The sequence below is a fragment of the Chelativorans salis genome (assembly GCF_025336525.1).
GTDB classification, from domain to species: domain Bacteria; phylum Pseudomonadota; class Alphaproteobacteria; order Rhizobiales; family Rhizobiaceae; genus Chelativorans; species Chelativorans salis.
This window is the reverse complement of record NZ_JAOCZP010000007.1, coordinates 110,137-165,478: the sequence shown is the minus strand read 5'-3', so window position 1 is coordinate 165,478 and position 55,342 is coordinate 110,137. Positions and strand designations below refer to the sequence as shown.

Below are 55,342 nucleotides of genomic sequence, written 5' to 3'. Positions count from 1 at the left end.
GATCCGTCATCATCTAAAAGGCGCTCGACGCCTTCCTGTAAGGTCAAGCCGCGCAGAAAGAACTCGGCGCGCACGATGCCATCGTCCTGTGCGTAGACATTCGGCAGGTCGCCCGGATGCGGGGCGCGAGCGGACTCGGTGCCGTGTGTAAGACCTTTTGCGATGTGACCTCCCGCGGATTCAAAGTCCGTACCGGCATCGCACTCGCCGATTTCGTGAATATGCAGGCCATGACCGCGCGGCGGAACATTGTCGGCTTCCACCAGCACGCGAATGATACCGGACGGCGTTTCGGTAAAGGTCACGATCCCCGATATGTCGTTTCCTTGCAGCGACGCATGTGCCGTTTCAGCATGTGCCGCTCCGATACCGGCACAGAAAACCGCAGCTGAAAGAACGGTACACTGCACCGCCTTGCTGGCGTGCGTCATGGCCAGTTCTCCTTCCTTTGCATCTCGCCCGCAAAACCGCTCACGCCGAGAATTGTTCGGTTAGGGCGGCGGGAATACGCAGCAGCATGCACGGCGACCGCGAGCGCCGGAACACGAATACGGGTGCGGCGTTTGGAGGAAAACGGGAAAGGCTATGCGCAGAAAGGATCTCTATGTCCTCGTCGTGACAGCCGTTGTGGTCGCGCTCCTGCTTGTCGGATTCTTCGTGATCAATGGCGGCTGGCCAACGGCGGGCAACGTCGCGCCGGACTACCATGCGCTTGAGGAAGAGGCGCCTGAGGACGTCCAGAGGCCGGTCCCGAGCGAGACTGGAGATATACACCAGCCATGAGACTTCGCAGTCCGAACGAAGGGACATGACGATGGCGGATCCACAAAACGACAGGGACACGGAACTGGTGGAGGAAGGAGACATCTTCTTCTTTTATCGCCCGCGCGTAGAGGAAGAAGATCCAAAAGGCCGCGGCGATATCCAACGCTTCGGCATGGTGTTGCGCCCGCATGGCGGAGAGAAGGTTCGGCTGATGATCGTCGGTCGAAAACGGCTGCCAGAAGCGGAAGAGCACGAGCGGCATTGGGGCTTCGTCGATGAAATTGCCGACTCGGCAAAAGACATCGAGGAGGATTTGCGCGGCGGCACCTATGAAACAAAAACCCGCGGCCAACGCACGGTGCCGGCCGCACGTCCCGCTGGTGAAGGCGTTTATGCCATCACGCTGGAGGACGGCCAGATGCATCTGTCCTACGAGCTCGAGTTGCCGGAGCGCCGTGGGGATGTGCAAAAGGAGCTTCGCATTCTGCCGCAGGCGAGCTACGTCCTTTCCGTCAAGAATCCGGAGAAAGGAAGTCCGGTCTATGCGGGCCTGCGGGAGCAGGATCAGCCTGACTACCCCGACACGCTGCAAGAGGAGTTTCGCGGTCGACGCTTCGACCGGGAAGACGTGGAACTGCTCGATTATGAGGGCGCCGAATTCCTCCTTGTGGGCGCGCGCACCGACCCGGAGAAGGCCTACGGCGTCGACCTCGAGGCCGAGCATGAAGAGTATAAGGATGCCGATGCGATACGGCGGTTGCACATGGTGAAATCACGGCATCCTGTAAAGCCGCTCTTTGAGGGCCGTTGGGACTGACTGCGGCAGCCAAGGATTGGTCGGCGGCCGACCGAAGCAGTCAGTAGCCTCCAATGATCGGCAGGATCTCTCCCGTGATGTAGCTTGAGCAGTGGGGAGAGGCCAGAAAGACGTAAGCCGGCGCGATCTCCTCGGGCTGGGCCGGTCGCTTCATCGGCGTGTTGGCGCCAAATTTAGAAACCTGTTCCGCCGGGCGGTCTGACGGGTTGAGCGGTGTCCAGACGGGTCCCGGCGCCACAGCATTGACCCGGATTCCCCGCGAGATCAGGTTTGAGGCAAGGGCGCGCGTGAAGGCATGGATGCCGCCCTTCGTCATCGAGTAGTCGAGAAGTGCCCCGCTGCCCTCGATGCCGGTGACCGAGCCGCTGTTGACGATGGCGGAACCAGGTTTCATATGCGGTGCCGCTGCCTGCGCCATATAGAAGTAGCCGTACAGATTGGTCTTGAGCGTCGTGTCGAGATGCTGCGGGCTGATGTCTTCAAACTCGAGCGCATGGTACTGAAAAGCCGCGTTGTTGACGAGCACGTCAAGCGAACCGAATTCAGCGATCACCTTGGCAACGATCTCATCGCAGACATCCTTCCGGCTGACATCGCCGGGAAGCAGCAGACATCGCCTGCCCTCACGCATCACCGCATCCTTGGTTTCCTCCGCATCCCGCTGTTCCGTGAGATAGGAAATCGCCACGTCGGCGCCTTCGCGCGCAAAAAGCACGGCGACGGCGCGACCGATGCCGGAGTCGCCGCCGGTTATGAGGGCGGCCTTCCCCTCCAGTTTTTGCGAGCCGCGGTAGTAGGGCGCGTCATACATCGGCGGCGGGTCGACTCTTAGCTCGTCTCCCGGCTTCGGCAGATGCTGTTTCGGAAAGGGCGGGACCGGATATTCACGCGCCCCTGTCTGCACCGCACCGCCGTTTCCCTTCGCCTTGCGGGCCTCGTCGGCGGCATCGACTTCCCGCTGCACTTTCCGCTGGACATCGGCTTCCGCGCGGGCTGTCCGTTCCCTATGCGGCATCCTTCTCTCCTCTCGATTGTTCCTTCGTTTCCGGCATGACACCTTCGCGGCACGATCGCCGAACCGACCGCCGCCTCTCACGATCAAAATGGAGTGATCAGGGAACGGTTCCCTCGCTCGGACCTTTAGATGCCAGTATCCGAGACGATGCGGCGCCATGAGCCACAACCAGCCCATTAGATTCGAGCCCAGTCCGAAACGCATCCGCGCCATTATCGACGGCGAGACCATTGCGGACTCGCTCAAAGCCGTCCTCCTGCTCGAGAAGGGCCACTTGCCGGTCTACTATTTCCCGCGCGATGACGTCCGTCTCGACCTCCTTGAACGGAGCGGCCATAGCACTCACTGCCCTCATAAAGGCGACGCCTCGTACTGGCATGCCAAGGCTGGTGACAGTTTCATCGAGAACGCAGCGTGGGGCTATGAGGAACCGATCCCCGAATCCCGCCCCATAGAAGGTTACATCGCCTTCTATTGGGACAAGATGGGCCATTGGCTGGAGGAGGACGAGGAGGTCATCGGCCATCCTCACGATCCCTACCACCGCATCGACCTCCGGCTGAGCGAGCGCACCATGAAGGTGATGTTTGGTGGCGAGACGATCGCCAAGACAGGGCGCAGCCTTTTCCTGTTCGAGACCGGGTTGCCCACGCGGTACTACATACCGCCTGAGGACGTGCGGACCGACTTTCTCGAGCGAATGAAGAAGACCACCATCTGCGCCTACAAGGGAACTGCCTCGTATTGGTCGCTGAAGGTCGGCGAACAAGTGTCGAAGGAGGCCGTTTGGGCATACGAGGACCCGCTGCCGGAATACCCGCGGATCAAGGGCTGTTTCTGCTTCCAGCCGGAGAAGGTCGACGAGATCTCCGTCGAGGGAGAGAAACCGTCGGCAGCATAGGCGTTTCGGTGCGGGATGCACTGGCGCGGTGATCGAGCAGCGCCCATCGAGAACCCAACAGTTCTGGAGCAGACCATGACGGAAAAGCTGAAAGACAAGATCGCCATCATCACCGGTTCCGATTCCGGCATCGGCCAGGCCACGGCGAAGGCCTTTGCGGAATCAGGCGCGGACGTGACGATCACATATTTTAATGACGAGAAAGGCGCCGACGAGACGCGCAAGCTGGTTGAAGCTGCCGGCCGCCGTGCCATCGTCGTCCAATGCGACCAGCGCGATCCGGCCCAGGTGGACCGCGTTTTCCGGGAAACCGAGGAAAAGCTCGGCACGCCCTACATCCTGGTCAACAACGCCGGCATCGACTCCACCGGCAAGCAGGTCGCCGACATGCCGCTGGAGGATTGGGACAAGGAGATCAAGACCAATCTCTACGGCCCCTTCTACTGCTGCCAGCAGTTCATTCGCGCGCGCCGCGCGGCCGGCGGCAAGGGCAGGATCATCAACGTCACCTCCGTGCACGAGGATATACCGCGTGTCGGCTCGGCCGGTTACGACTGCGCGAAGGGCGGGCTGCGCAATCTCACCCGCACGCTGTGTCTGGAGCTGGCGCCGGACCGCATCAACGTCAACAACATCGCCCCGGGCATGGTGATGACCCCCATGAACCAGCCGGCAGTCGAAGATCGCAAGATCTACGATGAGCAGGTCTCAGTCATCCCCTGGAAGCGCGCCGCCGAACCGTGGGAGATCGCCCATCTGGCGCTCTATCTCGCCTCCGATGATGCCGACTACGCCAATGGCCAGACCTTCACCCTCGACGGCGGGCTCACGATGGCGATGGGACAGGGCGCATAGTTCTTGTCCGGTCGGCGCTGTGGTTAGGTTTCAACGGCAATCGTGCGCCCGAACGGACGCACGGCGTTTAGGCGGGTAAAGTTATACGGAAACCGGCGCCGGTCTCTGCGTCACTGAGCGCGATGTCGCAGCCATGCGCCTTCAGCATCGCCTGGACGATGACAAGGCCCATACCCGTCCCACCGCTTTCCCGCCGCGTCGTGTAGAAAGGCTCGAAGATTCTGCCCCGGTTGCCGACCGAGATCGGATCGCCATCATTTGCGATCTCGATGACTGCGCGGCCATGCCTGGTGGCGACCCGGATGGTCAGCTCGCCCGCACCGTGGGCTATGGCATTGTCGGCAAGATGGGAAAAGACGACCAGGGCATCCTCGAACGGCATGGGCAGAAGCGGCGCCGCGCCGGCCGCAAAGATGCTGAGCGACGGGAAGCGCTCCTGAAGCCGGGCGAGGATGTCCGGCAGATGTGAGGACTCGCCCAAACGTACGTTCTCCGCCCGTGCGAGATCGCGCATCCTGGCCACAAGAGCCGACAGCCTGACCGCATCCGTTTCGATGTTCTCCAAGAACCGAGCCCGGGCCTCGGGACCCATCTCGTCGCCAGCATCGCGCATCAGCTCGGCTGCGCCCGCGATCGATGTGAGCGGCGATTTCAGCTCGTGCGAGACATGAGCGGTGAAGGTCGAGATATAGTCGGAACGCTCGCGCAGCCGGGCAACCATTTTGGAGAAGCCGGCGGCCAGCCGGGCAAGCTCCTGCGTGCCGTAGTGCGCCTCACGAACTGCCGGCGCCGTGGAACCCAGCGTGACGGCCTCTGTCCAACGCACGAGATCCTGCACCGGACGAGTGACAAGCCGCCAGAACAGGAAACCCACCACCGCGGTCACGGCGACGACGACGAAACCAGCGGCCAGGATACGACCGGTATTGTTGGAGAGGCTGTCGAGCAGGGTTTCGGGCGAGCGGGATAGGGCAACGACGGCGGCCATGCCCGCCAGCGGCAAGGTGAGCACAATCGTCAGCACCGCACCGATTACCATAGCGAGCGAGGGCCGCCACTTCTCCTGAATGTCGGGCAGGGCGTCTTTCAGGCTTTCCATGATGCCTCGGCGTCGGCCTGCGCCGACGGGTCGGATTGCCTTACGCAGCGGCCAAGCCGGAAGCCGATCCGGTGCAGCGTGTCGATGACACCGGTGCAGCCCGCCGCCGCGAATTTCGCCCTTACGTTGCGGATATGGCTGTCGATGGTACGGTCGGACACATGGATGTTGCCGCGATAGACGCGTGCCATCAGCCGGCTGCGGTCGAATATCTGCCCCGGACGCTCCAGCAGCGCCGCGACGATCGCGAACTCGGTCGACGTCAGAAAAACCGGGGTTCCCGCGAGCGTGACGGCATGCTGGTGCCGGTCGAGCCGAAGGTCGCCCTGCGACAGTTCGGCGGCCGCCGCGGCGTCCATCTCCTTCGAGGCCCGCGCCGCCCGGCGCATGATCACGCCGATCCGGGTCACTAATTCGCGCGGGCTGAACGGCTTGGTCAGATAGTCGTCGCCGCCGATCTCCAGGCCGAGGATGCGATCGATCTCCTCGTCCCGCGCCGACAGGAACAATACCGGCACGTCCGAATCGCGCCGGATGGACCTGCAAACCTCCAGCCCGTCGCGCTCCGGCATGCCGACGTCGAGTACGACGATGTCAGGCGCCTTCTCGCCGAAAAGCCGCAGTGCCTCCTCTCCATCTTTCGCCATGATTGTCTCGTGCCCGTTCTTGCGCAGCGCGAAATCGAGCACCTCGCGTATATGCGGGTCGTCATCGGCGATCAGTATCTTCAATTGCATCACCTCTTCCCCCGCGTGCTTCGGAATGCTTCGCTAAATAAAGCCGCAATCTGTGTTCGCGAAGTGTCCATGCTCTCCAATCGCGGGATCTGTGCATCAGCGCGTTACGAAGGTCGACTGCGCAGTCACTCAGGATAGGCTCGGAGAGGTTGCCCCGTCGCGCCGCTGCCCGCATATCCATGAACGTGTCGATGGCGGGAAGCGCCGACGGTCCGAGCTCGCAGAGGTAGCGCCGGTCGAGTGCCACTCCCTGCCCCGATATCTCACGGCTGTGCCCGACATTGTAGCTCGCGATGACGGCGTTTAGATCGATGACGCTGCAGCCGTAGAGCATGATGCCGAGCACAACAAGGTTCGCCTTGATCAGCCAGCCGTTCGATTTGGACGTAACGATGCGCAACACGATGAGGACCAGCCCCGCGACGACGAGCCCCATCCAGACAAAGGCCGCAAGTCTGAGACGCGTCAGGGAATAGACCTCGATATAGAGATCGAGCCGTAGGATCGCCGACAGGACCAGCACGACGTTCTGGGCGATCCACAGGTAGACGAGCCAGCGCACGAGGCGCTGCGAGTGCGTATCGTCCGTGTCGCGGACGGCAGCCAGAACGAAGGCGGCGGCAAGCAGGGCCGAAACAACCAGAAGATAGGCGGCCTTTTGGGCATTTGCCGCCGGGCTCACGCCTTCGGGCAGTTCGGCACCGCCCCAAAGGTAGATCGCGTCCAGCACCGTCTGCAGAGCGAAGATGGCGTTGAAGACAATCAGCGAGCGGATGATGAGGCCGGTTCCCATACGCCAGCCTTGCGGCAAGATCTCGATATCTCCACCTCTCCCGCCCGGTCGCGCAAAGGCCGGCACACGAATGAAGGTCGTCACGAAAGCGCCTACCAACAACCAGAAAAGGAGGCGCAAGGGCTCCAGCGCGGCAAGCAGGCTCCAGAGATCGAGCAGGCTTACCCAGGACCAGAATACGGGGTTAGCCAGGGAGAAAAGCACCACGAACACCATGCCGAGCGCCAGCGGAACAAGCCAGGTGGCCGCGGCGGCAACAACGCCTGCCAGGGCACCCGCACGATGCGATCTGCGCCACCGAGTATAACGCCGCCCGATCCTGCACAGATCAGCCGTCAGAAGGACCGCTATCCTGCGCAGGAGCACCGGCCACGCCGCACGGGCATTCCCCGTCACCACGAGCGCAAAGGCGGCCGCGCCGGCAAAGCCGAAAAACATCGACAGCGGGCCGATGGTCTCCACGGCCGGAAGGAGCGAGAAAACGAGGTTCGCTCCGGCAAGCACCCACTCGCGCCTGATCGCCCGCAGGCGGTTGGCAGGCACCGCCGCAACGGCCAGCAGCACCAGAAAGGCGGAGAGCGAAATGCCGACCGGATGCCCGTAGAACAAAGCGTCCGATATCACAATAAGGGCAAGGGCGAGGGCGACACTGGTCGCGCCGTCGCCGGATGTCTGGAGCCGCGTGGAAAGGCTTTTCGCAAAAGACGTCGTGTGCATCTGGTCGACTATCCATTATTGAAAAAGGCGCATCGGCATCGCCGACCAGCCACCAGCCGTCGTTCAGGAGACGATACGGAAGATTGCCGGGCCAACTGTTGCGCATGGGAAGGCTATAGCTGCTGGAATTGCAGGCTCTGCGTCGTTTACGTGCAGGTTCCGAGGAGATTTATGCAGGCTTTGTGCAGATCCAGGGCAAGCCGGCGCGTCGGCGCGCTTGGCGGCAAGTTGCAGAAGGACTTAAATTCCACTCAGACGTTTCTAAGGCACCGCGCAGCTTCACGGCCGGCACCGCTAATTTCCTGAAAATGGCACCTTTAGGCCGATTCTCCGATTCTAGAAGCTCCGTAAAGGGGTCATAGAGCAGAGTTTTTGGGTCGCTGTGGGTATAGGGTCACGAGAAATTAGGGATCTAGGTAGTCCCTTCGCAGATCAAAATCTGCTGGCTGACGTTGCGCCTCTTTGATCAACTTCGTGTAGACAGCGCCGGAAACAATATGAAGAAGCTCGTTTGCCCAGATGAGATCGTGACCGATAAAAGTCAAACCTTCATCGAAGACGGTTTCGAAGAATATGAAATCAGAGCGATCGTCAAACTTCATGGAATGCGCCTTTGAGACAACGCGCATCATCTCGGCATCTGAATGGGCAATAACCTTGTTTCGCAACCTTATAAATTTCCGGTGCAGGCTCTGTTGCTCATCGGTGAACTTCACCCCGGCCATTTTTAATGTAAGGCGCGGTATTTCTCCCTTTGCTTCCGAGAACGGTCGGGTGTAGCCCATGATCATCGCAGTTTCGTAGCAACGGAAACGACGAAGCTCGACTTTTGAGTATTTTTCATCAGGGTCACATTCCGACAGGAAAGCCGCTGCGCTAAGAGCGAGTTGAAAGTCACCCAGCGAATACAGGAGGCGCAGGCGTTGCCGTTGCTGAAAGACCTGGCGATTCATGTGGCCCACCTCGACCGGAGTTGCACAGGACCAACAATCCTTTCAGCACGTCTCCACGACAAGAGAAAAAGGTAGCGCATAAAGCGGAGGGCTTCACCGGAGCCAATTCGCGACCCCGATCCCGGTTAACAACGGCAGCCATAGGAGTGTCCGCATAGCGGCGGCGATAGACGCGACATGGGACCAACTGACTCCGCCGAGGGGACATTATGCCCTCAGGAGTCCGCTGGTAGATTTTCTTCCCAAAAGGTCGGCAGATAGGACCGGAAAAGGCTGTCCAAGGCACGGGAGCGATAACGAAACCAATGACGGGAGCGATGTCCACGGAAGCGCCCCCAGCCATGCTTTTCCAAAAGCAAGTTTTCGAGCCTCAAAAGGCTAATCCAAAGGTACATGAGACCATGGGCGAGAGTCGCCTTCGACATTTCGCCGACGTTTCCTAGCATGGCTGTTCGCTGAGATTTCCCGTCCCAGCCGGGAGGATGCGCCGCCACGATGTGGGCGGCGAAATCGATGTGCACGAACCTGGAAAGCCACGCATACGTGTCCTTCCGGATTTCGTCCGGCGTCATGTCCACGGGGATATTTATAGGTTCCGCTGTTTCGAGCTTTGCCAGCGAGGCCCTGACGACAGCCGGAGACAAGTGGCGCTTCCAGTGCCGATAAGCGTCTCCGGCATCCTCGAAGGACTTTATGAATTCGCGGTAAGTAGCCTCGTTCGCCACCACCGTAATCATCAGGTCAACGATTTCGACAACACCCCGGAAGGCCGCGCGTGCCTGGCTTTCAAAGCCGTGAGCGACAAGGAGCCGGAAAGCCTGCATCGACTGCGCTAAATTCGAAGCCAGAACATAGAACACAGCGTTGGGCGATGGACGGTCCGGCAAAAGCAAATCGGGCCAAATTACCCTTCTCGGATGGTCGGTGTTCTTGAGTCCAAAGACCGACATATCGCAGACGTGCAGAAGCGCGATATCGAACAGCAACAAGAGCGGCTGAAGTCTTTCCTCGGCAGCATCGCGGCTTCTCTTACGGTCCTCCCATACCGCACCGAGGAAGTCCGAAAGTTCCTCTTTGATGGATTCGGCACTCTCCGCCGACGACTCGTTCTGCCTCCGCTGAAGACCAGGATAGCGCTTTGCCGTGGCTTGGCATGCAGCTTCAAGACGGTCGTATTCCTCGGGCCTCACGTGGTGCTCCCCTCCAAGCTTCACCATCGAATGACATTGAGCGTAAGGAAAAGCAATTTGATGCCCGTTCTCCAGCCATAAGGGCCGGAGCGCAGCGGAGCAGTCGCAGCCCGGAACGCGCAATCAAACGGCGCTGTAGTGACGTGCGGAGGCTATGCGAAAACGGGGTTTGATGTCTTTAGGCGACAAAGAAACCCCAACTCGCCGCTACGACAAGCAGGGCTGTTCCGATCGAATAAAGACCTCGGAAAATCCAACGGTTGACACGCTCGGTCAGGGTGACATTGCTGAACGTCTGGATTTCCCACCCCTTGGTGGCGAGCGTGGCCCAAAGCAGAATTGCAGCACCGGTGACAGCAAATACAGTTACGACTGTGTCAGACGGTCCAACAAGTCGAGCGGCTAACCAGCCCGTGACCAGGCCGACAAGCGCCGCTGTCGCCCCCCAAAGGAAGGCACCCCCCAAAGCTTTCCGGACAGCATTTATCCGGTATGGCTCCAAGGCATCCGGCTGCGTCTCCAGTGCCTTCATGTCCTCCTGCTCGATCGCGTCGAACAATCCGGGCGAGAATAGCGCCAGAAAGCAAAGCTTGACCGCTTTGAAAAGAGAAACGGGCGTCGGTTGCTTCAACGCCATGAATGATACTTCTCAGCCCTGCCACCCATGTTTGCGGCAATAATCCTCACCCGCTTTCATACCCGCCTCCATGGTCGGGTACTTTGATGGCAGGGTCACTTTCTCGCCTCTAAAGTGAACAGTCACCGTTTGAGCGATCTTATCGTATTGAACGTTCATTCCCTGTTCGTATGGCATTTTGCCCTCCAACCCATGTGTTGCCCGTGGAGAATACCAAATCACCCGGAGCGATGACACCGATGGGTTACAAACTCAAATTGAGGCGATTTGGGATGCCGTGCGGGCATTGGAAAAAAGGATTCGCAGGCAAAGTCGGTAGAAACTCGGTAGAAACAGGATTCTGTTGACAGGTGAGGCTGTTCCGGCGCTTCCGCCGTTCTGATTTTCTCTTTCCTTTCAAGTTCTATGGCGATCCCGGCAGGATTCGAACCTGCGACCCTCAGATTAGGAATCTGATGCTCTATCCTGCTGAGCTACGGGACCGGAAACGGCACACTCATAACGCGTTGCGGCGGCTTCGCCAAGCTGAAATGGGCTCAGCTCGGCAGTGCCGCTTCGGCCAGCCGCACCCAATAGCTTACGCCGTGCGGGATGGCCTCGTCGTTGAAGTCGTAGCGCGGGTTGTGCAGATAGGCGCTGTCGCCGTTGCCAAGGAAGATGAAGGCGCCGGGGCGCGCTTCCAGCATGTAGGAAAAGTCCTCGCCGCCCATCAGAGGCGCGATGGCGGTGTCCACGTTGGTGTCGCCCGCTACCTCGCGCGCGACACCAGCGGCGAATTCCGTCTCCTCGGCGTGGTTGAAGGTGACCGGGTAGTTCGACTGATAGGCGACCGTGACGCTGGCGCCGTGCGCCTCGGCTATGCCGGTGCAGAGGGCGCGCAGGCGCTCCTCGGCGAGCGTATTCATCTCCTTCTTCAAGGTGCGCACCGTGCCCTCCATCCGCACCCTGTCGGGGATGATGTTGTGGGAATCGCCGCCGTGGATCTTGGTGACCGAAACGACGACCGATTCCAGCGGATCGGCGGATCGCGCGGCAATCGTCTGCAGCGCGCCGATCATCTGCCCGGCGACGACGATGGAATCCACCGTCTTGTGCGGCATCGCCGCGTGCCCGCCCTTGCCCTGCACCTCGATGACGAATTCCGCCGTCGCCGCCATGATGGGGCCGGGGCGGATGGCGAAGTGCCCCACCGGCAGGCCAGGCAAGTTGTGCATGCCGAACACGCGCTCGATCCCGAAGCGCTCCATCATACCGTCCTTCACCATCTCGCGGCCGCCGCCGCCGCCCTCCTCGGCCGGCTGAAAGATGACAGCCACGGTGCCCGCAAAATTGCGCGTCTCGGCGAGATATTTGGCCGCGCCCAGGAGCATGGAGGTATGCCCGTCGTGGCCGCAGGCATGCATCCGGCCCGGCACCATCGAGCGATAAGGGGCGCCGCTCTCCTCCTCGATGGGCAGCGCGTCCATGTCGGCGCGTAGCCCGATTGCGGGTCCGGCGCCGCGATTGCCGCGGATGATCCCCACTACCCCGGTCCGTCCCAGGCCCGTGACCACCTCGTCGCAGCCGAAATCCTCCAGCTTCGTGCGCACGAAGGACGCCGTTTCGTGAACGTCGAACAGAATTTCCGGCTTTCTGTGCAATTCGCGGCGCCACGCCGTGATCTCGTCATGAAGTTCGGCTGAACGATTCACGATGGGCATTAAAGTACATTCCTTCGCTTGCGGGACAACGCCGCGACCAGCCCTTTGCCATCGTGGCGACATGTGCGTTAAATATGGCAGCGGCCGCGAGCTTGAAAGGGGCGGGCAAGGCAGGCTTGGCCCGGCCATCTTACGGATATCGGCAGTACACAGGCAATACATGAAATCGGGATACGCAATACGGTCTTGGCGCAGCGGCAGAGCGCTCACAGTGGCAGCGGCAATCCTCCTGTCCCTGCCAGGCGCGGTGGCCCTCGCCGGGCCCCATGTTCTCATGGATGTGGACAGCGGGCGCGTACTGGCCGCGGAAGACGCTTTCAAGCGTTGGTACCCGGCCTCGCTTACCAAGCTGATGACGGCCTATGTGGCTTTCCGCGCGGTCGAAGCCGGTGAAATACAGTTCGATTCGCCCGTACGCATGTCGCAGAGCGCGGCAAAGGAGCCGCCCAGCAAGATGGGCTACCCGCCGGGCTCCGTTCTCACCCTCGACAACGCGCTCAAGATCATCATAGTCAAGTCGGCCAACGATGTGGCAACGGCAATCGCCGAAAATGTCGGCGGGTCGGAGCAGACCTTCGCCGCCCGCATGAACGCGGAGGCGCAGCGCCTGGGCATGAGCGGCACGCATTTCGTCAACGCCCATGGGCTGCATTCCACGCAGCAATATACGACAGCGCGCGACCTGGCCCTGCTGGTGCGGGCAATCCGCACCGAGTTCCCACAGTATGCGGCCTACTTCTCCATTGAGGGCCTACGCGACGGCGAGAAGGTCATGCGCAACTACAACTTCCTGATCGGCCGCTTCGAAGGCGCCGACGGCATGAAGACGGGCTACGTCTGCGCCTCCGGCTTCAACCTTGTCGCCACGGCCACGCGGGACCGGCGCACGCTCGCCGCCATCGTGCTGGGTGCGCAGTCGCAGGTGGATCGGGCGAAGAAGGCGGCGGAGCTCTTGGCGCAAGGCTTCAAGGCACAGGGTTTTGCCGCGCCGGCGCTGGCGAGCCTGCGTCCCTCCACATCCGACAGCAGTACGGCCACCGACATGCGGCCCGAAATCTGCTCGCAGGAGGCGGTGGCAAAGCGCGTGAAAATGCGGGACGACGAAGGCCGTCTCATCGTCAATTCGCCCTATGTACGGGAAATGACCCGTGAGCCTCGGCTTGTCGCCATCAGCCTCGGCGGCGCCGACGGGCCGGAATCGAAGGCGCCGCGCTACGCCAATGTGCCGATACCGACCCCGCGTCCCGCCTATCCGCCGCAGTCGGCTGTTGCGGGCCAGGGCGACTGAGCATGGAAAGCACACCGATAGCCCTCGACATCGTCACCGGCTTCCTCGGCGCCGGCAAGACGACGCTCATCAACAGGCTGTTGAAGGACCCCACACTCGCCGATACCGCCGTGATCATCAACGAGTTCGGCGTGGTTTCAATCGATCACCTGCTTGTCGAGCAGGCCTCCGACGGCGTCATCGAGCTTGGCGACGGCTGCCTGTGCTGCACAGTGCGCGGCGCGCTTGTCGACACGCTGGCAGCGCTTGCCGGGCGCGCGCAAAAACTTCGCCGTGTGGTGGTGGAGACGACCGGTCTTGCCGATCCCGTACCTGTGCTGCAGGCGGTTATGGCTCACCCCGAACTGTCACGGATCTATCGCATCGAAAGCGTGGTGACGGTGGTGGACGCGGTGAATGGCGCGGCCACCCTCGACGCCCATGACGAAGCGCTGAGCCAAGTCGCCGTCGCCGACCGCCTAATCCTTACCAAAGGCGATCTTGGGCCCGAAGAGGACCGACAGGTGCTCATCCGCCGCATGGCCACACTCAACCCGAAAGCGGAGATCCTCGATGCTCGCGCGCCCGAGGCCGGATCGGCGGCCATGTTCGAGACTGGTACGGGCACTCGCGCAGCACCGCCGCCGGCCGCACATCACGACCATGACCACGCGCACGATCATGGACACCACGAAGAGCGCTTCCAGTCCGTGTCGCTCACTCACGACCGCCCGATGCCGCTGGCGGCAGTCGAGAATTTCCTCGATCTGCTCACCACCCAGCAGGGCGAACACATCCTGCGCATCAAGGGATTGGTGGAAACGGTGGAGGAGCCTTCGCGCCCGCTCCTCGTACAGGGCGCGCAAAGGCTTCTGCACGCGCCGGAAAGGCTCTCCCGCTGGCCTGACGGCGAGCGCGGCACGCGTATCGTCGTCATCGGACAGGCGCTGGATGAGGACTATGTCCGCCGCATCTTCTCCGCCTTCGCCGGGCAGGCGGCGGTCGACACACCCGACCGTACGGCCCTAGAGCACAATCCCTTGGCGATCCCCGGCTTCCGCGCCTGAACTCAGGCGATCCGGCGCCGGCGACTTGCCCCGATGGCAACCGCGAGCGCCACCAGCGCCGCGACGAGGATGGCGAGCGAACCCGTTGCGAAGGCGGCGGCATAACCGACTTGTGCGGCAAGCGGCTGGCTGATCAGCGGCGAGACGAACTGGCCGAGGAAGATGCATGCCGTCAGCATGCCGGCGACCCGGCCGCGATGGCTCTCGGGTGCCAGCCCCATCGCCGCCGACCCGAGATTGGGCATGACCATGCCAAGGCCGAACCCCACGATCACCGCAGCCGGCAGGATGGCGGCATAACTTTCCGCAGCGGCGACGAGACCGAAGCCGGCCGCCAAGAGGGCGAAACCGAATGCGAAGACGCCGGCGACGCCGATCCGCCCGCGGACCCGGCCATACTGGAGGGACACGACGGCCGAAGCGAGCGTCGTTGCGCCCAGCGCGACACCGGCGAATATAGGCGCGGCGGCGGCGAGACTGAGCAGGTGGAAGGGAAGCTGCGTGGGCATCAGATAGAAGACGACGCTGTTGAGCACCGCTGCCGACAGGACAGCCGCCAGCGGCAGGGTGAGAACGGGCACTGCGGGTGCCTTCCCGGAAGATGCCGCTTCCGCCTTCGAGGAGCGCGTGGGCTCGGGAACGAAGATCAGGATCGCCGGCAGCACCACGAAGGCGATGGCGTAGATCAGAAACGGCGCCCGCCAGTGGAACTCGGCCAAAAGCCCGCCGCCGGTGAGGAAGAACAGGCCGCTGACTCCGATGGACGCCGCCTGAAGCCCCATGAAGCGGTCGCGCGCCGCCCCGGAGAAGAAATCGCCGACAAGTGTCGTGGCCACAGTCATCACGCCGGCAACCGCGATACCGAGGAGCGGGCAGGCTGTCGGCAACGATCCCGGACAAGCCGGAAAAACCGTAGAACACCACAGCGGCGATCGCCACGGGCCGCCTTCCGTAGCGGTCGGCCAAGACGCCCGCGAGCGGCGCGCACAGGGCTATGAAGAGCGCCGGCATGGTGAGGATGAGGCGCGTGAGGATGGCCGCATGCGCGCTGCCGGAGAAATATGCCTCGATGGCCGGCAAGGCGGGCGAGATCGTCGCGCCGGCCATGATGGTGAGCGCTGTCAGAGACAGGATAGTGGCATTGCGTGCGAATGTGGCCGCCGGCCGCGCGGCGAAGGCAGGCGGAAGATCGTTGACGGGCGTCCTCATCCGGCAGTCCCCCGCCGACTGCCTATGCACAAAAGAGAACGCCGCACCGTCCGGCAAAAGCCAACCGGCACCAGAATTATGACTGGCATATGGGATATCGCTCCTCGGTTTCGGGACAGGGAGCGGCTTGCTTACAACCTCAACCGAAGTTGAGGTCAAGCGGCAAGTCAGGCCTCTCCCTAACCGGCGCCGCGCTCGATGAGGAAGCGATAGCCGCCAGGCACGGCTTGCGTTTCCACGAGGCGATGCTTGTGCTCGGCGCAGAAGGCGGGGATGTCGATCGCCGCCAGCGGATCCGTCGTCTCCAGCCAGATGCACGCGCCCGGCTGCATACCGGAAAGCCGCTTGCGCGCCTTCAGGACCGGCAGGGGGCAGTTGAGCCCCTTGAGATCGTAAACCTCGACCGTGCCATCATGGTATCAGTTGCTGAAGATATTCCAGAACCGGCTCGTACGTGAGGACTGCGGCGAAGATTCCATCTTGCCTGCCTGCACGGACGTCCTTTTCGGGTTCGGCGTCGGCGCGGGCACCGAGCCGGTGGTCAGCGGCGGTGCGCCTACCTCGGTCTGCGCTTCCTGTGCGCTAGTGGAGGCGGCGGCAAAGGCGGACACGGGCGCCGAGGCATTGTTCTCCGGCTTTTCATTCGCAGCAACATCTACCGACGCCAGCGACGGCGGCTCCGGCGAGACCTTTTCGCCCCTGGCCCGGCGCCGGGACCAATCAGCCACAAGAAGCGCTTCCTGATGCCCGAGGATCGAAGAGTTCGGGTCGGGCCTGGCCTTCTTCTTCACCGCTTCGGCGAAAGCGAGGTCCTGCTGCGCCTTGTATTTCTTGTAGGCGGCCATCAGCGTGCCGGGCTGCGTCGAGGGTGGACAAGCCTCGGTAGCCACGAAGCTTTCGCCTTCCGCGGGGATGCGATTGAAAACATAGCGCCTCTCGCACACATCCACCCGCGGCGGCTGCTTGGTGATCTCGAAGTGGTCGTAGCCTTCCTTCAGCATGGTCCAGAACGGATAATTCGGATCATCGCGGTAGCGCGCCATGTTCTGGGGCGTCATGCGGAAGGGAAAGGCCTGGAGTTGGAAGGCCTGCTGGCCGCCGCGAAAAGCATCGCGCGCGAAGGCATAGATCTCTTCCACCTGCTCGTCGGTCATCGAATAACAGCCGGCGGACGAGCAGGCGCCGTGCACCATCAGGTGCTGTCCCGTGCGGCCGTTGGCACGGTCATAGATGTTGGGGAAGCCGATGTTGAAGGACAGGTGATAGCTCGATCTCGGGTTCATCTGCTGGGGGCGCACACCATAGAAGCCCTCCGGCGCCTGCCGGTCACCCTCGGTGTATTTCGGCCCCAGCTTGCCCGACCATTTGCAGATGTCGTAGCTGGTGACGAGGTCGTAGCGACCGCTCTGCTTCTGCTTCCAGACCTCAAGCACACCTTCTTCCTTGAAGATGCGCATCATGATCGGGGCGTCCTTGCTTATCCCCTTCGCCTTCATGGTCTGAACGATCGCCGTCGGGAGCTGACGCTCAGCCTTGGGCGCGATGTCTTCAAGCGATTCGCCACTGCACCCCACAAGCGCAATGGCGGCGGTCAGCAGGGCAGCGCGTGCGATGCGGCTCTTCATCAACGTCTCTATTTGACTGCCAATCCCCCTCCAGGCGGCAGGAGCGGGCTCTACCCCACAACTAAAACCCGTTAGGCTTGACAAATCATTACCGGCAACATGCGAATTGGTTTTATCGCTTACCATTGAAGCCGACCGCAAGGCAAGATTATGGCAGTCCTGCGGCGGTCACAGGCTGCGGCCGATGGCGAGGAACTTTTCCCTGCGGTGCTCGCGATAGTCGGAGCCGCTCTCGGCGAGATCCTTGAAACCCTTCTCGATAGTCTCGCCAGCCGCCGCGATTACCGTCTCCGGCGCCCGGTGCGCCCCGCCCACGGGTTCAGGCACGATGCCGTCGATGATCTTGAGCTGCAGGAGGTCCTGGGCGGTGATCTTCATGTTTGTCGCCGCGTCCTTGGCACGCGTGGAATCGTGCCACAGGATCGACGCCGCCCCCTCCGGCGAGATCACCGAATAGATGGAGTGCTCCAGCATGTAGACTTGGTTGGCCGTGGCGATGGCGATGGCTCCGCCCGACCCCCCCTCGCCGATGATGATGGAAAGGTTCGGCACCTGGAGGCCGAGGCATTTGGAGGTGGAACGGGCGATCGCCTCGGCCTGCCCCCGCTCCTCGGCACCGATGCCCGGATAGGCCCCCGCCGTATCCACCAGTGTAACGACGGGGATGCCGAAACGGTCGGCCAGATCCATCACACGCACCGCCTTGCGGTATCCCTCGGGCCTGGCCATGCCGAAATTGTGCTTGAGCCGGCTTTGCGTATCGTCGCCCTTTTCCTGACCGATGAGGGCGATCGCCTCGCCCTTGAAGCGGGCGAAGCCGGTGACAATCGCCTGATCCTCGCCAAAGGCGCGGTCACCGGCCAGAGGCGTGAAATCGGTGAACAGCGTGCGCACATAGTCCATGCAATGCGGCCGGTCGGGATGGCGAGCGACCTGCGCCTTCTGCCACGGTGTCAGCGCCTTGTAGATGTCGCGCAGGGCATCCTTCGAGCGCTTCTCCAGCCGTGCAATCTCCTCGGCAACGTCGACGGCCTCGCCGTTTTCACTCAACGTCTTCAGTTCAAGGATTTTGCCTTCGAGATCGGCGACCGGCTTTTCGAAATCAAGATAGTTATACATTAACCCGCCAAATCGACACGAGACACGCGGTTCAGGGCACTGAAAGGGAAAAAGGGCCCGTGATGATGGCTTCACATAGCGACCATAAGCCTAGTCGGCAAGCGGGTGGTGCTTTTGTACCAGTTCCTGCAGCCGCTTTTCCAGCACATGCGTGTAGATTTGCGTCGTTGAAATATCCGAATGCCCGAGAAGCTGCTGCACCGCCCTCAAGTCTGCTCCGTTCTGCAGGAGATGGCTGGCGAAGGCGTGCCGCAGCACGTGCGGCGATATCTTGGCGCTGGCGATGCCGGCGCGTGCGGCAAGACCTTTGAGTTCGCGCGCGAACACCTGCCGGGGCAGATAGCCGCGCTCCGAAGCCGCCGGAAATAACCAGGGACTCTCCGCAAGTGCCGGGTGTCTGGCGCGCTCGGCAAGCCATAGCGCCACCGCAGCCCGCGCCTTGCCCGAGAGCGGCACGATACGCTCCTTGCCGCCCTTGCCGCGTACGATGAAGAAGCGCTCGTCGCGCAGCGCCACCGTGACCGGCAGGCTGACAAGCTCAGAGACACGCAGGCCCGACGCGTAGAGCATCTCCAGGAGCGTTGACAGGCGTTGCGCGGCGATACGCTCCGGCGAGCCTTCGGCCGCTGCCCGTGCTTCTTCCCCCGCGCGCTCCAGAAGCAGCCCCGTTTCTGCCTCGTTCAGTGTCTTCGGTAGCGGCCGGCCCTTCTTCGGGCTATCGAGCACCCCGGTCGGGTCGTCGCCGCGCAGGCCTTCGGCATAGAGGAACTTGAAGAACTGGCGCAGTGCCGAGAGCTTGCGCGCCTGGGTCGTGGCGGCAAAGCCGCGCCCGGCCATGTCACCGAGATAGGAGCGGATGCCTGCCGGGCTGGCCCCTGCAAGCCCCCTCTCCGCCGCCGTTAGAAAGGCGTCCGCGTCCTCCAGGTCACGCCGGTAGGAGGCGAGCGTGTTGTCGCTCGCCCCGCGCTCGGCGGCCATCATCTCCAGGAATGCCTCAATCTTCGCGCCGCTCGCCATCGTCCGGATCCGGTCCCGCATGTTCCTTGAGTGAGCTTCTAAAGGAGCGCGGATTCTGGCGGCCAATGCCTAATTCGAAGTGAAGCATCAGGCATAAGGGGAGAATATTTGTGCCATCAAGCCATCTTAATGGGAGGCTAAATTTGCAATCGACAGGGGGCTGGAATGGCCGAGCCGCAACTTTCCGTCCGCAGCGCCAAAGCGCGGGAGCTTGCTTACAGGCTCGCGCGCCGCGAAAAGCGCTCGATCGCCGATATCGTTGAGCGTGCGCTGGAAGGGTATGAAATTCGGGAAGCTGGCCGCGAGCCAGCATCCAGCTTCTATATGCACCTTTCGACGAAGTATGGCACCGATGTAGACCTCGAGCCCGCACCGCGATTGCGCAGATCAATGCAGGCCGTCTGGCGACGCGCAATATGAGCCACTTTAGCACGACAGGGCTGACGCTCATCTCTCCCTGGGATTTCTAACGCGGGACGAGTCGCTCGGCGGGGACATCTACCGTCATCTCGACTCTATTCGGCTCCACCAGTGTGGCGAGAGCGAACATGGCGCCGTAGAAGAGACCGGCGAGGATGGTGATTACCGTCAAGAGCCGGAAAAGGGTTGGCATGTCGCTCCCGTCGAGGCATTGATTCCTCAGGTTATGGAACGCGCGGTCGGACATGGCAAGCCGCCACCGACATCGTAAACGCTTGACGCGATATGCCTTTTGATGTCGAAACCTGCGGCATGACGGCGACCGACAAGATAGACGTGGAGAACATCCCGGCTGTGCTCAACCGGCTTGGACGGCGCACGGTCGTCTTCGTCGGGCTGATGGGTGCCGGCAAGACCGTGATCGGGCGCAAGGTAGCGGCAACGCTGGGCTTGCCTTTCGTCGACAGCGACCACGAAATCGAGGAGGTTTCGCGCATGACGATCCCCGACCTCTTTGCCGCTTACGGCGAGGAGGAGTTCCGAGCGCTGGAGCGCCGGGTGATCGCGCGCCTCCTGAAGGAGGGCCCGCAGGTGCTGTCCACCGGCGGCGGTGCCTTTATGAGCGCCGCAACACGGCAGGCGGTTGCCCGCCACGGCGTTTCCGTGTGGCTGAAGGCCGATCTCGAGACACTGATGCAGCGGGTGGTCAAGCGCCAGAACCGGCCGCTTCTTCAGGCCGACGACCCGCGCGCCGTCATGCAGCGTCTTATGGAAGTTCGCTATCCGGTCTATGAAAAGGCGAACGTCACCGTGCGCTCGCGCGACGAGCCGAAGGAGGTGATAGCCGCGGAAGTGATGACCAGCCTCGCCCGTTTCCTGGCGGACGGGCGAGAGGTGAGGAAACCTGCACGATGAACCAGAGCACCGAAGATACAGTCACCGTTTCCGTCGGCCTTGGCGAGCGCGCTTACGACATCCTCATCGGCGCCGGTCTCCTCGCTCGCGCCGGCGCAGAGATCGCTGCCCGCCTGCCCGGCGCTCGAGCGGCGGTCGTGACGGACGAGAACGTCGCCGCCCTGCACCTCAGGCCGCTGCAGGAGGGATTGGGGGCGGCAGGCATCGGAAGCACCGCCATCACCCTTCCTCCTGGCGAACGCAGCAAAAGCTTCGGCGCCCTTGAGGAGACGGTGGATGGTATTCTCGGCGCCCGGCTGGAGCGGCGGGATTTCGTGATCGCGCTGGGCGGCGGCGTGGTGGGCGATCTGGCGGGCTTCGCCGCCGGCATCGTGCGCCGCGGCATGAACTTCGTGCAGGTGCCGACATCTCTGCTGGCACAGGTGGATTCGTCCGTCGGCGGCAAGACCGGCATAAACACGGGCCACGGGAAAAACCTTATCGGCGTCTTTCACCAGCCGAGGCTGGTACTCGCCGACACCGCCGCCCTCGGCACGCTGCCGGAACGCGAGTTCCGCGCCGGCTACGCCGAGGTGGCGAAATACGGGCTGATCGACCGCCCGGATTTCTTTGCCTGGCTGGAGAACAACTGGCGCGATGTCTTTTCCGGGGGCACGGCTTGTACCGAGGCCATCGCCAGGTCCTGCCGAGCCAAGGCCGAAATCGTCGAGCGCGATGAGCGCGAGAGCGGCGAGCGTGCGCTGCTCAATCTCGGCCACACCTTCGGCCATGCCCTAGAAGCGGCCACCGGCTACGACAGTGCGCGCCTAGTGCACGGAGAAGGCGTGGCCATCGGCATGGTGCTGGCACACCGCTTCTCGGCGCGCGTGAACCTGGCAAGCCCCGACGACGCCGATCGCGTGGAGGCGCATTTGCGCGCAGTGGGCCTGCCGACACGGCTGGAGCATATTCCCGGCGCCCTTCCTGACGCGGAAGCGCTGCTTTCCTATATCGCGCAGGACAAGAAGGTCTCGCGCGGCGCGCTGACCTTCATCCTTACCCACGGTATCGGCCGGTCCTTCATCGCCGAGGACGTGCCGGCATCGGAGGTGCTCGCATTCCTGAGGGAGTGTCAAACGCAATGACGACCGAGATATTTATCACCGGCGGCGTCATCCTGGCGCTGATCTTTCTGTCCTTCCTGTTTTCCGGTACCGAAACCGGCATGACCGCCGTCTCGCGCGCCCGGCTGCATACGCTGGAGCGCACTGGTGACAAACGCGCCGGCCTTGTCAGTCGGCTCATCGAGCGGCGCAACCGCCTGGTCGGCGCTCTGCTCATCGGCAACAATCTCGTCAACATCTTCGCCTCTGCGCTGGCGACCAGCCTGTTCCTGACGCTGTTCGGCGAGGCAGGCGTCTTCTACGCCACCCTCGTCATGACGGTGATGCTGGTTATTTTCGCCGAAATCCTGCCGAAATCCTGGGCGCTGGCGAGGCCCGAGCAGTTTGCTCTCTTCGTCTCGCCCTTTGCGCGCGTAGCAGTCTTCTTTTTCGGAATGCTTTCTTCCGCGGCAAACGCCTTCGTGCGGCTCCTGCTCTCCATCTTCGGCATCAATCTTTCACGCGACACCTTCGCACTGTCGGCCCATGAGGAGCTGCGCGGCACAGTCGAGGTGCTGCATCGCGAGGGCGCGGTCGTGAAGCAGGACCGCGACCGCGTCGGCGGCCTGCTCGACTTGCACGAGCTGGAAGTCTCCGATGTCATGATCCATCGCACCAATATGCGCTCCATCAACGCCGACGACCCGCCGGAAACCGTGGTGAGCGAAATCCTGAAGAGCCCTTATACGCGCCTGCCGCTCTGGCGCGGCACGACGGAAAACATCGTCGGCGTGGTGCACGCCAAGGATCTCCTGCGCGCCCTCCACGATGCCGACAGCGACGCCAGCACGATCGACGTGATGAAGATCGCCTCGAAGCCGTGGTTCGTGCCCGACACGACGACGCTGCAGGACCAGCTCAACGCCTTCCTGCGCCGCAAGGCGCATATCGCTATCGTCGTCGACGAATATGGCGAGGTCGAAGGACTGGTGACGCTTGAGGATATCATCGAGGAAATCGTCGGCGACATCGCCGACGAGCATGACGTCGAGATGCAGGGCGTCAAGCAGGAGGCCGACGGCTCCATCGTCGTGGAAGGTTCCGTGCCCATCCGTGACCTGAACCGCGCGCTCGACTGGAACCTGCCGGACGAGGAGGCGACTACGATCGCCGGCCTCGTCATCCACGAGACCCAGTCCATTCCCGAGGAAAAGCAGGCCTTCACCTTCTTCGGCAAGCGCTTCATCGTCATGAAGCGGGAAAAAAACCGCATCACGCGGCTGAGGATCAGGCCGGCGGTGGAGGAGACGGCTGCGGCGGGTAAGGGAGGATAGCCCCATCGGCCCGGCAAGCGAGGCTGATTGAAACCTCGATTAGTACCCCACGGTGTAAGCACTCACCACCGCGTTGCCTCCCCCGGCGCGGCGGGCTCGATCGCGAGTGCGTGTACACCGCCCTTAAGTTCCTCAGCCAGCGCCTCATTCACTGCCCGGTGCCGTTCGACGCGGCTCATGCCCGCAAACGCAGCGCTGACGATGCGCACGCGGAAATGCGTCTCGCCCGAACCGTCGAAGGTCTCGTCATGACCACCCGCCGTATGGTGGTGGCCAGCATGCAGGTGGCTTTCGTTGATGACGGCCAGCCGCTCGGGCGAAAAGGCTTCTACGAGCTTGGTTTCGATGGCGGATTGTATGGACAACACGGTCTCCTGACACCATATGGGGCGTGTCCCCCGGCACGAGTCTTTGGCCTAGGTCCATTCCCTGGGAAATGTCAATTCTTGTTTCGTGGTGGCCATCCGCCATAATCCCTACTGATTTGCTGTCTTCAGGTCAGGTATGAAACTGAACTCGAAATATTTCGAGAAAATACGCATCCGCCCCGACAACAAGGCGGAGGCTGACGCGCATGCGCCGCGTTGCCAGTGGGACGATTGCGATCAGCCCGGTCTGCACCGTGCACCCGTGGGGCGGCACAAGGAGGGTGAATATTTCCGCTTCTGCTTCGAGCATGTGCGGCAGTACAACAAGAGCTACAACTATTTTTCTGGCCTCAAGGACAGCGAAATCGCCCGTTTCCAGAAGGAGGCGATGACCGGCCATCGGCCCACCTGGAAGGTCGGCTCCGTCGGCAATGGCCAAGCGGCCCCCGATTTCGCCCCTTTCCGCTCCGGCCACGCGGCCTACTATCGGCGCCTGGGCGACCCGTTCAATCTGTTCGGCGACGCGCAGGCCGAAGCGCGCAAGCCGGTTGAAAAGCGCCTTAAGCCTCTTGAGGCCAAAGCGCTGGAAACACTGGGCCTGGACGCCAAAGCGACTGGCGCCGACATTAAGGCACGCTATAAAACTCTGGTGAAGCGCCACCATCCCGATGCGAATGGGGGCGACAGGGGTTCCGAGGCCCGCCTGCGCGACGTCCTTCAGGCCTACAGGCTCCTGAAGCAAGCGGGTTTCTGTTAACCCCGGTCTCTGCTAAGAGGCCACGGTTTAAACGACAAGCGGCGCGGACAGGGTCCGCTGCACGCTGGAGGTATGATGAACAAGATCGACCGCGATATCGCCAACCTGCCCGACACGACTGCCTCGGTGAAGGAGAGCTTTGGTTTCGAATCCGATATGGTGGTGCCCGCCTATTCCGTGGCGGATTCCCACGTGCCGGACATCGACCCCGACTATCTGTTCGACAAGCAGACGACGCTCGCCATCCTTGCCGGCTTTGCCTTTAACCGCCGCGTCATGGTGGCGGGCTACCACGGCACCGGCAAGTCGACGCATATCGAGCAGGTGGCCGCGCGCCTCAACTGGCCCTGCGTGCGCATCAACCTTGATAGCCACGTCAGCCGTATCGACCTCGTCGGCAAGGACGCCATCGTCGTCAAGGAAGGCATGCAGGTCACCGAGTTCCGCGACGGCATCCTGCCCTGGGCCTACCAGCACAACGTTGCCCTGGTCTTCGACGAGTACGATGCCGGCCGTCCGGACGTCATGTTCGTCATCCAGCGCGTACTTGAATCCTCGGGCCGGCTGACGCTTCTCGACCAGAGCCGCGTCATCCGTCCGCACCCGGCCTTCCGCCTGTTCTCGACGGCCAACACTGTCGGCCTCGGCGACACGACCGGCCTCTACCACGGCACGCAGCAGATCAACCAGGCGCAGATGGATCGCTGGTCCATCGTCACCACGCTCAACTACCTGCCGCATGACGATGAGGTCGCCATCGTCCAGGCCAAGGCCAAGCACTATCAGAACGAGAAGGGCCGCGAGATCGTCGGCCGCATGGTGCGCGTGGCCGACATGACGCGCTCGGCCTTCATGAACGGCGATCTTTCGACCGTCATGAGCCCGCGCACGGTGATCATGTGGGCGGAGAATGCGGAGATCTTCGGCGATGTCGGCTTCGCCTTCCGGCTCACCTTCCTCAACAAGTGCGACGAGTTGGAGCGTGCGGTCGTGGCCGAATTCTACCAGCGTGCCTTCGGCGAGGAATTGGCCGAATCGGCGGCCAATGTGGTGCTGAGCTAGGAGACGATCATGCAGTACGAAGGTGGGTGTCACTGCGGTTCGGTACGCTTCAATGTCGACGTTGACCTGTCGAGCCCCATCACCTGCAATTGCTCCTACTGCACGCAGCGCGGCAGCATCCTGGCTTTCACGCCGGCCGATAACTTCACGCTCGAAAGTGGTGAAGACCGCCTGACTGAGTACCGCTTCAACACCGAGAAGATCCAACACCTCTTCTGCTCGGTCTGCGGCATGGAGTCGTTTGCCCGTGGAGCCATGCCGGATGGCACAAAGATGGCGGCGGTCAACGTGCGCTGCCTTGAAGGCGTAGACCTCGACGCCTTGGACATCAAACAGGTGGATGGCCGCTCCCGCTGAGTGGTCGGAGAATACATCCTTGAGCCAATCGAACCGCAAGCCAGGCCAGCCCAAAGAAGCGCCGCTCGACCCGTTCAAGCGCGCCGTGACGTCCTGTGTGCGCGCGATCGCCGGTGATCACGAGTTGGAGGTGGGTTTTACGAAGGACAGGCCCGGCATCGCCGGCAATCATATCCGCCTGCCTGAGCCGCCGAAGAAGCCGACGCCCGAAGCACTGCACGTCACCCGCGGCCTGGGCGATTCCATGGCTCTGCGCCATGCTTGTCACGACGTTCGCCTGCACAACCGCCTGGCACCGCAGGGCCAGCAGGCACGCGCGATCTTCGACGCTGTGGAGCAAGCGCGCGTGGAGGCCATCGGCGCGCGCTCCATGCGGGGCGTGTCTGACAACATCGCCGCCATGCTGGAGGAGAAGTTCGCCCGCGCCAACCTCGCAGACGTGCGTGAGAGGGCCGATGCGCCACTTGAGGAAGCCATCGCGCTGATGGTGCGCGAGAAGCTGACGGGCCGTGCCGCACCCAAGAGCGGAGAGCGGGTCGTCGAGCTGTGGCGCGACTGGGTGGAGGAGAAGGCAAGCACCGACCTCAATGCCCTCCTGCCCAACATCGAGGACCAGGATGCCTTCGCCCGCACCGTGCGCGACCTCCTCGGCGCCATGGACATGGGCGAGGATCTGCAGGAGGACAAGCAAGGCGAGGAAAGCGAGGAGGACGACGACCAGCCCAAGGGCGAGGAATCCTCCGAAGAAGGCGGCGAAGACGAATCCGAAGGCGACCGCAGCCAGGCGGAAGAAGCCGACGCCGCCGGCGACGAGAACGAGGCTGGCGAGAGCGACGCCGCGGCGACCACGGCGGAAGACGTTTCGGAGCAGGAGGATCTGGACGCGGAGACGCCGGGCGAGGCGCGTCGGCCCGAAAGCCCCTTCGATCAGGCGGCAAGCGAGATCGACTACCGCCTCTACACCACCGAGTTCGACGAGGTGGTGAACGCCGAGGACCTGTGCGACGAGGAGGAGCTGGACCGCCTGCGCGCCTTCCTCGACAAGCAGCTTGCCAACCTGCAGGGCGTCGTCGGGCGGCTGGCGAACCGTCTGCAGCGGCGCCTCATGGCGCAGCAGAACCGCTCCTGGGACTTCGACCTGGAGGAAGGTGTGCTCGACACGGCCCGCCTCCCCCGCCTCATCATCGACCCCATGCAGCCGCTCTCCTTCAAGCAGGAGCGCGACACCAATTTCCGTGACACGGTGGTGACGCTCGTGCTCGACAACTCCGGCTCCATGCGCGGACGGCCGATCTCGGTGGCCGCCACATGTGCCGACATCCTCGCCCGCACGCTGGAGCGCTGCGGCGTGCGTGTGGAGATCCTGGGCTTCACCACCCGGGCCTGGAAGGGTGGGCAGGCGCGCGAGAAGTGGCTGAAGGAGGGTAAGCCCGCCAATCCGGGCCGCCTCAACGACTTGCGCCACATCATCTACAAGAGCGCGGACACGCCATGGCGCCGCGCCCGGCGCAACCTTGGCCTGATGATGCGCGAGGGGCTCTTGAAGGAGAATATCGACGGCGAGGCGCTTTTGTGGGCGCATCAGCGCCTGATCGCCCGCCCCGAACAGCGCCGAATCCTGATGATGATCTCCGACGGCGCCCCGGTCGACGACTCCACGCTGTCCGTCAATCCCGGCAACTATCTGGAACGCCACCTGCGCGGCATCATCGACCTCATCGAGACGCGCTCGCCGGTGGAACTGCTTGCCATCGGTATCGGCCACGACGTCACGCGCTACTACCGCCGTGCCGTCACCATCGTCGATGCCGAAGAGCTTGCCGGCGCCATGACGGAGCAACTCGCCTCCCTCTTCGAGGAGGAAAGCTTTCGCCGCAGCCAGACCGGCCGCATGCGGCGCGCGGGCTGACGCTCCGTGCGCCGGCGCCTTCTTTCCGGGCTTTGCACGCTTCTTCTTTCTTTTGCCACTATCGGCCTTTCCAGCACGCGGGCCGAGGAGGCATCTCAAGCATATAAGATCACCGCCCGCCCCATCGCCGAGTTCCGCATAGGCTCCAGCGAGATCCGTTTCGGTCCACTGGAATTCATCGGCGGGCTGGAGATGACGTCGCGCAGCCACCCCTTCGGTGGCCTCTCATCCTTCCGCTTCCTGGATGCAGGCAGGCGGTTCGTCGGCGTCGCCGACACCGGCTTCTGGTTCTTCGGTGCACTCTCGCATGATGCCCAAGGCCGCCCGGACGGTATAGACACCTTCACCATGGAGCTTATCCAGGACCTCGAAGGCAACGTCAGCGGGGAAAAATGGACCACCGATGCCGAGGCCATCGCCGTCAAAGGCGACCGTGTGACCGTCGGCTTCGAGCGCGCCCACCGCATCGCCGAATTCCGCCTCGCGCCCGAGGGTATGGGCGCGGCTACCGGCGAGTTGGACTTCCTTATTCCCGCCCACGAACTGCGCATGAACCGCGGGTTGGAGACAGTCGCTTATGCGCCCGAGGACAGCGCCCTGGCCGGCGCTCGCGTGGCCGTTGCCGAGCGCAGCATCGACACGCGCGGCAATGTCTTCGCCGCCATCCTCGAAGGTCCGCTGAAAGGTGTCTTCACCGTCGCCCGCAGCGACAACTACGACATCACCGACGGCGCTTTCCTGCCCGATGGCGCCCTGCTTCTCTTGGAGCGGCGTTTTTCCATGGCGTCGGGCGTCGCCATGCGCCTGCGGCGCATTTCCGCCGAGAGCGTCCGCCCCGGCAACGTGGCCGACGGCCCGGTGCTGATTGAAGCCGACATGGGCTACCAGATCGACAACATGGAAGCGCTGGATGTCTGGCGCCGCGCTGACGGCGCCCTCATGATCTCGCTCCTGTCCGACGACAACCACTCGATCCTGCAGCGCAATCTCTATCTGGAATTCCGACTGCACGGGGAATAGGGTGGGGTCCGAGGTAGATGATGCCTCTATTTGGAACGATCCCATCTTGCCTTTGCATCGGACGTATCTGAGCAGTACTGACTCCTTCCAACGCTGTTAGTACGCCTTTCCCCATTTTCGCAGCCTTCGCACGACAATCTGACTAGGCTCAAGCGCTCAGTAACTGGAAACGCACGACGCACAGCCGGTTGCGCGATGACTTCTTATGCATTAGAACGTTCCAAACATCGCAAGCACTGCCCCGGGGAGGATCATGGCCAGTCGCGGTAAGGCGACGATACTCGATATCGCCCGCAAGGCCGGCGTCTCCAAGTCGACCGTGTCGCTGGTGCTGCAAGGCAGCACTCTGATCCGGCCGGGAACCGCCTCGCGGGTCAGAAAGGCCATCGAAGAGGTCGGCTACGTCTATAACCGCGGCGCGGCCAATCTGAGAAAGGCCCACTCCAATGTGGTGGGCATGGTCATCAACGACCTCACCAATCCTTTCTTCGCCGAGCTTGCCGTCGGCATGGAGCGGGTCTTCCAGTCTGCCGGCATCGTGCCCTTCATCGCCAACACGGCAGAAAATCCCGTGCGCCAGGGCGAGGTGTTGAAATCGCTGCTGGAGCAGGGCGTGTCGGGCCTCATCGTCTCGCCCGCCCACGGAACCTTGCCCGACGCCTTCGAGCGCATCCGATCCGGCGGCACGCCGATAATCTTCGTCATGCGCCGCCTGGCCGAAAGCCGCGTCCCGGTGGTGGCGCCCGACAATCCTTGGGGCGCCTTTCTCGCCACGAGCCATCTCATCGGCAAAGGCCACCGCCGCATCGCCTTCCTGGGCGGGTTTCCGGACATGGTGGTCTATCACGAGCGTGTCGGCGGCTATCGCGAAGCGCTTGCCGCACATGGTATCGCGGCGGCCGAGGCATTGATCATCCAGGGCGATACAAACCGCAAGGGCGGCATGAGCGCAATCGAGACAGCGCTTGCCTTCAATCCGGCGCCGACAGCCGCGATGTGCTTCAACGATGCCGTCGCCTTCGGTGCCATGACCGGTCTGCGCAAGCGCGGCATGGAACCCGGCGGCGATTTCGCCATCGTCGGCTTCGACGACGTGGCGGAGGCCCAGCATTACATGCCCCCGCTCACCAGCGTCGCCGTCGATACTGCCGGGCTCGGCGAGCGGGCAGCGCACATGATGCTAAACATGATCCGCGCCGGCACCACCCGCGCCGGAAACCACATCGGAGCCATCAGCCTGATCGTGCGCGACAGCTGCGGGCCGGACGTTACGGAAACGAGGAGGTCGGCATGACGGTGAAGTGGGGCCTGATAGGCGCCAGCACGATCGCGCGGCAGTTCATGATAGACGCCATCCGCAGCCAGCCCGACGGTGAGGTTGTCGCCGTGATGAGTTCGAGCGCGGAACGCGCCGGGGCGTATGCGCGGGAAAACGAGATCTCCCGCCATTACGGCGATCTCGACGCCCTGCTGGGCTCCGATGTCGACGCCGTCTACATCTCCACCACCAACGAATTGCATCTGGAACAGACGCTCGCCGCAGCCAAGGCCGGCAAGCATGTGCTGTGCGAGAAACCGCTGGCGCTCACCAGCACCGACGCGCGCAGAATGGTCGAAGCCTGTCATGCGGCGGGCGTCGTCATGGGCACCAATCATCATCTGCGCAACGCCGGCGCCCATCGCGCCATGCGTGAGGCGATCCGGGATGGTCGCATCGGCCGGCCGCTCGCCGCCCGCGTCTTCCATGCCGTCTATCTGCCCGAACACCTGCAAGGCTGGCGCATAACGCGGCCGGAGGCCGGCGGCGGCGTGGTGCTAGACATCACAGTGCACGACGCCGACACGCTGCGCTTCGTGCTGGGCGACGACCCGACACAGATCGCCGCTGTCACCCAATCCGCCGGTATGGCCGCTGGCGGGCTGGAGGACGGAGTGATGACGGCGATGACGTTCTCCTCCGGCCTCATCGCCCAGACCCACGATTCCTTTACCGTGAAGCATGCTGGCACCGGCTTCGAAATACACGGCACCGAAGGTTCCCTGATCGCCCGCGACGTGATGACCCAGAAGCCGGTCGGCAGCGTCGTTCTTCGCACGCCCAAGGGCGAGGAGGAGCTGAGCTTCGACCGGGAGGACCTCTACGCGCGCTCGCTGCGCCAGTTCCACGCCGCCATTCGCGGCGAGGATCAACCATCGGCCACCGGCGAGGACGGCGTCTGGTCGCTGGCCATCGCCGAGGCGGCATTGGAAGCTGCTCGTACCGGCAGGACGATTACCATCGATCCCAAGCTGGAGGCGCGTGCGTGAGCAAGCAGGTCACAGCAGCCCGGGCGGCGGAACTGATCCGCGACGGCGCGGTCCTCTCCGTCTCTTCCTCCAGCGGGCTCGGCTGCCCCGATGCAGTGCTCGCCGCCATCGGCGCCCGCTTCAAGCGCGAGGGCGCCCCGCGCGGCATCACCACGCTGCACCCCATCGCCGCCGGCGACATGTACGGCATCAAGGGCATCGACCACTTGGCCAAACCGGGTCTTCTCAAGAAGACGCTCTGCGGCTCCTATCCATCGGGCCCCTTCTCTGCTGGGCCACCGAAAATCTGGAAGCTGATCGGCGCCAACGAAGTGGCGGCCTATAACGTGCCCTCCGGCATCCTCTTCGACATGCACCGCGAAGCGGCCGCCAAGCGGCCGGGGGTGCTCACCAAGGTCGGCCTCGGCACCTTCGTCGATCCCGACAACGAGGGCTGCGCCATGAATGCGGCGGCGAGCGAGCCCATCGTTGCCCGCGTCTCCTTCGACGGCGAAGACTGGCTCTACTTTCGCGCCATCGCCCCCGACGTCACCGTCATCCGCGCCACCACCGCAGATGGGCGCGGCAACCTCACCTACGAGCACGAGGGCGCCTATCTCGGCGCGCTCGATCAAGCGCTCGCCGCCCGCAACAACGGCGGTATCGTGATCGCCCAGGTCAAGCGCATTGTCGAGAATGGCACGCTGAAGCCGCACGACGTGCGCGTGCCGGGCGTGCTTGTCGACCACATCGTGGTGGCGCCGGACCAACTGCAGACGACACAGACGCCTTACGATCCGGCGATCTCCGGCGAAATCTTTCGTCCCCTCTCCTCTTTCTCGACGCCTGAGATGAGCGTGCAGAAGGTGATCGCCCGACGCGTGGCAATGGAGCTTGCCGAGGGCATGGCGGTGAATATCGGCTTCGGCATCTCCGCCAACGTGCCGCGCATCCTCCTGGAGGAGGGCCAGCATGGCAAGGTGACCTGGGTCATCGAGCAGGGCGCGGTGGGAGGCATTCCGCTGCTCGACTTCAAGTTCGGCTGCGCCTCGAACGCCGAGGCCATCATGCCCTCGCCCCAGCAATTCACCTATTTCCAGGCTGGCGGCTTCGACGCCTCGCTGCTCTCCTTCCTGCAGATCGACCGCGAGGGCTCCGTCAACGTCTCAAAGCTCTCCGCCCGCCCGCACGTGACGGCGGGCGCCGGAGGTTTCGTGGACATCACCGCGCGAGCCAGGAAGATCGTCTTCGCCGGCTTCTTCAAAGCCGGCGCAAAGCTGTCGCTGGGTCATGGCGGCGTCGGCATTGAGCAGGAAGGCAGGGTCAACAAGATCGTCGAAAAGGTCGAGCAGATCTCCTTCTCCGGCCGCCGTGCTATCGAGCAGGGGCAGGATATCACCTATGTCACAGAGCGCTGCGTCATGAAGCTAACGCCGGACGGCCTGCTCGTCACCGAGCTTGCGCCGGGCATCGACCTGGAACGCGACGTGCTGGCGCAAGCCGACATCCCGCTACGCGTCGCCGACGGGCTCAAAACCTCCCCCGCCATTCTCTACGGCGAGGGCCCCATGGGCCTGGAACTCAAGGGAGGCGCCCGTGTCTGACGCGCTCGTGCGGCTGGAGACCGACGGCCATCTCGGCATCGTGACGCTTTGCCGGCCGGAGAAGTTCAACGCACTCGATATCCCGACGCTCAAAGCGCTCGCCCGCCGCCTGGACGAGGTTGAGGCGGCCGAGGAGGTTCGCGTGGTGTTTATCTGCGGCGAGGGCAAGGGCTTTTGCGCAGGCGGCGACGTCGATGCCTGGTCCGCCTTGAGCGCGACCGACTTCCAGACGAAATGGATCCGCCTCGGTCACCGCGTCTTCGACCGCCTGGCGCGCCTGCGCCAGCCCACCATCGCCGTCCTTTCCGGCCACGCACTGGGCGGCGGACTGGAACTTGCCGCGGCGGCAGACTTCCGGGTGGCCGAGAAGCATGCCAAGATCGGCTTCCCTGAAACGGGGATCGGCGTGGTGCCGGGATGGTCGGGCACACAGCGCGCGGTGCGCCGCTTCGGCGCACAGGCAGTGCGTCGCATGGCCATCGGCGGCGAGGTGCTGACGGCGGAAACCGCATTCGCGTTGGGCATCGTCGACCGGCTGGCCGAGACCGGACAGGGACTGGAGGAGGCACGTGCCTGGGCGGCTGTCATCGCTGCGCGCGGGCCACTGGCCACGGAGGCGGCGAAGATGATGATAGCCATTGCCGAAGGCGAAGACGATGCCGCGGCGGACGTGCTCGCCAGCGGCTTCGTCGCCATGACGGGCGATCTGCGTGCCGGCGTGGATGCCTTCCGCGAAAAGCGGGCGCCCGCCTTCAGTCGGAAGTGAGGACAGGGTCGCGTAGGAGGACGGCTGCACGAAGGAGAAACAGACCAAAGGGAATTTCCGGTGCACCGCGCCGGAGCATGCTGCAACTAGGGAGGAAACGATATGTTGCGCAAACTTCTGATAGGAACAATGCTTGCGTCGAGCGTCGGCGTTGTGGCGTACGCCCAGGATGTCGGCCGTGTCGAGGTTCTGCACTGGTGGACTTCGGGTGGCGAGGCTGCCGCTCTCGACGTGCTCAAGAAGGATCTGGAATCCAAGGGTGTCACCTGGGCCGACATGCCGGTTGCCGGCGGCGGCGGGGAGCAGGCGATGACGGCGCTGCGCGCCCGCGTCACGGCCGGTAACGCGCCGACGGCTGTGCAGATGCTCGGCTTCGACATTCTCGACTGGGCGCAGCAGGGCGTGGTTGCGGACCTCAACCAGATCGCAAACGAGGAGGGCTGGGAAGAGGTCGTCCCCGACGCCCTGAAGCAGTTCTCAAAATACGAGGGGACCTGGATCGCCGCCCCCGTGAACGTCCACTCCACCAACTGGGTGTGGATCAACAAGGAAGCGCTGGATGCCGCCGGCGGCAAGGCGCCGGAGACTTGGGACGAGCTAATCGCGGTCCTCGACAAGATGAAGGAGAACGGCATCACTCCTATTGGCCATGGCGGCCAGGCCTGGCAGGACGCCACCATCTTCGACTCCGTCGTGCTCTCGCTCGGGACGGACTTCTACAAGGCATCGATGATCGACCTCGATTCCGAAGCGCTAGGCGGTGAGAAGATGCGCGAAGCCTTCGCCCGCATGGAGAAGCTGCGCTCCTATGTCGACGACAACTTCTCCGGCCGCGACTGGAACCTTGCATCCTCGATGGTGATCGAGGGTGAGGCCGGCATGCAGATAATGGGCGACTGGGCCAAGGGCGAATTCCTCAACGCCGACCAGACGCCGGGCGAAGACTTCGTCTGCATCCGCTTCCCCGGCACGCAAGGATCGGTCACCTTCAACTCGGACCAGTTCGTCATGTTCAAGGTGGGCGAAGAGCAGCGCGAGGCGCAGCTCATGATGGCCTCGGCGATCATGGACCCCGGCTTCCAGATCGCCTTCAATACGGTCAAGGGCTCTGTCCCGGCGCGCACCGACGTCTCCAACGAGGAGTTCGACGATTGCGGCAAGAAGGGCATGGCGGACCTGGCGGAGGCCAACTCCAACGGCACGCTCTACGGCTCCATGGCTCATGGCCATGCCAATCCCGCCGCGGTGAAGAACGCCATGTATGACGTCATCACCCAGCACTTCAACGGCGAGATCTCTACCGACGACGCGCCGGCCGAGCTGGCAGCGGCCGTCGAGGCCGTGAAGTAGGCGCTTGCGTTCATCCCGGCGGCTCGGCCGCCGGGAGCCACCGCCAAGCCAAGGAGCGGCCCGTGAAGGAACGCCTGCAGGACTACGTCCCCAAGCTGGTCTTGAGCCCCAGCTTCTTCCTCATCCTTCTGTTCGTGTATGGCTTCATCGCTTACACGGGCTATCTCTCCTTTACCGATTCGCGCATCCTGCCCTCCTACAACTGGGTCGGCTTCAGCAACTACGAACGCCTGTGGAAGCTGCCGCACTGGTGGCGGGCCATCACCAACCTGGCGATCTTTGGCACGCTCTACATCGTCATCTGCACCGTACTCGGCCTGCTGGTGGCCATCCTGCTTGACCAGAAGATCCGCGCTGAGGGCTTCCTGCGGCCGATCTATCTCTATCCGATGGCGCTGTCCTTCATCGTTACCGGCACGGCGTGGAAGTGGTTCCTCGATCCCGGCATCGGCATCGAGCACACCATGCACCAATGGGGCTGGGAGAGCTTCGCCTTCGACTGGATCAAGGACCGCCAGATGGCGATCTATACGGTGGTCATCGCCGCCGTGTGGCAGTCCTCCGGCTTCGTGATGGCCATGTTCCTGGCCGGCCTGCGCGGCGTCGACCCCGATATCATCAAGGCCGCGCAGATCGACGGCGCTTCGACCTTCACCACCTACCGCCGCATCGTCATTCCCCTGATGCGACCGGTCTTCCTGTCGGCCTTCGTCGTGCTCGCCCACCTCGCCATCAAAGCCTACGACCTCGTCGTCGCGCTGACAGGCGGCGGGCCGGGCCAGGCGACCGAATTGCCGGCCACCTTCATGTATTCCTACACCTTCACACGCAATCTCATGGGCATCGGCGCCTCGTCGGCCATCATCATGATGATCATGATCTTCTCGATCATCATTCCCTATCTCTATTCCGAACTGCGCGCGGGGGCACGGCGATGAGTACGGCAGCCACCGAAACGCCGCTTGCCCCCACACGCGCGCCGTCCATGGTTGCGCCGAACCGGCTCGCCCGCGCGCTCATCTATGCGGCGCTCATCCTGTTTGCGGTCTACTATCTGCTGCCGCTCTACGTGATGCTGGTCAACTCGCTCAAACCTCTCCCCGAGATACGCCAAGGCGACATGCTGTCCTTGCCGACGGAGGCCACGATCCAGCCTTGGCTCAGCGCCTGGTCGACAGCGCAGATCGGCGTGCAGCCGACCGGGCTCAAGCCTTATTTCATGAACTCGATTCTGATGGTGGTGCCGGCCGTGTTCATCTCCACTGTGCTTGGCGCGCTGAACGGCTATGTGCTGACCAAGTGGACCTTCCGCGGCGCCGGTGTCGTCTTCGGCCTGATGCTGCTCGCCTGCTTCATTCCGTTCCAGATCGTGCTCATCCCCATGGCACGCATGCTGGGCTTGCTTGGCCTGGCCGGCACCATTCCAGGCCTCGTTCTTGTGCACGTCGTCTACGGCCTCGGCTTCACAACGCTCTTTTTCCGCAACTACTACGCAGCCTTCCCGAACGAGCTCGTGCGCGCGGCGCAGATCGACGGCGCAAGCTTCTTCCAGATCTTCCGCCGCATCCTCCTGCCCTCATCGGGGCCGATCATCGTCGTCACCGTCATCTGGCAGTTCACCAACATCTGGAACGATTTCCTGTTCGGCGCCTCCTTCGCCGGCGTCGACTCAATTCCCATGACGGTGGCGCTCAACAACCTCGTCTCCTCCTCCACCGGAGTGAAGGAGTACAACGTCCACTTCGCCGGCGCGATCATGGCGGCACTGCCGACGCTGATCGTCTACATCGTCTCCGGCCGCTATTTCGTGCGCGGGCTGATGGCCGGCGCGGTCAAGGGGTAGGCCATGTCCTTTCTTCAGATCATCGACCTCGATAAGTCCTTCGGCAATGTCGAAGTGCTGAAGCGTATCAACCTCGAGATCGACGAAGGTGGTTTTCTCGTGCTCGTCGGGCCATCGGGCTGCGGCAAGTCTACCCTGCTCAACACGATCGCCGGGCTGGAGCCGATCACCGGCGGCGAAATCCGCATCGGCGGACGGCGTGTCAACGAGCTGCATCCTTCCAAGCGCGACATTGCCATGGTGTTCCAGTCCTACGCCCTCTACCCCAACATGACGGTGGCGCAGAACATCGGCTTCGGCATGGAAATCCGCGGGGTACCGAAGCCCGAGCGCGAAGCGGCGATCGCCCGCGTAGCGGAGATGCTGCAGATCGACCCGCTGCTCAGCCGCAAGCCGAGCCAGCTTTCGGGGGGCCAGCGCCAGCGCGTCGCCATGGGCCGGGCGCTGGTGCGGGATCCGCAGGTCTTCCTGTTCGACGAGCCGCTTTCCAACCTCGACGCAAAGCTGCGCGTCGACATGCGCACGGAGATCAAGCGTCTGCACCAGCGCATGGGCACCACCATCGTCTACGTCACGCACGACCAGATCGAGGCAATGACGCTCGCCTCCAAGATCGCCGTGCTCAAGGACGGCGTGCTGCAGCAGTTCGGCACGCCGGCCGAGATCTACAACAATCCGGTCAACACCTTCGTCGCCGACTTCATGGGTTCGCCGGCAATGAACCTCATCCCCGCGCGCATCACCAACGGCTCGGCCGGCCTGGCGCTCGACCTGGAGCGCAGCGCCGCACCCCCGATCAGCTTGCCCCTCGCCAACCCGCCGGCGGGCCTTACGGCCTATAAAGGGCGCGACGTGATCTTCGGCGTGCGGCCGGAAGCCTTAACCGACCCCGAAGGCGCCGACCGCAATGCGGCGAGCCTTGCGCAGGCCGACTGCTTCATCGAAGTGGTCGAGCCGGCCGGCTCCGACACCTTCGCCGTGACACATCTGGGCGGCAAGGGCGTGATCGCCCGCCTGCGCGCCGACGCCAACATCGCGCCCGGCACGACGGCGCCGCTCGCCTTCAATCTCTCCAAGAGCGTCTTCTTCGACCCGGAGACGGAGAGCCGGATCCTGTGACCTAATGCCGAAAAGTCCCGACATCGTCATCATCGGCTCAGGCATCGGTGGCGCCACGGTGGCCGCGGGCCTCGCCCATTCCGGCGCTTCGATCCTCATCCTGGAGCGCGGCAAACGGCTTGCCGACACGCCCGAATGCATCGACGCGAAAGCGATCTTCGGCGCCGGCCACTATCGTCCCGACGAGATGTGGCACGAGGCCGGGCGCGCGCCCTTCAACCCCGGCAACTACTACTATGTCGGCGGCAACTCGAAGTTCTACGGCGCCGTCCTGATCCGTTTCCGGCGCGAGGATTTCTCCGAGATCGAGCATTTCGGCGGCGTCTCGGCCGCCTGGCCCTTCCCATACGAAGAATTGGAACCCTGGTACACCAAGGCCGAAGTGCTCTTTAAGGTGCGCGGCGCGCTCGGCGAGGACCCGACCGAGCCCTTTCACTCCGCCCCCTACCCCTTCCCGCCGGTACCCGACGAGCCGGCCATCGCCCGCGTGCGCGAGAAACTCAAGGCGCAAGGCCTCCACCCCGCCTCCCTGCCGCTCGGCGTCGATCACGAAGCCTGGCTCAGCCGCGCCGGCACGCCGTGGGACGCCTTCCCCAACGCCGGGCGCGGCAAGATGGACGCGGAGACTTGCGCTCTGGCCGCCGCACTCGAAGACACCGACGTCCGGCTGGAGACGGAAGCGCGGGTGGAACGACTGGAGGCGGCACCCGACGGCAGACGCATCGGCCGGGTGCACTATCGCCAAGGCGACGAGCTAAAGAGCGTGAGCCCGAAGCTGGTGATCCTGTCGGCCGGCGCAGTGAACTCCGCGGCGCTTCTTCTGCGCTCGGGCGAGAATGGCGGGCTCGCCAACACCTCCGGCCAGGTGGGCCGCAACTTTATGAACCACAACAGCGCCGCCATGCTGGCCATCGACCCACGGCGGAAGAACGACGCAGTCTATCAGAAGACCCTCGGCTTCAACGATTTCTACCTGGAGGACGGCAACGGCGGCAGGCCGCTCGGTAACGTGCAACTCCTCGGCAAGATCTCGGGCGACATCCTGCGCCCCAACGTGCGCTTCCTCCCCGGCCTCGCCGCCGACTTCATCGCAGGCCGCTCGGTCGACTGGTATCTGATGACGGAGGACCTGCCGGACCCGGAAAGCCGCGTCTTGGTGGACGGCGGCGACATCGTTCTTCAGTGGCAGCGCACGAACCTGGAGTCCCTGAAGCGGCTGACGAAGCGGATGCGCGAGATCTGCCGCGCTTCCGGCTATCCAATCGTGCTCTCGCGCCCCTTCGACAAGCGTACGCTGTCGCATCAGTGCGGCACCGTCCGCATGGGCAAGGATCCGGCGACGGCCCCGCTCGACCCCTTCTGCCGCTCCTGGGACCATCGCAATCTATTCGTGGTGGATGCCAGCTTCCTGCCCACCTCCGCCGCCGTCAACCCGGCGCTCACCGTCGCCGCGCAGGCGCTACGTGTGGCCGATCACATCCGCCGTGAGGCACACGCATGAGCCGCCCCGCAGCCATCGTCACCGGCGGCCTGCGCGGGATCGGCCGTGTCATCGCGGAGGCGCTCGCCGCCGAGGGCTTCGACCTCACGGTGACGGACGTGCGCGAGAAAGGCGTTGCCGAGGTGCGCGCGGCGGTAGAAGCCTGCGGTGCCGGTTTCGCGTTCCATCAAGCCGACATCTCCGATCTGGCTGACCATCCGAAGCTGGTCGAGGCCGCTCTCGGCGCCTTCGGCCGCATCGACTGCCTCGTCAACAACGCCGGCATCGCATCGCCGGCGCGGGGGGACCTGCTCGATCTGAAGCCGGAAAACTTCGATCGGGTGATGGCGGTCAATCTGCGTGGCACGGTCTTTCTCACCCAGGCCGTCGTCAAGGCGATGCTGAAGAGGTCTGCCGGGCACCCGCGAAGCATCGTCAACATCACCTCCGTCAGTGCCGAAATGGCCTCGCCGGAGCGCGCCGACTACTGCATGTCGAAGGCGGGGCTTGCCATGTGGACCAGGAACCTGGCGCTGCGCCTCGCGGATGAGAACATCGCTGTGTTCGAGGTGCGCCCGGGGATCATCCGCACCGAGATGACCGCCGGCGTTGCCGAGAAATACGACCGGCTGATCGCCGAGGGCCTCGTGCCGGCGCGGCGCTGGGGAGAGCCGGAGGATGTGGGCCGGGCGGTGGCGGGGCTGGCGACCGGCCGTTTTGGCTTTGCAACCGGCACAGTCGTCAATCTGGACGGGGCGCTCAGCGTGCCGCGGCTTTAGAGCGAGCGAGGAAGGAATGACGGATTTCATCATCGTTGGCGCCGGCTCCGCGGGTTGCGTGCTCGCCAACAGACTGAGCGAGGATCCGGCGAACTCCGTGCTCCTGATTGAGGCGGGCGGGAGCGATTGGCATCCGCTGATCCACATGCCGGCCGGCTTTGCAAAGATGACCAAGGGCATCGCCAGTTGGGGCTGGTCCACCGTGCCGCAGAAGCATCTGGGGGCGCGCGTGCTGCGCTACACGCAGGCCAAGGTGATCGGCGGCGGCTCCTCCATCAACGCGCAGATCTACACCCGCGGCAACTCGCGCGACTACGATGCCTGGGCAAGCGAGGATGGTTGCGCCGGCTGGAGCTATCGCGAGGTGCTGCCCTATTTCAAGCGGGCCGAGGCCAACGAACGCTTCGCCAACGACTATCACGGCGAGGATGGCCCTCTGGGTGTCTCCAACCCGATAGCGCCCCTTCCCATCTGCGAGGCCTACTTCCGCGCCGCGCAGGAACTCGGCATCCCCTTCAATCCGGATTTCAACGGCGCACGCCAGGAAGGCGTCGGCTACTACCAGCTTACCCAGCGCGACGCCCGCCGCTCCTCCGCCGCCGTCGCCTATCTGAAGCCCGTCCGCAACCGGCCGAACCTGGCGGTGAAAACCGCTGCGATGGTGACGCGTGTCGTCATCGAAAACGGCCGCGCGACAGGCGTCGAACTGGTCGAGAGGCCGGGCGCGGCACCCATCGTCCTGAGGGCCGAGCGCGAGGTGATCGTCTCGGCCGGGGCAATCGGCTCGCCGAAGCTCTTGATGCAAACCGGCATCGGCCCGGCCGACAACCTGAAGTCCGTCGGCGTCGCGTCCGTGCACGACTTGCCGGGCGTCGGTGCCAACCTGCAGGACCATCTCGACCTGTTCGTTATCGCCGAGTGCACCGGAGACCATACCTACGACAACTACGCCAGGCTGCACCGGACCATGTGGGCGGGTCTGCAATACATCCTTCTCAAGAAGGGCCCCGCCGCCTCCAGCCTCTTCGAGACCGGCGGTTTCTGGTACGCCGACCCGACCGCCGCCCACCCCGATATCCAGTTCCATCTGGGCCTGGGCTCCGGCATTGAGGCAGGTGTGGAGAAGCTGAAAAACCCCGGCGTCACACTCAACTCCGCCTTCCTGCGCCCCCGCTCGCGCGGCACGGTGCGCCTGAAGAGCGCCGATCCCGCCGACACACCGCTGATCGATCCAAACTATTGGAGCGATCCCTACGACCGCGAGATGGCCTTCCGCGGATTGCGGCTTGCGCGGGACATCATGCGGCAGAAGGCGCTGGAGCGCTTCGTTGCCCGCGAGGTGCTGCCTGGCCCCGGCGCCGACAGCGACGAGGCACTCTTCGACTACGCCTGCCGCACGGCCAAGACCGACCACCATCCCGTCGGCACCTGTCGAATGGGCACCGGCGAAACCGCCGTGGTGACGCCTGAGCTGAAAGTGCGTGGTATAGAAGGCCTGCGCGTGTGCGATGCCTCAGTCATGCCGCGCATCCCCTCCTCCAACACCAACGCCTCGGCCATCATGGTGGGCGAGAAGGGGGCAGACCTTGTCCTCGGCCGCGAGCCGGCGCCGCCGGTGGTCTTCAAGGACAATCTGGAGCGGGTGTAGCGTCCACGCAGAGCGCTACCGCACAGCCTCAGCCGGCCTGAGCACGGTGATCAGCGCCCCATAGGGGATGAGCATGGCCAACCCAACCAGGAGCTTCACCACGAGATCACCCAGCGCCAGCGATACCCACAGCGGAACCTCGATGCCCATCCCGAAGAGCGGGACGGGGAAGGCAAGTGAGCCGTCTTCCAGGCCCAGTCCGGTGTCGAGGAAGGAGAAGGCGGCGGCGAAGGCGAGCGAGAAGAACAGCGCGGTGTCGAGTGCTGAGCCGATGATGGTCGAGATCAGCGGTGCCTGCCACCAGGCAGTTTTGCGCAGCCGGTCGAAGATCGCGACGTCCAGAAGCTGTGCGACGAGGAAGGCCGAGCCCGAGGCGAGCGCGATGCGCGGGCTTGCCAGAAGCACCGACAGCACCATCGCCAGCACGAACCCCACCATAACCACCCGGCGCGCGGCCTCAGGCCCGAAGCGGCGGTTGGTCAGGTCGTTGATGAGGAAGGCGATCGGATAGGTGAACGCGCCCCAGGTGAGAATTTCGCCCAGGCCGAGATAGGAAAAGGGAAACTGAACGAGGAAGTTTGAGGCGGCGACGACGATCGCCATGGCGGCCACAAAGGGCCAAACTGCTAGGATGCGGGTCATTTTTTAACCTGGGTGATGGAACCAGTGGGCGGGAATCTCCCGCCCCGGATCGGATGCTCAGGCTTCCGCCTGCTCGGACAGCTTCTTGGCGACCTGCTTCTTCAAGAGGCGCGCGCGCTGAGAAAGCTCGTTCGACTTCGCCTTCATGAGGAAGGCGTCGAGCCCGCCTCGATGCTCGACCGTGCGCAGCGCATTGGCCGAGACGCGCAGCCGATAGTTCTGGCCGAGGGTCTCCGACATCAGCGTGACATCGCACAGGTTCGGCAGGAAGCGGCGGCGGGTCCGGTTATTGGCATGGCTCACATTGTTGCCGCTCATCACGGCCTTACCGGTCAGTTCACAAGCGCGGGACATTTTTCTACCTTTATCTTTCGGGCCATAACCCCATGCCGCACCCAGATAGGACGGCGCGCGGAAAGTTTCAGGCGGCCTCGTGGAAAGTCGTCGTCCCCATAAAGACATTTGCCTTGCCGGTCAAGCTCGGGGGTGTAGGCGATCGTGTGGTAGCGTCACATATACCGAACAGAGAGGCATGGACAACGCACCCTGATTCCCAACACACCTCATGGTGAGCTTGTCGAACCAAATGCCAGACGCGTCGGCGGCTGGGGTGTGCGGATGAGCGCCGCTGGGCAAGCTCAGCGGCGCTCTGTGGCAATTACCTCTATTCGGTATAGACAGTTACACTTCCGTCCGCATTTGCGCTCGCAGCAACGACGGAAGCTACACCCACGCCTTTGCTCTGAAGGGCGGCCAAAAGCGCTGCGTTCGCCTCAATCGACTTGCGGAGCTCGGCTGCAGCCTGAGCATGATCGTTGATGACATTCTCTAAAGCGACCTTGTTCTTACCTTCGGCAATGGCATTGATGCTGACAACGTTGACGGGTGCGTCGGTTACAGCGGCTATTTCGGCAACTGCGTCGTGTGAAGAACGAATTGACGCCACTGCGTGCTCGAAATCCGCGTCCGCATTGCCCGCGGCGCCAGCCGTCGCCGCAACGCCGCTACTGTCCATGCCGCCTGACGCATTTCCCGACACCTCAGCACCCGCGCCTACGCCTACGCCAACCTCGCCATGTTCTGCACCGACGCTGACGCCGCCCGTCAGGTCTCCCGACACTCCCTGCGCGAGGACAGGCGTCGTAAGGACAGAAGCCGCCAGGATGGTAGCTGGAAGAATACGCTTCATCATTGTTTCCTTTTTAAGAGTTGCGTCCCTTCGAGGCAGCCAGGTAGCCGTCGATAGCGGCAGCCTAGCGGGGCGATCTATCTGGGAGTCGTTCGGCTACTACGTGGCGGGGCGAGTCACGTTTTTTGAGCTACATGTCTTCCGGTGTGATGAGGGGCATCTTTTAGATTGGTGGCCCTTTAACATCTTGCAGTGAGGGGCGTATTCTTCCGCGAGAAAGTTTGGATGCTGGGTGGGGGACCAATGGGTCGGTGGGAAATCTGGTCTAAGTTTACCTCCCGATGATGAAGCTTGCAGAAGCTGGCGCCCGATCACCACCACTCCCCTCCACATATCTGCCCCATTTGCCGCTTTTGGCTAAGGGCGAAGGGGCTTGGCGGGGAAGGCCGCCTATGCGGAGATGAAGAAATGGCCAGGCTTCGCGGACGCGCACTCGTTGCCGCCATCATGCTTGCAAGCGTCACCAGTCCGCTTCCGGCAGCGCAGGAATCCTTCCGTGTTCGATACGACGCCTCGCTCTACGGGTTGCCGATCGGCCGCGCCGTGCTGGAGAGCCGCTTCGAAGGCCGGGGCTTTGCTATCGCCGGCAGTTTTGCCAGTGCCGGCATCGCCCGCATCTTCGACCGCACGGATGGCACGGTCAGCGTGAACGGATGGATGGGCGAAAGCGCCAGCCAGCCGAAGGAGTACAGGCTCGACTACGAGAGCGGTAAGAAAAAGAAGAAGACGGCGATCCGCTTCGCCAACGGCAGAGTGACGGAGACGGAGAACCGGCCCGAGCCGAAGAAGCGCGGTAAGGACTGGGTGCCGGTGGCGCGCGAGCACCTCGCCGACGTCGCCGACCCGCTGTCAGCGCTTCTCCTGCCGGTGGCGAGCGCAGCCGAGGTGTGCCGGCGCACAGTCAAGGTCTATGACGGCGAGACGCGCGCCGACCTCGTCTTGCAGCCGGCAACGAAGGGCGAGGCCTTCTCGCGCGCCGCCGTCACCTGCCGGGCGCGCTTCGTGCCCGTCGCCGGCTACCGCAAAGACCACTCCTCCATCAAATATCTGCGCGACAGGTCACGTATTCTCGTCGGCTTTCAGCCGGTCGAAGGCCGCGACCTTTACTCTCCGATCGAGGCGACCATTGCCACGAAGGTCGGAACCGTGCACATCAGGGCGCGTCCCATGTAAGGCGGTTGCAAAGGAGGGGAAATGGCGCGCGCCACGTTAATCGGCTTTTCGGCTGTTGCCATGTGGGCGCTGCTGGCGCTCTTCACCGCCGCCTCGGGCCAGGTGCCGCCCTTCCAGCTTTCGGCGCTGGCCTTCACCGTCGGCACGGCGATCGGCATTATCGCGCAGTTTCTGTCACCCGCCTTCCGCCGGCGCGAGTCCGTTCCGCCAATCGTCTGGCTGATCGGCATTGGCGGTCTGTTCGGCTATCATTTCCTCTACTTCACCGCGCTACGCAACGCGCCGGCTGTGGAAGCGAGCCTGATTGCCTATCTGTGGCCGCTGCTCATCGTGCTGGGCTCGGCCCTGATGCCGGGGGAGCGGCTCGGCTGGCACCATGTGGCCGGCGCGCTTCTCGGCCTTCTCGGCACCTTCCTCATCATCACCAAGGGCGGCGGCCTCACCCTCGACAGCCGCTATGCGCTCGGCTATGCGGCAGCCGGCGGCTGCGCGCTCTTCTGGTCCGGCTATTCGCTCCTGTCCCAGCGTTTCCAGGCCGTGCCCACCGGCATCGTCACCTGGTTCTGTGCCGCCACGGCCATCCTCTCAGCGCTTTGCCACCTGGCTCTGGAGGAGACAGTGTGGCCGGCGGGCACAGGCGAATGGCTCGCCGTTCTGGGTCTTGGCCTGCTTCCCGTGGGTGCGGCGTTCTACGCCTGGGACTATGGCGTCAAGCACGGCAATATCCAGGTGCTGGGGGCTTCCAGCTATGCCGCACCGCTCCTCTCCACGCTCATCCTCATCGCCGCCGGCACGGCGGAGCCGACCGCCAACATCCTCGCTGCCTGTCTGCTGATCACCGGCGGGGCGGCATTGGCGGCCAAGAACATGCTCCTGCGGCGTAAGCCCATCATTCCCGGTGACGCGGCGGCCTAAAGCGGACGGCTCTACTGCGGCGGATACCAGTAGCGCGCCTCAGGCGCCCCGCGTTCGATGCGCACGAAATTGTTGGCGAAGACGCGGTAGGGCGGGCTCCATTCGCCGTCGGGCCATTTGACACGGATTTCGGCGCGCTCGGCGGTGCCGACGCCCGCATGGACGAAGCCTGCATGGCCGGATGCATGGCCGCCGCCCACCTGCACCGAGCGGTTTGCCGTGCGTGTGCCGTATTTGACGGCGATCAGCGCGCCGACGGCATTTGCATTCGGCCCCTTCTGGGCAAGCTCGACAGCAACGAAGTTACCCATGGGGATGGGCCCGGCTTCAGCCTTGGCGCCAAGATTGCGGAACAACGATACGTTTTCTTCCCGGTTGACGACCAGTAGGTCGAGCATCCCGTCCATGTTGAAATCGTCTACGATGGCGCCGCGTCCCTTGGTCGGCAGAGCAACGCCCGCCTCGGATCCCGCTTCGGCGAAGCCGCCATCCCATTGGCCGAGCAGCAGATTGTCGGGATCGAAGGCGGCGAAATCAGGCATCTGCTCGACATTGCCCTTGGCGATGAAGAGGTCGAGCAAGCCATCATTGTTGAAGTCGGCGAACTCGGCATGCCAGCCGGTGGAAGGCTTCAGGTCCTTACCGACATAAGGCCGGTGCGCCGTCGCGCCGCGCTCATAGGCGATGTCGGTGTAGATGGGGCGGTCTTCCTCGGCTTCCTCGTCTAGCATCTGCAGCTTGGTGTCGCCCATGGAGGTGAGCGCGTATTCGGGATAGCCGTCGCTGTTGAGATCACCTTCGGCGATGCCCATGCCCCAGATAGTGAGGTGGCGCCAACCCTCGGAGCGGCTGAAGAGGCGCGGCGCGCGGCCGACTTCGATGTGCCAGAGCTGCTCTTCACCGCCGCGGTAGTAGTGCCGGTCGTTGGTGATCCTGAGGTCGGGCGTGCCAGAGCGGTTCCAGTCGGTAAAGAGCATGGAAAGGGCGCAGTAGCCGGGGTTAAGCGGGCGCCTTTCGGCATAGAGCGGGGTGCCCTCGCCCAGCTCCGGGCGGTAGAGAGCATTGTCGTGGCACGTGCCCCAGGGCGAGCCGGGGGCGGAGCGGTCGACATAGTTGCCGAAGGCGAGCGTCGGGAAGGCGCTGCCTTCCTCCCAGCTCGCGGAGAAGGCGGTGGTCCAGGCATTGCCGCCGTCGAAGGCGAAAAGCTCGTTCGCCTCCTCGAAGGCGCATTCCGGCCCGCCTTTCAAGAGCACGTTCTCGCCCAGCCTGAGGAGCGCCAGATCGAGGTAGCCGTCATTGTCGATGTCGAGCGGATAGGCGCCCAGCACCTTCTCCAGCGTGCGCTGCTTCAGCCCCGTGTCGCGCTGCTCAAAGCGGAGCGCACCGCCGGCCGTGCTTTTGTTGACGTAGAGTTTTGCGGGACCCTTGCCGCCAGCGATGAGGAGATCGGGCAGCCGGTCGCCGTTGCAATCGAAAGAGGCGGCGCCGCCGCCAACGAAATATTCCCATGGGCCGCGATAGGCGTGCTCGATGCCGGCGGTGCGGGCTTCCTCATGCATGACCGGGATGCCGTTGAGGGGGCCGGCGGCGGCGGGGGCGATGAGAAGCGGGAGGCAGAACAATGCAGTTGGCACACGCCACCACCACCCCCCTCTGCCTGTCGGCACCTCCCCCTCAAGGGGGAAGGAACGCTGGCCGTTTGCCCCTGCGCTTCTTCTGCAACGCCGGCGATTGGCGAAAACCGTCGCAAGACCCTTCCTCCCCCCTTGAGGGGGAGGTGCCGGCACGCGGAGGGGGGTGGTGGCGACGGGCGCCGTCATTTCCATTTGGCTGTGTCCATTCTACGGCTCGATCACCAGCGTGCGCAGGAAGGCGATCAGGGCGCTGCGGTCGTCCTCCGCCGCCTCCATGTAGCGGTCGCGGGAGGGGCGTCCCTCGCCGCCATGGGCGCGCATCACCTCATCGAGCGTCGGCAGGTCGTTACGGTGGCCGTAGGGAGCGGTCGAGCCGGCACCCCATAGCTCGGCGGTCATGAAGACGTTACGCTCCACGAAGCGCTGGGCGAGCAGCTCATTGCCGAGGGCTGCCACCTCCTGGTCGGCGATCGTGTGGCGCTTCAGGTCGCCGAAGAGCGGCACCAGCACCTCACCGTTTTCGTTGCGCGGCAGGTTGCGCGACCAGTCGAGAAGGGCAAGATCGTAGAAGGCCGGCTCGGCAAGCTCGCCCTCGCGCAGCGTACCGGCCATATCGAGCGGACCGGGGTCGGCGAAGGACAGCGATCGGAGCGGCAGGGAGCGGCGGTGGCACTCATTGCAGCCGAGTGTGTCGAAGACGGCGCTGCCGCGCCGGGCGGCGGCCTGCCATCCGGCGCCCTCGGGCGTGCGCTCGACCGGTGGCTTCAGCCCGGCCTGCCAGGCGACAAGGGCTGAGACGTCGCCTTCGCTCATCTCGTCTTCCACGCCGTCGCCGTCATGATCGCGCTCGCCGGTCCAGCGCAGGCCGAAGCGCTCCGTCGCCTGCATGCCGTGGTGGTGGTTGAGGGCGTTGACGGTAAACTGGCGCAGCGAGGTCATCACGCCTTTCTGGCTGAAGGGGCGGATGACGAGGTCGTGGTCGACGCCGGCGACGGCGGAAAGGTCCAGCATTCCGTCTGGTTCGGCGGTGATCGTGCCGAAGTCGACGCCTTTGCTCTCAAGCTTGGCCGTAACGGCACTGCCTACGCGGCGCGCCTCGGCTAGCGCCTCGCGGCGGATGCGCTGTAGATCCGCCGTCATCTCGCGGGCCAATAGCTCGATCAAGCCGGCGCCGAAGAGATGGTTGCTGCCCCGCTCGTTGGAGAATTGCGGGTCCAGGCTGTCGAAATCCGCACTTTCGAAGCCTTCCGAGACGAAGACGTTGGTGACGAAGTCGCCGGCACCGCCGGTAGCCGGCAGGTTATGGCAGCCGGCGCAGGCGTTGGCGTCGAGGCCAGCGGAGCGGAAGAAGGCGTTTTCCGGCGGGCGCTTGCGCTTGGTCGGAACGATGGCCTGGGTGGCAAACGGCCTGCCGACGCCGTCGGCGGGGGTGAAGTGGCCGACGAAGAGTTCTTCGCCGCGCTTGCGCAGAGCTTTGAGCGCCGCCTTATCCAGTGTCCCGGACAGAGCATCCTGGTCCACGTGGCGCGATATTACCCCTTCGTGCCACGGCTCGGCGGCCAGAGTGGAGCCGACGGCCAGTGCTGCCGCGGTAAGGGCGAGGAGTGCCCGTTTCATGCCACCACCCTCCCGCTTTCCGGCCTCCTGCCGCCCGCGCCATGACGCAGGCCGGGCCCGAAAACCTCCCAGTCGAGGCTCGTCAGCGCCGTCATGGCGCTTCCATGCTGGATGAAGGGCACTTCGTGGGGCCAGGTCTCGAAGGAGACGGCTTCGGCGTGCTGGCCGCCGGCGGTCTGAGCGAGAGCGGCGCGGATTTCAGGCTCCAGGATATCGAAGGCCGCCGTGCCCTGGCCGACGATGGCGACCGGCGCAGGGTCGATTAGTGCAAAGAGGTTGCCGATGCCGAAGCCGATCGCCTCGGCCGCCTCGCTGAAGGCCTGGCGCGTCAGGCCGTCCTCGCGCCGCGCCAGCGCGGCCAGCGCATCCATCTCGCCGGCCTTGATATCGGCGATCGGCTTTTCCATGGCGCTCTTGCCATGTGCCTTGCGCCAGATGGCGTAGTTGCCCGCATAGGCCTCGATGCAGCCCCGGCGCCCGCAACGGCACAGCGCACCGTCCGGCTTGTGGATCATATGGCCGAACTCGCCGGCGGATGAATGGGTGCCGGTGAACAATTGCCCGTTCAGCATCAGCCCCATGCCGATGCCTTGCGACAGAAGGATGGCAACGAAATTGTCGCGGTAGCGCTCAGGATTGCGCCAGCGCAGCGCGGCAGCGATCATGTTGCAGTCATTCTGCACCGTCACCGGGACGCCGAACGCCGCCTCCAGTTCAGGGCCGAAGCCGATGTCGCTGTGGGGCGTGATCGGCGACCACAGCATCTGGCGGCCAGCGGCATCGGTGATGCCTTGCACGGCGAAGGCGATGCGCAGGAAGTCTTCGTGGCCGCAGGCGATTTCGCGCACGGCGGAGACCGCCGCATCGACAAGCGCCTGCCGGCCGAGCGTCAGCGTCGAAAGGCGGTGGGTTCTGGTATCGATCACCCGGCCGCAATAGTCGACCAGCACCGCCGACAGGCTGTTGAAGGACAGATGCAGACACGCGACGGTGGCGGCCTTCGGGTCGAGCCCCAGCGCCACTTGCGGACGCCCGCGCCGGGCAGGTGCGGTCTCGCCCTGCCCGATCTCGCGCATGATGCCTTCCTCGATGAGATCGGAAGCGATGGCCGAGATGGTGGAATGGCTGAGCCCCGTCAGACGGGCGATCTCCGTGCGCGACGGCTGGCCGGCCCGCCGCACGGCGGCGATCACCAGCGCACGGTTGCGCTTGCGCATCTCATCGTGGCGGATTCCGGTCGTCAATCCGCGTCCTCCCTTGGCCGCACCGGCATTTTCCTCCCACGCCGGCAGACTAAAATGCCATATTGACACGGGTGAAAACGTGAGTCATTCTTTTTTTCGAGGCTCGAAAAAATGGGCCTTCGCTTCAGGCAATAGAATTGTCATGCCCGCTATCCGGGGCATCTGGGAGGAAATCATGAAGAATATGACGACCGCTGTCCTGGCGGGCCTCGCACTTTCGTTGTCGCTGTCGACGGCCGCGCTGGCCGAAGGCAAGGTCATAGGCGTTTCCTGGTCCAACTTCCAGGAAGAACGCTGGAAGACGGACGAGGCCGCCATGAAGGCGCAAATCGAGGCCGATGGCAACAGCTACATCTCGGCCGATGCGCAGTCCTCAGCCTCGAAGCAGCTCACGGACGTGGAATCTCTGATTGCCCAGGGCGCCGACGCGCTCATCATCCTGGCGCAGGACGCTTCCGCCATCGGTCCGGCGGTGCAGAGCGCCGTGAACGAAGGTATTCCGGTGGTCGGATATGACCGCCTCATCGAGGATCCGAATGCCTTCTATCTGACCTTCGACAACAAGGAAGTGGGCCGCATGCAGGCCCGCGCGGTCTACGAGGTACAGCCGACGGGCAACTACGCCTTCATCAAGGGCTCCTCTGCGGACCCGAATGCGGACTTCCTGTTCGAGGGACAGATGGAAGTCCTGGGACCGCACATCGAGTCGGGCGACATCGAGAACGTCGGCGAGGCCTACACGGATGGTTGGCTGCCTGCCAACGCGCAGCGCAACATGGAGCAGATCCTGACCGCCAACAACAACGAGGTCGACGCCGTAGTGGCCTCCAATGACGGGACGGCGGGCGGCGTGATCGCCGCGCTGGAGGCCCAGGGTCTCGCCGGGTCGGTACCCGTTTCCGGCCAGGACGGCGACCATGCCGCGCTCAACCGCATTGCCCTCGGCACGCAGACGGTTTCGGTCTGGAAGGACGCGCGCGAGCTCGGCAAGGCGGCCGCCGAGATCGCCAACTCCCTCGCCGAAGGCACAGCCATGGAAGACGTCGAAGGCGCGATGAAGTGGTCCGACGGCCCAAACGGTGTCGAGATGAACGCCGTGTTCCTTGCCCCGGTGCCGATCACCCAGGACAATCTTGACGTGGTCATCGATGCCGGCTGGGTGTCCAAGGACGTGGCGTGCCAGGGCGTGCAGCCCGGCACGGTCGACGTCTGCGGCTAAAAACCGGTATAATCAGGAAAGACGCCGCGGTCGCGATCTGACCGCGGCGTTCTTGCAACGGGCACCGGGCGAACCCGGGGTGGCGCGGCAGGGAGATACGAGATGACGGACGTGAAGTCCGAAGCGGCTTCTCAAGGTGCTGGAGCCGCCGCCGAGAGTGCGCCGGCGCGGTTTCTCAAGGCAACCGAACTCGATACGCGCATGCTAGGCATGCTGGGCGCGCTTGCCGTCATCTGGATCGGGTTCCACCTTCTTTCCGGCGGGCTTTTCCTGACCCCGCGCAACCTGTGGAACCTGTCGGTGCAGTCGGCCTCGGTGGCAATCATGTCCACGGGCATGGTGCTCGTCATCGTGACGCGCAATATCGACCTTTCGGTCGGCTCGTTGCTCGGCTTCGTCGGCATGGTCATGGGTGTCACACAGGCAGAGTTCCTGCCGGACCTCCTGGGCTTTGGCCATCCGGCAACCTGGATCATCGCGCTAGCCGCTGGTGCCCTGCTCGGTGCGCTGATCGGGGCGCTGCAAGGGTTCATCATCGCCTATATGGGCGTGCCCGCCTTCATCGTGACGCTGGGCGGGCTTCTGGTCTGGCGCGGGGCGGCCTGGTGGGTCACGAGCGGGCGCACGGTGGCGCCGATGGACGCGACCTTCCGCCTGATGGGCGGCGGTCCCGATGGCGCCATCGGCGCATTCTGGAGCTGGGTCGTCGGCATCGTCGCCTGTGTTGCCCTTGTGCTCATGCTGGTGCACGGCCGCCGGCAGAGGCGCAAGTTCAACTTCCCGCTGCGCCCGCTTTGGGCGGAGGGCTTCCTGGCGACCGTCGGCTGTGCGCTGATCCTCGGCGCCATCGCCGTCGCCAATTCCTACCCCTGGCCGTCCGGAATCGTACGGCGTTACTTCCAGGCTCAAGGCCTGCCCGTTCCGGAGGATGCCTTCATCGCCCATGGGATAGCCATTCCCGTGCTGATCGCCATCGGCGTCGGCGTGATCATGACTTTCCTGGCCAACCGCACCCGCTTCGGCCGCTACGTGTTCGCCATCGGCGGCAATCCGGAGGCGGCGGAGCTTGCCGGCATCAACACGCGCTGGGTGGTGATGAAGATATTCATCCTCATGGGCGTGCTCGCGACGATCGCCGCGGCAATTTCCACGGCGCGGCTCAACGCGGCGACCAACGCGCTCGGCACGCTGGACGAGCTTTTGGTGATCGCTGCGGCCGTTATCGGCGGCACGTCGCTCGGAGGCGGCGTCGGCACCATCGCCGGCGCCATGATCGGTGCCGTGCTCATGCAGTCACTCGCCTCGGGCATGATCCTGCTCGGTGTGGACACGCCGCTGCAGAATATCGTCGTCGGCGCCGTGCTGGTGATCGCCGTCTGGCTCGACACGGTCTACCGCAAGCGCGTGAAGAAATAGGGAGGGAGCGATGGCCGAGAACACGCCGCTCGTCGAGATGAAGAACATCTCCATCGCCTTTGGCGGCATCCATGCGGTGGAGGACGTGTCCATCGACCTTCATGCCGGCGAGGTGGTGGCGCTTGTCGGGCACAACGGCGCCGGCAAGTCGACGCTGATCAAGATCCTCTCGGGCGCCTACACGCGCGATGCCGGCACCATCCTGGTCAACGGCAAGGAGGCGCAGATCAGCAATCCGCGCGATGCCAAGAAATACGGCATCGAAACCATCTATCAGACGCTGGCGCTGGCCGACAATGTAGACGCGGCCGCCAATCTCTTCCTCGGGCGCGAGCTCATGACCACTTGGGGCACGCTTGACGACGTGGCGATGGAATCGGAAACGCGCAAGGTCATGGGCCGGCTCAACCCGCGCTTCCAGCGCTTCAAGGAGCCGGTGAGCCGGCTTTCGGGCGGACAACGGCAATCAGTGGCAATCGCCCGTGCCATCTATTTCGACGCGCGCATCCTCATCATGGACGAGCCGACGGCGGCGCTGGGGCCGCAGGAGACGGCGCAGGTCTCCGACCTGGTGCGCCAGCTCAAGCAGGAAGGCATCGGGATCTTCCTCATCAGCCACGATATCCACGACGTCTTCGACCTCGCGGACCGGGTGGTGGTGATGAAGAACGGACAAGTGGTCGGCACGGCCCGCCCCGGCGAAGTGACCGAGGACGACGTGCTCGGCATGATCATCCTCGGCAAATGTCCACCGGGTGCCGTGCCGGGACCCGGCGCGCTGCAAATGGCCGCCTGAGGCGGCCGGGCGCCCGCCAAGTCAGGCGGCCGCCGCCTTTGCCTGTTGATCGAAAAACAGTGCCTGGCTTATGAGCGCCTTCACCATATCGGGATTGAAGGGCTTGGTGACGAGGAAGGCCGGCTCCGGCCGCTCACCGGTCAGAAGCCGCTCGGGAAACGCAGTGATGAAGATGATGGGGACCGGGTGGGTCTCCAGGATTTCGTTGACCGCGTCTATGCCGGAGCTGCCGTCGGCGAGGTGAATGTCGGCCAGCACCATGCCTGGCCTCTTCTCCCGGAACAGCTCGACCGCTTCTTGGTGGGTACGCGCCGTGCCAATGGCACGATGGCCGAGGCTTTCAACCAGCTCCTCGATATCCATGGCAATCAGCGGCTCGTCCTCGATAATCAAGATATCGGTCGCCACCTGACGCGAAATCTCATCGCTAGCCTCTCTCAGAAGCGTGTTCAGGCGTTCTTCCTCCACATCCAGGATTTCCGCAGCCTCCTCGGTGTCAAACCCCTCGACCGCAACCAGTAGAAAGGCCTGCCGGGGCCGCGGCGAGAGAGCAGATAAATTTGCGATAGCGTGCTGTTCCCACGCGGTCGTGGGCTGCGCCTCTGGCATGTGGATCTTCAGGGTTCCGAAAAGCTTGGCAAAAAGCTTGAACAGCGCAATGCGATCGCTCGAGGCTTCGGGAAAGATCGACGTGTCGGCAATCAGCGCCTCAAGGGTTGCCGCAACCAGCGCATCGCCGCTGGTTTGCGATCCGGAGACGGCGCGGGAGAACCTCCGCAGATAGGGTAAATGCGGGGCAATTTTCGCTGACAAGCTCATGCTGTTTTGGTCTCCCTCTGCGAATGGAAGCTGGATATTCGACAAATGACTGGTTTCAACGCCGGTGCTGACAAAAAGTTCCCGCCGCCGTGGAACAAATCCGCTCTCTTAACGTTCCCGTCCGAATTTGCGCAACAGCAGGCAAAATGCATGATGAGAAATACAGAACGGAACCGGGGTGCCAAACGGGCGTTGGAAAGGGCATGAAGTATCAAACTGAAAAGAAACGTGATTCCGGGGCACAGCGAGCCGCTTCCGACCCTCTGGGGCCTAACTCGGAAATAGGCCGGAAGCTCCGGCAGTATTACGACGATCTGATTTCGGAGGAGATTCCAGACCGTTTCAGCCAGTTGCTAAGCGAACTCGAGGGGGAGGAACAGACTCAATCAGCGACAAAAGAGGATTGAGCATGTCCGCGACACTGAGTTTCCGCAACGGCTTGTTGGCGGCGGTGCCAACGTTACGGGCTTTCGCGGTCTCGCTTGCTAAAAACGCCGATCGGGCAGATGACCTCGTCCAGGAAACACTGGTCAAGGCATGGGACAAGCAGGACAGCTTCCAGCCCGGCACGAACTTGAAGGCCTGGCTGTTCACCATCCTGCGCAACGAGTTCTACTCGCAAATGCGCAAGCGAAAGCGTGAGGTGGAGGACGCGGACGGGGCGATGACGGCGCAGCTTTCCGTACATCCAAGCCAGGAGGGCTCAACCGACCTGGCAGATTTCCGCAAGGCGCTGGAACTGCTTCCGGAAGACCAGCGCGAGGCGATTATCCTGGTCGGCGCTTCCGGCTTCTCCTACGAGGAAGCCGCGGAAATCTGCGGTTGCGCGGTGGGCACGATCAAAAGCCGCGTCAGCCGTGCGCGGTCGCGGCTTCAGGAAATTCTCGGGATCGAGGGGGAACGCGATTTCGCTCCCGGTTCGATTGCCATCCATACAACGAACGTCGCCTGAGCGGCGCGGGACCGACAGCTTCCATCGCTCTATGATATTGACCGGACGCACCCACTGTCCCGTCGAGGAAGAATTGCGGGCAATGAGAAGACGTGGTTCACGCTCGCTGGTCGTGGAACTGTTTCGAACGCATCGACGTTTACG

The 55,342-nt window shown here is 63.6% G+C and carries 57 protein-coding genes, 1 tRNA gene and 1 pseudogene (1 of these 59 cut by a window edge); 33 read left to right on the top strand and 26 right to left on the bottom strand.

Features of this window, described 5'->3' with window-relative positions:
- A protein-coding gene (locus N5A92_RS20535) for a superoxide dismutase family protein (RefSeq protein ID WP_260905894.1) crosses the window boundary here: on the bottom strand, positions 1–431 show its 5' portion. Its footprint begins 100 nt before the window's first position; 431 of the gene's 531 nt are visible here — the first part of the coding sequence; it begins with the start codon at positions 429–431; the stop codon falls past the left edge of the window.
- 154 nt (positions 432–585) lie between these two features.
- Here N5A92_RS20535 and N5A92_RS20530 point away from each other — a divergent pair, with 154 nt between their 5' ends.
- Positions 586–783 (top strand): hypothetical protein, encoded by a 198-nt coding sequence (locus N5A92_RS20530; RefSeq protein WP_260905893.1) that lies wholly within the window; start codon positions 586–588, stop codon positions 781–783.
- Positions 784–814: 31 nt separating this feature from the next.
- Entirely contained in the window at positions 815–1,582 is a 768-nt protein-coding gene (locus N5A92_RS20525; RefSeq protein ID WP_260905892.1) for a hypothetical protein, read from the top strand.
- A 40-nt stretch (positions 1,583–1,622) separates the two neighbouring features.
- Here the strand turns inward: N5A92_RS20525 and N5A92_RS20520 are convergent, their stop codons facing one another.
- Positions 1,623–2,597, bottom strand: coding sequence for an SDR family oxidoreductase (locus N5A92_RS20520; protein ID WP_260905891.1), 975 nt, complete (start codon positions 2,595–2,597; stop codon positions 1,623–1,625).
- Positions 2,598–2,754: 157 nt separating this feature from the next.
- On the opposite strand from N5A92_RS20520, the gene N5A92_RS20515 reads away from it, so the two are divergent.
- Together N5A92_RS20515 and N5A92_RS20510 are read left to right on the top strand one after the other, a co-directional pair.
- Positions 2,755–3,498: a DUF427 domain-containing protein gene (locus tag N5A92_RS20515; RefSeq protein WP_260905890.1), complete on the top strand. Its 744-nt coding sequence runs from the start codon at positions 2,755–2,757 to the stop codon at positions 3,496–3,498.
- A 75-nt stretch (positions 3,499–3,573) separates the two neighbouring features.
- Positions 3,574–4,353 carry an SDR family NAD(P)-dependent oxidoreductase gene (locus N5A92_RS20510; protein ID WP_260905889.1) on the top strand — a complete coding sequence of 260 codons (780 nt, stop codon included), beginning with the start codon at positions 3,574–3,576 and terminating at the stop codon, positions 4,351–4,353.
- 67 nt (positions 4,354–4,420) lie between these two features.
- On the opposite strand, the gene N5A92_RS20505 is transcribed toward N5A92_RS20510, so the two are convergent.
- The 9 genes from N5A92_RS20505 to N5A92_RS20465 all read right to left on the bottom strand — a co-directional run bounded on the left by N5A92_RS20505 (position 4,421) and on the right by N5A92_RS20465 (position 12,179).
- The gene (locus tag N5A92_RS20505) at positions 4,421–5,452 is read right to left on the bottom strand and encodes a sensor histidine kinase (RefSeq protein ID WP_260905888.1); all 1,032 of its coding nucleotides are present in this window, start codon (positions 5,450–5,452) and stop codon (positions 4,421–4,423) included.
- Complete coding sequence (locus tag N5A92_RS20500) at positions 5,440–6,189, bottom strand: response regulator transcription factor (protein WP_260905886.1); 750 nt, start codon at positions 6,187–6,189, stop codon at positions 5,440–5,442. Before N5A92_RS20500 ends, N5A92_RS20505 begins: the two co-directional genes overlap by 13 nt.
- Complete coding sequence (locus N5A92_RS20495; RefSeq protein WP_260905884.1) at positions 6,161–7,699, bottom strand: DUF4153 domain-containing protein; 1,539 nt, start codon at positions 7,697–7,699, stop codon at positions 6,161–6,163. The genes N5A92_RS20500 and N5A92_RS20495 overlap by 29 nt, the downstream gene beginning before the upstream one ends.
- A gap of 404 nt (positions 7,700–8,103) precedes the next feature.
- On the bottom strand, positions 8,104–8,652 hold the full coding sequence (locus tag N5A92_RS20490; RefSeq protein WP_260905882.1) for a hypothetical protein: 549 nt from the start codon (positions 8,650–8,652) through the stop codon (positions 8,104–8,106).
- A gap of 215 nt (positions 8,653–8,867) precedes the next feature.
- Positions 8,868–9,842: a hypothetical protein gene (locus N5A92_RS20485; RefSeq protein WP_260905880.1), complete on the bottom strand. Its 975-nt coding sequence runs from the start codon at positions 9,840–9,842 to the stop codon at positions 8,868–8,870.
- A gap of 178 nt (positions 9,843–10,020) precedes the next feature.
- Positions 10,021–10,479 carry a hypothetical protein gene (locus N5A92_RS20480; RefSeq protein ID WP_260905879.1) on the bottom strand — a complete coding sequence of 153 codons (459 nt, stop codon included), beginning with the start codon at positions 10,477–10,479 and terminating at the stop codon, positions 10,021–10,023.
- Between the two features lie 12 nt (positions 10,480–10,491).
- Positions 10,492–10,656, bottom strand: coding sequence for a hypothetical protein (locus N5A92_RS20475; RefSeq protein WP_260905877.1), 165 nt, complete (start codon positions 10,654–10,656; stop codon positions 10,492–10,494).
- 229 nt (positions 10,657–10,885) lie between these two features.
- Positions 10,886–10,962 (bottom strand) — tRNA-Arg (locus tag N5A92_RS20470).
- A 53-nt stretch (positions 10,963–11,015) separates the two neighbouring features.
- Positions 11,016–12,179, bottom strand: coding sequence for a M20 aminoacylase family protein (locus N5A92_RS20465; RefSeq protein WP_260905876.1), 1,164 nt, complete (start codon positions 12,177–12,179; stop codon positions 11,016–11,018).
- Between the two features lie 160 nt (positions 12,180–12,339).
- Between N5A92_RS20465 and N5A92_RS20460 the strand changes: the two genes are divergently transcribed.
- Together N5A92_RS20460 and N5A92_RS20455 are read left to right on the top strand one after the other, a co-directional pair.
- Positions 12,340–13,467, top strand: coding sequence for a D-alanyl-D-alanine carboxypeptidase family protein (locus N5A92_RS20460; RefSeq protein ID WP_425248620.1), 1,128 nt, complete (start codon positions 12,340–12,342; stop codon positions 13,465–13,467).
- A 2-nt stretch (positions 13,468–13,469) separates the two neighbouring features.
- The gene (locus N5A92_RS20455; RefSeq protein ID WP_260905872.1) at positions 13,470–14,513 is read left to right on the top strand and encodes a CobW family GTP-binding protein; all 1,044 of its coding nucleotides are present in this window, start codon (positions 13,470–13,472) and stop codon (positions 14,511–14,513) included.
- A 2-nt stretch (positions 14,514–14,515) separates the two neighbouring features.
- Here the strand turns inward: N5A92_RS20455 and N5A92_RS20450 are convergent, their stop codons facing one another.
- The 6 genes and pseudogenes from N5A92_RS20450 to N5A92_RS20425 all read right to left on the bottom strand — a co-directional run bounded on the left by N5A92_RS20450 (position 14,516) and on the right by N5A92_RS20425 (position 19,483).
- Positions 14,516–15,355 (bottom strand): MFS transporter, encoded by an 840-nt coding sequence (locus N5A92_RS20450; protein ID WP_260905871.1) that lies wholly within the window; start codon positions 15,353–15,355, stop codon positions 14,516–14,518.
- A 106-nt stretch (positions 15,356–15,461) separates the two neighbouring features.
- Positions 15,462–15,620: pseudogene (locus N5A92_RS27525) on the bottom strand (MFS transporter); the annotation flags it as partial.
- Positions 15,621–15,901: 281 nt separating this feature from the next.
- Positions 15,902–16,090, bottom strand: coding sequence for a sulfurtransferase TusA family protein (locus N5A92_RS20440; protein ID WP_425248622.1), 189 nt, complete (start codon positions 16,088–16,090; stop codon positions 15,902–15,904).
- Between the two features lie 51 nt (positions 16,091–16,141).
- Positions 16,142–17,347 (bottom strand): L,D-transpeptidase family protein, encoded by a 1,206-nt coding sequence (locus N5A92_RS20435; protein WP_260905869.1) that lies wholly within the window; start codon positions 17,345–17,347, stop codon positions 16,142–16,144.
- Positions 17,348–17,515: 168 nt separating this feature from the next.
- Positions 17,516–18,466: an acetyl-CoA carboxylase carboxyltransferase subunit alpha gene (locus tag N5A92_RS20430; RefSeq protein ID WP_260905868.1), complete on the bottom strand. Its 951-nt coding sequence runs from the start codon at positions 18,464–18,466 to the stop codon at positions 17,516–17,518.
- Positions 18,467–18,556: 90 nt separating this feature from the next.
- On the bottom strand, positions 18,557–19,483 hold the full coding sequence (locus tag N5A92_RS20425; RefSeq protein WP_260905867.1) for a site-specific tyrosine recombinase XerD: 927 nt from the start codon (positions 19,481–19,483) through the stop codon (positions 18,557–18,559).
- Positions 19,484–19,648: 165 nt separating this feature from the next.
- Here N5A92_RS20425 and N5A92_RS20420 point away from each other — a divergent pair, with 165 nt between their 5' ends.
- Positions 19,649–19,903, top strand: coding sequence for a plasmid stabilization protein (locus N5A92_RS20420; protein WP_260905866.1), 255 nt, complete (start codon positions 19,649–19,651; stop codon positions 19,901–19,903).
- A 46-nt stretch (positions 19,904–19,949) separates the two neighbouring features.
- On the opposite strand, the gene N5A92_RS20415 is transcribed toward N5A92_RS20420, so the two are convergent.
- The gene (locus N5A92_RS20415; protein ID WP_425248619.1) at positions 19,950–20,150 is read right to left on the bottom strand and encodes a histidine kinase; all 201 of its coding nucleotides are present in this window, start codon (positions 20,148–20,150) and stop codon (positions 19,950–19,952) included.
- Between the two features lie 65 nt (positions 20,151–20,215).
- Here N5A92_RS20415 and N5A92_RS20410 point away from each other — a divergent pair, with 65 nt between their 5' ends.
- From N5A92_RS20410 to N5A92_RS20400, 3 genes are read left to right on the top strand one after another with little or no spacing between them, the layout of a single operon-like run.
- The gene (locus N5A92_RS20410) at positions 20,216–20,818 is read left to right on the top strand and encodes a shikimate kinase (RefSeq protein WP_260906043.1); all 603 of its coding nucleotides are present in this window, start codon (positions 20,216–20,218) and stop codon (positions 20,816–20,818) included.
- The gene (aroB, locus tag N5A92_RS20405) at positions 20,815–21,942 is read left to right on the top strand and encodes a 3-dehydroquinate synthase (RefSeq protein ID WP_260905864.1); all 1,128 of its coding nucleotides are present in this window, start codon (positions 20,815–20,817) and stop codon (positions 21,940–21,942) included. Before N5A92_RS20410 ends, aroB begins: the two co-directional genes overlap by 4 nt.
- A complete protein-coding gene (locus tag N5A92_RS20400) occupies positions 21,939–23,234 on the top strand; it encodes an HlyC/CorC family transporter (RefSeq protein ID WP_260905862.1) in 1,296 nt (431 codons plus the stop codon). Before aroB ends, N5A92_RS20400 begins: the two co-directional genes overlap by 4 nt.
- A 62-nt stretch (positions 23,235–23,296) precedes the next feature.
- Here N5A92_RS20400 and N5A92_RS20395 read toward each other — a convergent pair whose 3' ends face one another.
- Positions 23,297–23,599, bottom strand: coding sequence for a BolA family protein (locus tag N5A92_RS20395; RefSeq protein WP_260905860.1), 303 nt, complete (start codon positions 23,597–23,599; stop codon positions 23,297–23,299).
- A 139-nt stretch (positions 23,600–23,738) separates the two neighbouring features.
- Between N5A92_RS20395 and N5A92_RS20390 the strand changes: the two genes are divergently transcribed.
- From N5A92_RS20390 to N5A92_RS20315, 16 genes are all read left to right on the top strand, one after another.
- Positions 23,739–24,359: a J domain-containing protein gene (locus N5A92_RS20390; RefSeq protein ID WP_260905859.1), complete on the top strand. Its 621-nt coding sequence runs from the start codon at positions 23,739–23,741 to the stop codon at positions 24,357–24,359.
- Positions 24,360–24,434: 75 nt separating this feature from the next.
- Positions 24,435–25,421: a cobaltochelatase subunit CobS gene (gene cobS / locus N5A92_RS20385; protein ID WP_260905858.1), complete on the top strand. Its 987-nt coding sequence runs from the start codon at positions 24,435–24,437 to the stop codon at positions 25,419–25,421.
- A gap of 9 nt (positions 25,422–25,430) precedes the next feature.
- Positions 25,431–25,778 (top strand): GFA family protein, encoded by a 348-nt coding sequence (locus N5A92_RS20380; RefSeq protein ID WP_260905857.1) that lies wholly within the window; start codon positions 25,431–25,433, stop codon positions 25,776–25,778.
- Positions 25,762–27,687, top strand: coding sequence for a cobaltochelatase subunit CobT (cobT, locus tag N5A92_RS20375; RefSeq protein WP_260905856.1), 1,926 nt, complete (start codon positions 25,762–25,764; stop codon positions 27,685–27,687). The genes N5A92_RS20380 and cobT overlap by 17 nt, the downstream gene beginning before the upstream one ends.
- Positions 27,688–27,693: 6 nt before the next feature.
- Entirely contained in the window at positions 27,694–28,707 is a 1,014-nt protein-coding gene (locus N5A92_RS20370; RefSeq protein ID WP_425248618.1) for an esterase-like activity of phytase family protein, read from the top strand.
- A 253-nt stretch (positions 28,708–28,960) separates the two neighbouring features.
- Positions 28,961–30,001 (top strand): LacI family DNA-binding transcriptional regulator, encoded by a 1,041-nt coding sequence (locus tag N5A92_RS20365; RefSeq protein ID WP_260905855.1) that lies wholly within the window; start codon positions 28,961–28,963, stop codon positions 29,999–30,001.
- The gene (locus N5A92_RS20360; protein ID WP_260905854.1) at positions 29,998–31,014 is read left to right on the top strand and encodes a Gfo/Idh/MocA family protein; all 1,017 of its coding nucleotides are present in this window, start codon (positions 29,998–30,000) and stop codon (positions 31,012–31,014) included. The genes N5A92_RS20365 and N5A92_RS20360 overlap by 4 nt, the downstream gene beginning before the upstream one ends.
- The gene (locus N5A92_RS20355) at positions 31,011–32,597 is read left to right on the top strand and encodes an acyl CoA:acetate/3-ketoacid CoA transferase (protein ID WP_260905853.1); all 1,587 of its coding nucleotides are present in this window, start codon (positions 31,011–31,013) and stop codon (positions 32,595–32,597) included. Before N5A92_RS20360 ends, N5A92_RS20355 begins: the two co-directional genes overlap by 4 nt.
- Positions 32,590–33,363: an enoyl-CoA hydratase/isomerase family protein gene (locus N5A92_RS20350; protein ID WP_260905851.1), complete on the top strand. Its 774-nt coding sequence runs from the start codon at positions 32,590–32,592 to the stop codon at positions 33,361–33,363. The genes N5A92_RS20355 and N5A92_RS20350 overlap by 8 nt, the downstream gene beginning before the upstream one ends.
- 129 nt (positions 33,364–33,492) lie before the next feature.
- Positions 33,493–34,713, top strand: a complete 1,221-nt coding sequence (locus N5A92_RS20345; RefSeq protein ID WP_313958441.1) for an ABC transporter substrate-binding protein — start codon at positions 33,493–33,495, stop codon at positions 34,711–34,713.
- 62 nt (positions 34,714–34,775) lie between these two features.
- Entirely contained in the window at positions 34,776–35,651 is an 876-nt protein-coding gene (locus N5A92_RS20340; RefSeq protein ID WP_260905847.1) for a carbohydrate ABC transporter permease, read from the top strand.
- A 47-nt stretch (positions 35,652–35,698) separates the two neighbouring features.
- On the top strand, positions 35,699–36,556 hold the full coding sequence (locus tag N5A92_RS20335; protein ID WP_260906039.1) for a carbohydrate ABC transporter permease: 858 nt from the start codon (positions 35,699–35,701) through the stop codon (positions 36,554–36,556).
- A 3-nt stretch (positions 36,557–36,559) separates the two neighbouring features.
- Positions 36,560–37,675, top strand: coding sequence for an ABC transporter ATP-binding protein (locus N5A92_RS20330; RefSeq protein ID WP_260905846.1), 1,116 nt, complete (start codon positions 36,560–36,562; stop codon positions 37,673–37,675).
- Positions 37,676–37,679: 4 nt separating this feature from the next.
- The gene (locus N5A92_RS20325) at positions 37,680–39,176 is read left to right on the top strand and encodes a GMC oxidoreductase (RefSeq protein WP_260905845.1); all 1,497 of its coding nucleotides are present in this window, start codon (positions 37,680–37,682) and stop codon (positions 39,174–39,176) included.
- Positions 39,173–39,934 (top strand): 3-ketoacyl-ACP reductase, encoded by a 762-nt coding sequence (locus N5A92_RS20320; RefSeq protein ID WP_260905844.1) that lies wholly within the window; start codon positions 39,173–39,175, stop codon positions 39,932–39,934. The genes N5A92_RS20325 and N5A92_RS20320 overlap by 4 nt, the downstream gene beginning before the upstream one ends.
- Positions 39,935–39,950: 16 nt before the next feature.
- Positions 39,951–41,582, top strand: coding sequence for a GMC family oxidoreductase (locus N5A92_RS20315; protein WP_260905843.1), 1,632 nt, complete (start codon positions 39,951–39,953; stop codon positions 41,580–41,582).
- Between the two features lie 15 nt (positions 41,583–41,597).
- On the opposite strand, the gene N5A92_RS20310 is transcribed toward N5A92_RS20315, so the two are convergent.
- The 3 genes from N5A92_RS20310 to N5A92_RS20300 all read right to left on the bottom strand — a co-directional run bounded on the left by N5A92_RS20310 (position 41,598) and on the right by N5A92_RS20300 (position 43,413).
- Positions 41,598–42,224, bottom strand: coding sequence for a queuosine precursor transporter (locus N5A92_RS20310; protein WP_260905842.1), 627 nt, complete (start codon positions 42,222–42,224; stop codon positions 41,598–41,600).
- Positions 42,225–42,281: 57 nt separating this feature from the next.
- Entirely contained in the window at positions 42,282–42,578 is a 297-nt protein-coding gene (gene rpmB, locus N5A92_RS20305; RefSeq protein WP_260905841.1) for a 50S ribosomal protein L28, read from the bottom strand.
- Between the two features lie 310 nt (positions 42,579–42,888).
- Positions 42,889–43,413, bottom strand: a complete 525-nt coding sequence (locus tag N5A92_RS20300; RefSeq protein WP_260905840.1) for a hypothetical protein — start codon at positions 43,411–43,413, stop codon at positions 42,889–42,891.
- A gap of 408 nt (positions 43,414–43,821) precedes the next feature.
- Between N5A92_RS20300 and N5A92_RS20295 the strand changes: the two genes are divergently transcribed.
- Both N5A92_RS20295 and yddG read left to right on the top strand, forming a co-directional pair.
- Positions 43,822–44,586: a DUF3108 domain-containing protein gene (locus N5A92_RS20295; RefSeq protein ID WP_260905839.1), complete on the top strand. Its 765-nt coding sequence runs from the start codon at positions 43,822–43,824 to the stop codon at positions 44,584–44,586.
- 21 nt (positions 44,587–44,607) lie between these two features.
- On the top strand, positions 44,608–45,501 hold the full coding sequence (gene yddG / locus N5A92_RS20290) for an aromatic amino acid exporter YddG (RefSeq protein WP_260905837.1): 894 nt from the start codon (positions 44,608–44,610) through the stop codon (positions 45,499–45,501).
- An 11-nt stretch (positions 45,502–45,512) separates the two neighbouring features.
- On the opposite strand, the gene N5A92_RS20285 is transcribed toward yddG, so the two are convergent.
- The 3 genes from N5A92_RS20285 to N5A92_RS20275 all read right to left on the bottom strand — a co-directional run bounded on the left by N5A92_RS20285 (position 45,513) and on the right by N5A92_RS20275 (position 49,996).
- Positions 45,513–47,135: an FG-GAP repeat domain-containing protein gene (locus N5A92_RS20285; protein ID WP_313958439.1), complete on the bottom strand. Its 1,623-nt coding sequence runs from the start codon at positions 47,133–47,135 to the stop codon at positions 45,513–45,515.
- A 207-nt stretch (positions 47,136–47,342) separates the two neighbouring features.
- Positions 47,343–48,752: a cytochrome c family protein gene (locus tag N5A92_RS20280; protein ID WP_260905834.1), complete on the bottom strand. Its 1,410-nt coding sequence runs from the start codon at positions 48,750–48,752 to the stop codon at positions 47,343–47,345.
- On the bottom strand, positions 48,749–49,996 hold the full coding sequence (locus N5A92_RS20275; RefSeq protein WP_260905833.1) for an ROK family transcriptional regulator: 1,248 nt from the start codon (positions 49,994–49,996) through the stop codon (positions 48,749–48,751). Before N5A92_RS20275 ends, N5A92_RS20280 begins: the two co-directional genes overlap by 4 nt.
- A 175-nt stretch (positions 49,997–50,171) precedes the next feature.
- Between N5A92_RS20275 and xylF the strand changes: the two genes are divergently transcribed.
- The 3 genes from xylF (at position 50,172) to N5A92_RS20260 (ending at position 53,427) form a co-directional block, all read left to right on the top strand.
- Entirely contained in the window at positions 50,172–51,215 is a 1,044-nt protein-coding gene (xylF, locus tag N5A92_RS20270; protein WP_260905831.1) for a D-xylose ABC transporter substrate-binding protein, read from the top strand.
- A 102-nt stretch (positions 51,216–51,317) separates the two neighbouring features.
- A complete protein-coding gene (locus N5A92_RS20265) occupies positions 51,318–52,631 on the top strand; it encodes a sugar ABC transporter permease (protein ID WP_260905830.1) in 1,314 nt (437 codons plus the stop codon).
- Positions 52,632–52,641: 10 nt separating this feature from the next.
- A complete protein-coding gene (locus N5A92_RS20260) occupies positions 52,642–53,427 on the top strand; it encodes an ATP-binding cassette domain-containing protein (protein ID WP_260905828.1) in 786 nt (261 codons plus the stop codon).
- Positions 53,428–53,448: 21 nt separating this feature from the next.
- On the opposite strand, the gene N5A92_RS20255 is transcribed toward N5A92_RS20260, so the two are convergent.
- The gene (locus N5A92_RS20255) at positions 53,449–54,246 is read right to left on the bottom strand and encodes a response regulator (protein ID WP_260905826.1); all 798 of its coding nucleotides are present in this window, start codon (positions 54,244–54,246) and stop codon (positions 53,449–53,451) included.
- Positions 54,247–54,449: 203 nt separating this feature from the next.
- Between N5A92_RS20255 and N5A92_RS20250 the strand changes: the two genes are divergently transcribed.
- Both N5A92_RS20250 and N5A92_RS20245 read left to right on the top strand, forming a co-directional pair.
- Positions 54,450–54,653 (top strand): NepR family anti-sigma factor, encoded by a 204-nt coding sequence (locus tag N5A92_RS20250; RefSeq protein ID WP_260906036.1) that lies wholly within the window; start codon positions 54,450–54,452, stop codon positions 54,651–54,653.
- A 2-nt stretch (positions 54,654–54,655) separates the two neighbouring features.
- On the top strand, positions 54,656–55,198 hold the full coding sequence (locus tag N5A92_RS20245) for a sigma-70 family RNA polymerase sigma factor (protein ID WP_260905824.1): 543 nt from the start codon (positions 54,656–54,658) through the stop codon (positions 55,196–55,198).
- The last annotated feature ends 144 nt before the right edge of the window (positions 55,199–55,342 follow it).

Bases quoted from the DNA above. Each gene is read 5' to 3' on its own strand.
- N5A92_RS20435 (WP_260905869.1), bottom strand. From the start codon at position 17,347: ATGAAGAGCCGCATCGCACGCGCTGCCCTGCTGACCGCCGCCATTGCG.
- N5A92_RS20310 (WP_260905842.1), bottom strand. From the start codon at position 42,224: ATGACCCGCATCCTAGCAGTTTGGCCCTTTGTGGCCGCCATGGCGATC.
- N5A92_RS20325 (WP_260905845.1), top strand. From the start codon at position 37,680: ATGCCGAAAAGTCCCGACATCGTCATCATCGGCTCAGGCATCGGTGGC.
- N5A92_RS20260 (WP_260905828.1), top strand. From the start codon at position 52,642: ATGGCCGAGAACACGCCGCTCGTCGAGATGAAGAACATCTCCATCGCC.
- N5A92_RS20430 (WP_260905868.1), bottom strand. From the start codon at position 18,466: ATGTATAACTATCTTGATTTCGAAAAGCCGGTCGCCGATCTCGAAGGC.
- cobS (WP_260905858.1), top strand. From the start codon at position 24,435: ATGAACAAGATCGACCGCGATATCGCCAACCTGCCCGACACGACTGCC.
- N5A92_RS20330 (WP_260905846.1), top strand. From the start codon at position 36,560: ATGTCCTTTCTTCAGATCATCGACCTCGATAAGTCCTTCGGCAATGTC.
- N5A92_RS20250 (WP_260906036.1), top strand. From the start codon at position 54,450: ATGAAGTATCAAACTGAAAAGAAACGTGATTCCGGGGCACAGCGAGCC.
- N5A92_RS20520 (WP_260905891.1), bottom strand. From the start codon at position 2,597: ATGCCGCATAGGGAACGGACAGCCCGCGCGGAAGCCGATGTCCAGCGG.
- N5A92_RS20530 (WP_260905893.1), top strand. From the start codon at position 586: ATGCGCAGAAAGGATCTCTATGTCCTCGTCGTGACAGCCGTTGTGGTC.
- N5A92_RS20295 (WP_260905839.1), top strand. From the start codon at position 43,822: ATGGCCAGGCTTCGCGGACGCGCACTCGTTGCCGCCATCATGCTTGCA.
- N5A92_RS20510 (WP_260905889.1), top strand. From the start codon at position 3,574: ATGACGGAAAAGCTGAAAGACAAGATCGCCATCATCACCGGTTCCGAT.
- N5A92_RS20495 (WP_260905884.1), bottom strand. From the start codon at position 7,699: ATGCACACGACGTCTTTTGCGAAAAGCCTTTCCACGCGGCTCCAGACA.
- N5A92_RS20345 (WP_313958441.1), top strand. From the start codon at position 33,493: ATGCTTGCGTCGAGCGTCGGCGTTGTGGCGTACGCCCAGGATGTCGGC.
- N5A92_RS20500 (WP_260905886.1), bottom strand. From the start codon at position 6,189: ATGCAATTGAAGATACTGATCGCCGATGACGACCCGCATATACGCGAG.
- N5A92_RS20365 (WP_260905855.1), top strand. From the start codon at position 28,961: ATGGCCAGTCGCGGTAAGGCGACGATACTCGATATCGCCCGCAAGGCC.
- N5A92_RS20455 (WP_260905872.1), top strand. From the start codon at position 13,470: ATGGAAAGCACACCGATAGCCCTCGACATCGTCACCGGCTTCCTCGGC.
- N5A92_RS20515 (WP_260905890.1), top strand. From the start codon at position 2,755: ATGAGCCACAACCAGCCCATTAGATTCGAGCCCAGTCCGAAACGCATC.
- N5A92_RS20505 (WP_260905888.1), bottom strand. From the start codon at position 5,452: ATGGAAAGCCTGAAAGACGCCCTGCCCGACATTCAGGAGAAGTGGCGG.
- aroB (WP_260905864.1), top strand. From the start codon at position 20,815: ATGAACCAGAGCACCGAAGATACAGTCACCGTTTCCGTCGGCCTTGGC.
- rpmB (WP_260905841.1), bottom strand. From the start codon at position 42,578: ATGTCCCGCGCTTGTGAACTGACCGGTAAGGCCGTGATGAGCGGCAAC.
- N5A92_RS20245 (WP_260905824.1), top strand. From the start codon at position 54,656: ATGTCCGCGACACTGAGTTTCCGCAACGGCTTGTTGGCGGCGGTGCCA.
- N5A92_RS20415 (WP_425248619.1), bottom strand. From the start codon at position 20,150: ATGTCCGACCGCGCGTTCCATAACCTGAGGAATCAATGCCTCGACGGG.
- N5A92_RS20490 (WP_260905882.1), bottom strand. From the start codon at position 8,652: ATGAATCGCCAGGTCTTTCAGCAACGGCAACGCCTGCGCCTCCTGTAT.
- N5A92_RS20280 (WP_260905834.1), bottom strand. From the start codon at position 48,752: ATGAAACGGGCACTCCTCGCCCTTACCGCGGCAGCACTGGCCGTCGGC.
- N5A92_RS20255 (WP_260905826.1), bottom strand. From the start codon at position 54,246: ATGAGCTTGTCAGCGAAAATTGCCCCGCATTTACCCTATCTGCGGAGG.
- N5A92_RS20315 (WP_260905843.1), top strand. From the start codon at position 39,951: ATGACGGATTTCATCATCGTTGGCGCCGGCTCCGCGGGTTGCGTGCTC.
- N5A92_RS20410 (WP_260906043.1), top strand. From the start codon at position 20,216: ATGACGGCGACCGACAAGATAGACGTGGAGAACATCCCGGCTGTGCTC.
- N5A92_RS20475 (WP_260905877.1), bottom strand. From the start codon at position 10,656: ATGCCATACGAACAGGGAATGAACGTTCAATACGATAAGATCGCTCAA.
- N5A92_RS20460 (WP_425248620.1), top strand. From the start codon at position 12,340: ATGAAATCGGGATACGCAATACGGTCTTGGCGCAGCGGCAGAGCGCTC.
- N5A92_RS20450 (WP_260905871.1), bottom strand. From the start codon at position 15,355: ATGACTGTGGCCACGACACTTGTCGGCGATTTCTTCTCCGGGGCGGCG.
- N5A92_RS20380 (WP_260905857.1), top strand. From the start codon at position 25,431: ATGCAGTACGAAGGTGGGTGTCACTGCGGTTCGGTACGCTTCAATGTC.
- N5A92_RS20465 (WP_260905876.1), bottom strand. From the start codon at position 12,179: ATGCCCATCGTGAATCGTTCAGCCGAACTTCATGACGAGATCACGGCG.
- N5A92_RS20300 (WP_260905840.1), bottom strand. From the start codon at position 43,413: ATGAAGCGTATTCTTCCAGCTACCATCCTGGCGGCTTCTGTCCTTACG.
- N5A92_RS20335 (WP_260906039.1), top strand. From the start codon at position 35,699: ATGGTTGCGCCGAACCGGCTCGCCCGCGCGCTCATCTATGCGGCGCTC.
- yddG (WP_260905837.1), top strand. From the start codon at position 44,608: ATGGCGCGCGCCACGTTAATCGGCTTTTCGGCTGTTGCCATGTGGGCG.
- N5A92_RS20400 (WP_260905862.1), top strand. From the start codon at position 21,939: ATGACGACCGAGATATTTATCACCGGCGGCGTCATCCTGGCGCTGATC.
- xylF (WP_260905831.1), top strand. From the start codon at position 50,172: ATGAAGAATATGACGACCGCTGTCCTGGCGGGCCTCGCACTTTCGTTG.
- N5A92_RS20525 (WP_260905892.1), top strand. From the start codon at position 815: ATGGCGGATCCACAAAACGACAGGGACACGGAACTGGTGGAGGAAGGA.
- N5A92_RS20420 (WP_260905866.1), top strand. From the start codon at position 19,649: ATGGCCGAGCCGCAACTTTCCGTCCGCAGCGCCAAAGCGCGGGAGCTT.
- N5A92_RS20265 (WP_260905830.1), top strand. From the start codon at position 51,318: ATGACGGACGTGAAGTCCGAAGCGGCTTCTCAAGGTGCTGGAGCCGCC.
- N5A92_RS20390 (WP_260905859.1), top strand. From the start codon at position 23,739: ATGAAACTGAACTCGAAATATTTCGAGAAAATACGCATCCGCCCCGAC.
- N5A92_RS20360 (WP_260905854.1), top strand. From the start codon at position 29,998: ATGACGGTGAAGTGGGGCCTGATAGGCGCCAGCACGATCGCGCGGCAG.
- N5A92_RS20425 (WP_260905867.1), bottom strand. From the start codon at position 19,483: ATGGCGAGCGGCGCGAAGATTGAGGCATTCCTGGAGATGATGGCCGCC.
- N5A92_RS20480 (WP_260905879.1), bottom strand. From the start codon at position 10,479: ATGGCGTTGAAGCAACCGACGCCCGTTTCTCTTTTCAAAGCGGTCAAG.
- cobT (WP_260905856.1), top strand. From the start codon at position 25,762: ATGGCCGCTCCCGCTGAGTGGTCGGAGAATACATCCTTGAGCCAATCG.
- N5A92_RS20320 (WP_260905844.1), top strand. From the start codon at position 39,173: ATGAGCCGCCCCGCAGCCATCGTCACCGGCGGCCTGCGCGGGATCGGC.